Genomic DNA, 57,108 nt, shown 5'->3' with positions numbered 1-57,108 from the left:
CCCCGTCTTCGCGCTCTTTCCGCACCGTGATGGTGCGATTGCCTGTACCCGCCTCGTCCATGGCCTGGATGGCATTGGTGAGGAGGTTGATGAGAACCTGCTGCAACTCGATCCTGACGGCCGTTATCGGCGGCGTGGCCTCATTTTCCACGTGGACCGTGGTGCCGCTGCGCTCCAGTTCATGTTCGAGAAGGCTGAGCGTTTCATCGATGAACTCATCGAGGTCGAAGGTTTCCACCTTGCCGCTCGTATGGGCGAGCAGGCTGCGTGTGTTCTGGATGATATCACTGGCGCGCTCGCCATCGCGGATCATGCGTTCGGCCGAGCGGCGGGCGGCGGCGAGATCCGGCGGATCGCGATCGAGCCAGCGCAACAATGTCTGCGCATTGACGATGATGGCACCGAGCGGCTGGTTCAATTCGTGGGAGAGCGATGCGGACATGGCACCGACAGCTGCCGCCTTGGAGGCCTTCGTCAGCTCCGCCTGTGCTTCCGCCAGCGCCTTCAGCTCCATCTCCCGTTGGGTGATATCCACCATGCTGACCACCACCCGGTTGAAGGAGGTCGCCTCCGCGGGGAAACTGATGGAAAGCAGCACAAGCTTGTCTTCGCCGCTGTCGGTGCGCACAACCACTTTGTCTTCGAAGACACGCCGGTTGTCGATGATTGCCTGCAACACGTCAGCGAACTTGCTGGAGGATGAAACGACCGATTGTTGAAGGGTGCCGCGAATCGAGGAGTCGTAGCCCAGCATTTCCTTACCGGCTTGGTTCGAAGCAACGACCGTGATGAGATCGATACATTGTTGCGTGAAACCCGGATTGGCGCGTGCATGGGCGCGCATGTCGGTAATCCCCTGCTGCCTGAGGCCCATCAGCAAAGCATGAAGCTTCGAATAGTCACGCTCCCAGAGCGCCACGCGCGTGCGGTCGAAAATGGAGCGATAGCGCTCCTCGCTTTCCTTCAGTGCCGCGTTGACGGACAACATCGCCAGCCGGGCGGTTTCCGTTTTCAGAAGCAGCATGGTCGTGACGGCAAGTGCTGCAAGGGCGACGACCAATCGAAGGGCCGACTGGAAATCCGCGTCCTCTGCATGCGTTGCCGCATAGGACAACAGGGAAAGAATAGCGCAGATACAGGAGATCGCTATCAGTCCGGACCGGGTTATCGCCTGGGCGGCCAAAAGGATCGTGATCACATAGAGCACCGCGATCGCGCCTTCTATGTCGGTATAGGTATCGACATAAAATACCGCGGCCGCCAGCGCCAGCGCCCCAAGACCAAAGGCCAGATGGTGCGTTCCGCCTTCCGGCTCGCGAGCACGAAACATCCTTGACGCAATCGACATTGTTCCCCCGATGCGATTTTTGCAGACAATACGGTTTTTTCAGCACAACCTGACCTATACATAGGTCTTGGTTGCCCCCGTCGTCGAAACATCAGGATAGCGGGAAAACGGTGCGGCGATATATCGAAAAATCCGCATATACGGCCGGTCATCCACAGGCCATGCAAGATGGCCGGTGGTGGGGTTTCCGTGAACTTGACACGGGGCAGCGGAAAGAAAAGCGCGCAACGACCGCTGTCTTGCGCGCCTGTCTCGCACTCGTCAGATCGCCGCCGGGCTTATGGTGATCGGAACACCCTTGTAGGAGGGCGTTCCGGACAAGCGATCATAGTGGCCAAGTGCAACCACCGCATTCATCTCCGGATAATAACCGGCCGCCGAACCCTTTGGGATATTGTATTCGACGGCGGTAAAACCCTGCACGAGGTGTCTATCCGCGCTTTCTGCGCCGATGCCGTGAATGTCGATGCGGTCGCCGTCCTTCAGACCGCGTTCGGCAAGGTCGTGCCGGTTCATGAAGATAATGTCCCTGCGCCCGAAGACGCCGCGATAACGGTCATCCATGCCATAGATCGTAGTATTGTACTGGTCGTGGCTGCGGATGGTGGTCAGGACGAGGGCGTCCGGGTTGGAGATGAGCGGATCTTCCTCAAGCCCCGTGGCGACGAGGAAATTGGCCTTGCCGCTTTCCGTATTCCAGCGACGATAGGACGCTGCGACATCGAGGCGAAAGCCACCCTTCATGCGGACCCGGCTGTTGAAATCCCTGAAATCGGGAAAAACCTCTTCGATCTTGTCCCGGACGCGGTCGTAATCGGCGATCAGCCAGTCCCAGTCAATTCCGTAACGGTTGCCGATGGTGGCCTTGGCAATGCCGGCGATGATGGCCGGCTCCGATCTTACAAGCTCTCCCGGTGGGTTGAGGAAACCGCGCGAGGCATGCACCATCGACATCGAATCTTCGACGGTCACGGCCTGCGGGCCTGAGGCCTGTGTATCGAGATCGGTGCGTCCGAAGCAGGGCAGGATCAGCGATGTTTTAGCCGTCAGAAGATGCGAGCGGTTGAGCTTCGTCGCGATGTGAACGGCGAGATCGAGTTTGCGCATGCCCTCGAAGGTCGCGGCCGTATCCGACATGGCGACGGCGAGATTTCCGCCAAGGCAGATGAGCGCCCGGGATTTCCCGGCAATGATCGCCTCGATGGCTTCGATGGCATTATGCCCCTTTTCCGCAGGCGGCCGAAAACCGAAAGCGCGCTCCATGCCATCCAGCAGCGATTTGTTCGGGATTTCGGTAATGCCGACGGTGCGGTCTCCCTGCACGTTGGAATGGCCGCGAATGGGCGCTATGCCAGCGCCCGGGCGGCCCATATTGCCGCGCAGCAGCAGCAGGTTTGCGATCTGCTGCACATTGCCGGTGCCCTTGGCGTGCTGCGTGATGCCCATGCCGTAACAGATGATGACGTTCGAGGCTTTCACATAAATTCGGGCAGCGCTTTCAAGCGCCTCTTTCGTCAGTCCGCTGACAGATGAGATGATGTCCCAGGAGGTCGCCTCGATGTCGGCGCGCAGCGCATCGAGGCCGGCCGTGTGCTCCTCGATGAAGGCTCGGTCGAGCACGCCGGCGCCACCCTTCTTCAGGCTTTCTGCATCCAGTTCGAACACCGCCTTCATGATGCCCTTGAGGGCGGCAAGATCACCGCCGGTGCGGAGCTGATGATAGGCGGAGGCGATGGGTGTCGAGGACAGCGTTGCCATTTCGATCGGGTCCTGTGGTGCGGCGAAGCGTTCCAGCGCCCGTTCCTTCAGCGGATTGAAGACGACGATCGGGACGCCGCGCTTGGCGGCATTGTGCAGCGTCGTCATCATCCGGGGATGGTTGGTGCCGGGATTGTGGCCGAAGCTGAAGATCGCATCGGCATGATCGAAATCTTCCAGCGTCACCGTACCTTTGCCGACGCCGATGGACTTCGGAAGGCCAACGCTGGTGGCCTCGTGGCACATGTTGGAACAATCAGGGAAATTGTTCGTCCCATAGGCGCGCACGAAAAGCTGATAGAGAAACGCAGCCTCGTTGGATGCCCGGCCGGAGGTGTAGAATTCGGCCTTGTCGGGATCATCGAGCTTGTTCAGTTCCTGTGCGATCAGATGAAAGGCATCGTCCCAGGCGATTGGCTCGTAACGATCGCTGTCGGCATTGTAATGCAGGGGAAGGGTCAGCCGGCCGGCATCCTCGAGCTTGTGATCCGTCCATTGCCACAGGTCGGAAACCGTATGCTGGGCGAAAAACTCCGGTCCGGATCGTTTCGCGGTCGATTCCCAGGTGATGGCCTTGGCGCCGTTTTCGCAGAACTCGAAGGATGAGGTGTGTTTGGGATCGGGCCAGGCACAGCCGGGACAGTCGAAACCCTCGGGCTGATTGGCCTTGAGCAGCGTCATGGTGCCCTGCGCGATGATCTGCTGATGCGAGAGCGTCTTCGCGACGGCCTTCAATGCATCCCAGCCACCGGCTGGGTGGTTGTATTTTTCAATACCTTCCGGCCGTTCTTCTGCCATCTCAGAGGTTCCTTCGATTGTGCGGATTGACGATAGTCATGACGCTAAAGCAACTGCGAAGGGGTAAACATAATACTCAGGCATAGGTTGCCTGCGTTCCCACGGCCAAAATGAAAAAAAAGGCCGCCTCCTGCGGCGGGGGGGCGACCTTGGCGGATCGGGAGGGAGATCCGCGGCTCCGGGGAGGGGACGCCGGAGTTTCTGGCTTCTGCGAGCCAATCGCCCTGGGGCGGGGCGACAGGCAGAAACTATCGCAGGCTTGGCCTTGCCGAAACTACACTTAGGTATCGGCTGGACTGTACCAGCAGCCGATTTCTCCCGAACCATCCTTCTCCCTATTCTCGGTGCCGATCAGACAGCCGCAACAGGGGCGCTCAACAACGAGCGGCCGATTGCCAAAGGAGAACGATCATGGACACGACCACAGCTGCCAAAAACCGCAAGCTTCCACTCGCAACGCCGACCGATCTCGGCACTGAAGCGAGCCGCGAAATCTCCGCTGCGCTGACCGCGCTGCTGGCGGACGTCTTCACGCTCTACATCAAGACCAAGAACTTCCACTGGCATGTTTCCGGCCCGCATTTCCGCGATTATCACACGCTGCTCGACGAACAGGGCGCCCAGATCTTTGCAATGACCGACGACATTGCCGAAAGGGCGCGCAAGATCGGCGGTACGACCATCCGCTCCATCGGTCATATTGCCCGCGTCAAGCGTCTCCTCGACAACGACGCCGATTTCGTCACGCCGGAGGACATGCTGGCCGAGTTGCGCGAAGACAACAAGCAGCTGACCGCCATCCTGCGGCAGACGCACAACCTCACCTCCGACCTCAATGACCACGCCACCACCAGCCTGATCGAAAACTGGATCGACGAGACGGAGCGCCGCACCTGGTTCCTGTTCGAAACCACCCGCCGCGCACGCTGAAGCCAGGCAGGAAACCGAAATGACCGACAATCCGATCGAGCTCGCAATTTCCAGAAGGCATGTCCTGCTGGCCGGTGCCGCGCTTTCCACTGCGATGGCCATGCCGTCAACAGTATTTTCAAAATCTATCCCATCCCGCAACGAAGGAACATTTTCAATGACCGAATCATTCGTAAAGACCAAGGACGGCGTCGAAATCTATTTCAAGGACTGGGGCCCGAAGGACGCCCAGCCGATCGTCTTCCATCACGGCTGGCCGCTCTCCTCCGACGACTGGGATGCGCAGATGCTGTTCTTCGTTCAGAACGGTTACCGCGTCGTGGCGCATGACCGCCGCGGCCACGGCCGTTCGCAGCAGGTGAGCGACGGCCACGACATGGATCATTATGCCGCCGACGCGTCCGCCGTCGCCGAACATCTCGATCTCAGAAATGCGGTTCATATCGGCCACTCGACCGGCGGCGGTGAAGTGGCACGCTATGTCGCGAAATTCGGCCAGCCGCAGGGCCGCGTTGCCAAGGCCGTGCTCGTCTCCGCCGTGCCGCCGCTGATGCTGAAGACGCCTTCCAATCCCGGCGGCCTGCCGATCGAAGTCTTCGACAGCTTCCGCAAGGGCGTGGCCGAGAACCGCGCGCAGTTCTTCCTCGACGTGCCGACTGGTCCGTTCTACGGGTTCAACCGGCCGGATGCCAAAATCTATCCCGGTGCCATCCAGAACTGGTGGCGTCAGGGCATGATGGGCAGCGCCAAGGCCCATTACGATGGGGTCAAGGCCTTCTCGGAAACCGATCAGACGGAAGACCTGAAGGCGATCACGGTGCCGACGCTCGTTCTCCACGGCGATGACGATCAGGTCGTGCCGATCGCAGATTCGGCCGAATTGTCGGTCAAACTTCTGAAGAATGGCACGCTGAAGGTTTACAAGGGTTATCCGCATGGCATGCTGACGACCCATGCGGACGTCATCAACCCCGATCTGCTGGCCTTCGTGAAGGGCTGATCGCATAAAACGGCCGCTACCTGCAGAAGCGGTTGGCGGCCAATTTCTCGTAAGCAGGAGATTTCGATGCCGTTCAAGCCATCTTATGAAGACCTTGTCCTTCGTGACGGCATCGCAAGCCTGCCCGAGATGGAGAATATCCAGCTTGAGCTGCCGTTGCCCCGCCAGGCCGATGCGGAAAATCGGGTCGAAGCCGGGCTGGAGCCGGATCCGGTAAGTGCCGGAACAACATTTCTGGAATGATGGACGTGTGATGAGCCCGGGAAAGCCATTCAATCCGTCGATATTGACTGGCGCGCCTCTTTCGCAATCCAGTCCCTGCAGGCTTTCACCTTTGGATGATCCTGCGTGCCGCTTCTGTAAACAAAGTCATAGCCCAGCTCCACGTCCATCTTCGCATCCGGAAACAGCGCGACAAGGCGGCCCTGGGCGAGGTCTTCGGCGACCAGAACACTTCGCCCGAGCGCAACGCCTTCCCCTCGGATCGCGGCTTCGATGGACATGCTGCCGTGACTGAAACCGGGACCGCGCATCCGGGGATAAGGCAGCTTCATCATCGCGAACCACCGCTCCCAGGTTGCCGTCATGCCGATCTCGTGGATCATCTGACATTTCTCCAGATCCGAAGGGTCGGAAAGCCCGTCCAGTTTTTCAGGATAATCAGGTGCGCAGACGGGTGAGACCGTCTCGTTCATGATCCGCTCCGCCGTGGCACCGGGATACTCACCCGCTCCATATCGGAGAGCGATGTCGACCTGTCCCTTGGTGAAGTCCACCCATGTATCCGTCACTTCCAGATGCACGTCGAATTCGGGATGCAGTGCCATCAGCCTGTGAAGGCGCGGTGTCAGCCATTTGCTGGCGAAGGAAACACCGCAACTGATGACGAGACGCTGCGTGTCGCTTCGGCTCCTGATCGCTTCGGCTTCCCGCGACAGCTCCGACAGGAGCCGCGTCACCACGCCGAAAAACGAAACACCCGCCTCCGTCAGCTCGATCTTGCGGGTCAGGCGCCGAAAGAGCGGTGCTCCAAGATTTTCTTCCAGCAGTTTGATCTGTCGACTGACCGCGCCATGCGTGAGAAAAAGTTCTTCCGCTGCCAGCGTCATGCTCAGGCGCCGTGCCGTCGCCTCGAAGGCGCGGAGGGTCTGCAAGGGAGGTAAAAGATCGGCCATGGCGAAATGCGTGATGTATGCTCACGCGTCCTGTGAGAAGTTATCGTTTGTCGGCAGGGCATTGCCGGATCATATGAATGACATGAGTACACACTCCTGCCAACGGGTGAAACTGATCATGCCCAATGATACGGCCCTTCCGGCCAGCGCCAGCGCCTTCAAGACAGCTGCCTCCACGAGGAATATTCTGGCAATGCTTGTTCTTGCCGTGATGTGGGGCCTGTCGATCCCGATCACGAAGCTGGGGCTCGAAACAGTCCCGCCGCTCATGTTCACGGCGTTGCGCTTCATGATCGCCGTTCCGCTATTGCTGGTCATGGCCGCAGGAAGGTTAAGGGTGCCGTTGCGCGCTGTCCCGAGCATCATCGCGCTGGGGGTCATGGGCATAACGCTTGGCAATGTGGCCCAATCCTTCGGCGTGCAGGGAACCTCGGCCTCTGTCGGCACGATTGTTTCTGCGACGATCCCGATCTTCGTGGTCATCTTCGCGGCCCTGCGCCTGGGACAGCCGGTAGCAGGCCGGCACTGGACCGGCCTCCTTGCGGCGTTCTGCGGGATAGGACTTGTGGCAATAGGGAGCGGCTCCGGAGTTGACGATCTGTCAAAGACAACAACCTCTGGTGTTGCCTGGATGCTCGTTTCAGCCGTCTCCATAGCGTTCTATTACATCTGGAGCGCCGAACTGGCAGAACGATATGGAACATTGCCGGTCGCGGCATGGAATGCCGTAGCTGGACTTCTCGCCATTCTTCCCCTTGCCGCTTCCGAAATGTCGACCACGCCGTACCAGATCAGCACGCAGGCGATCTGGGCTGCGATCTATCTCGGGGTCATGGTAACCGTGGCAGGATTGTTGCTCTGGCTATACATTCTGCGGGCTGTCCCGGCCCGTGTCGCGGCAAGTGTGCAATATCTTCAACCGGTGTTCGGGATTACTGCCGCCTCATTCATGTTCGGAGACAAGCTCGGCCTGTTGTTCGCCGCCGGGGTCGGGGTCATACTCATCGGCCTTGCGCTGGCTGTCTCCAACAACAAAACGGTTTCCGATCGGGTGTGACGAACGAATGGCCCATTGGCCGACACAAAGCGATCCGCCAGCGAAAGCGTTTTTCCATTCATCTGGACAGGTTGACGATCATGGCTGGTAATCGGCGGCGTTCTGCTCGCTGAAAATCGGAAATGTCAGGGATACACGCGTGCCACAACCGGGCTGCGACATGATTTTGGCATCACCGCCGCTTTGGCGCATGAAACCGTAGACCATGGCGAGGCCAAGGCCCGTGCCGCCCTGTTGGGCACGCGTGGTGAAATAGGGTTCGAAAGCGCGGTCAACCGCGTCCTGATCCATGCCGTGTCCGTTATCCTCCACCGAAATCTCGACTGCATTGTCCGATGTCTGCGCCGCAATGATGATGACGCCTCCGCCCGGCATGGCTGCCGCTGAGTTGAGGCAAAGGTTGAGAATGGATTGCTCGAACAGGGCGGCGTCCAGCGCCAGCCTTGGCAGATCATCCTGGAGGCGCAGGCTGATCTGGTTGCGCGTACCGACCGCAATTTCGAGAACATCCACCATTCCCTTCAAAAGCGAGGCGACATCCACATAGGCAGGGTGGATCGGCTGCTGGCTGCCGATGGAGAGCATGCTGCTGGCAAGCTGGCGGCCACGATCGGCGGCTTTGCGGATGCGGTTGATGTTGCGCTGCTGGCGCTCGCTGAAACCTGTTTCCCGCTCCAGAAGCCCGAGGCTTCCGGTAATGATTCCGATCATGTTGCCGACTTCGTGGCTGAGCTGATGGGTCATGCGCATGATGCCGTCGAGCCGCTGCGCCTTTGCAGCCTCTGCCTCCTGGCGGTCGAGCGCTGTAACGTCGCGGGCCAGCAGCACGATGCCGCCGTCCGGTTGCCGGGAGACGGCAATTTCCGTGACCTGCTGGTCCTGCGTGCGGTGGCGCACGGTGATCCGGCTGGCAAGCCCGCCGGGATCGTCGGAAGAGGGCAAGAGCGCCGGATCGATCTCCGGTATCGTTTCGATGAAGGCGCGCAACGGCAGCTTCCTGGAATAACCGCCGCGCTTTCCGACAAGCTCGATGATGCGCCTGTTCATGGTGATGGGCTGGCCGGTGGCGTCAAACAGCGCGATACCCTCATTCATGGTCCGGAAGGTGGAGCGGATTGTCCGGGCCGCGGCTTCCGCCGTGCGACGAAGACGGGACACGCGGTCAACGCTGTCCTTGAAGGCGTGAAACGCGTCCGACAGGCGTATCAGTTCGGTTTCCGAGCCTCGATAGGTGGGCAGGCTGACATTCTGCTCGCCATTTGCGAGGGAATTCATGCCGCCTGAAAGTGCCGTTATGCCATGGGAGACCCGCATGACGGAGCGGATGGAGAGGGTCGAAAGAATGATGACGACGACAAAGGCGATCGCGACCATCACGATCAGCCGGGTGAGCGCCGCCGAAGCCGAGGCGAGGCCTTGCGTCAATCTGTGCGCGACGGCTTCGCTCTGCGTTTCGGTGGCGTGGGAAAGGTTGCGGGAGACGACGTGGAGTTTCGATACGGAGGATTGTATCGCGAACATTTCCAGAAGATATTGCGTCTGGGCGTCGAACACGCGTTTGTAGGGCACAAGACCTTCGGCTCCGGCGTTATCCATCGCAGCCGGCTCATTCATGAAATATCCGGTTTCCGACGTGAAGCGGCGCTGCAATTCACCCAGCTGGAACAGGCTGGCGGAATTGGCCGCAGCCTGCACAATGGCGTTCAGGCGTTGGCGAAGGGCGCCTTCGGTAACGGCCTGACCCGTTGCGATTTCGCCGAGTGCGGCTGCCGCCTCTGCCTTGTGCTGCTGGGCGGCGTCCGCATCCGCCGCAAGCGACAGGGTCTGCTGGCGAATGGCCTGGAGTAGCTCGACGATATCGTCGTTTGGAATGGCGTTCTGCGTTTCTGCCTTCTTGTATTGGGCGATGGTCTCGAGAAGGCTGTCCACCTGCGCAACAACGGCGCGGCTTTCGCTCGATACGCGGTAAGGAGACGTTGCATTCATCAGCAGCGGCGCGCTGGAAACGAGATCAGCCACCTGTCGCGAAACGAGTGAGGCGCGCGCAAGGCTGGAGAAGGCCTGCAGGCTGTAAGTCGCCATTTCGGTTTTCGCCTTCTGCAGGCCGTAGATTGCCACGGCAGATAGGATGAAGACCGAGGAGCATATGAAGACGATGGCAAAGGGCAGACGAAACGCGATTGACTGGAGGAAGAGCCTGTTGATCACAATTGCGGCTCGGCACTGTCTGTATGCAGGACGTAACCCTTGCCTCTGCGTGTCTGAATATGTTGCGGCAGATCCGGGTTGCGCTCGATCTTCCGGCGCAGGCGCAGCACCAGAACATCGACATTGCGATCGATGAAGCGGTCGCTTTCCGCGCCGAGGCGATCGAGGATATGGGATCGGCTGACCGGTCTGTTCGGCGTTTCCGCCAGGATCTCCAAAAGCGCGAATTCGGCCGTCGTCAGCGTCCTGCTGCGATCTGCGAGGCAGACGGCGCGCCGCCCTGAAAGGTCGACCGCCCAGTCTCCCAGTCTCAGCGAATTCATTTCGTTTTCGCGCTCCGGCTCCTTTTCGACCTTGAGGGACGGAGCGATGCGCCGCAGAACGGCCTTGATCCGTGCCGTCAGTTCAATCGGCTCGAAAGGTTTGACGACATAGTCGTCTGCGGCGGTTTCCAGACCCAGCACGCGCTCGGTTGCGCTGCCAGCGGCTGTTACCATGACGATGCCGACATTCAGCCCCAGCTCGCTGCGGATGCGCTGGGCGAAGGTTCTGCCGGAAATTCCGGGCAGGTTGTGATCCAGCAGCACGAGATGGATGTGTTCGCGTCCCAGTGTCGCCGCGGCATCTTCCGCCGAGTGCACCACAAGCGGAGACCAGCCTTCGGCTTCCACAAGATCGGCAATCAGCTCGGCCATATCAGGATCGTCTTCGACGATCAGTATCCCGATCCTCTGTTTCTGCACGATGAAGTCCTCCCATCACCGATCATATGCAAGAGCAATGAAATATTCAAAAGCTCGATGATGACCGGTCGTGTTACATTTGTAATATTCGTAACCAATCTCGCCCGCAGGTGTCTTTCGTTGAAAAATCGGTAACCATTCAATGGATTGCTGAAATTCGTCGTTCTGGCATGATTGTCGTCAAGAATGGAACGGGGAGGTTCCATGGGAGGACAAGGTGAAAGCATCGCTTGCGGCATTCAGCGCCGGTTTAGCCCTGTGGGCGCTCGGCACTGCCGGGGCGCAAGCCGATGGACGGCTGAACATTCTCTGCGCAGCGGATGATGCCTGGTGCGCGGCGATGCAGCGCGCTTACGAGACGAAAACCGGCGTGCAGACCATCATGGTCCGCAAGAGCACCGGCGAAATTCTTGAACAGGTCAGAAAAGAAAAGGACGCCCCCACGGTCGACGTCTGGTGGGCCGGTACGGGTGACACTCATTTGCAGGCCGCATCCGAAGGGCTGCTGGAGGCCTATGCCTCGAAGAATGAAACCGAGGTTCTTCCCTGGGCGCAGAATTTCTACACCATGTCGGGTGGGCAATCTGCCGGCATTTATGCGGGAGCGCTCGGTTTTGCCTATAATAGCGACCTTCTGCAGCGGCAGGGGCTTCCGGTTCCAAGTTGCTGGAAAGACCTGATCAGTGAGACCTATCGCGGTAAAATTCTGGCCGGCAATCCGAACTCGTCGGGCACCGCCTTCACCATGCTCGCGACCCTCGTCCAGCTCTTCGGCGAGGAGGAGGCGTTCAGCTACATGAAGGCGCTCGATCAGAACGTGGCCGAATATACCAAGGCGGGCTCGGCACCGGTCAAGGCGGCGGCGCGCGGAGAAGCAGTGATCGGCATATCGTTCATGCATGATGCCGTCACGCAGAAGGAGGCGGGTGCACCCCTCGTCATCGTCGCTCCCTGCGAGGGAACCGGTTATGAGATCGGTGCGGTCAGCATTGTCAGGGGTACGAAAAACCGGGAGGAAGCCCGTCGGTTCGTGGACTTCGCGCTGAGCCCGGAAGGTCAGGCCACCGGGGCTGCTGCGGGGCAGAACCAGGTACCATCAAACGCGAAGGCCGCATTGCCGGCAGGCGCGCCCGATCTTTCCCTGATCAAGATGGTCGATTATGACTTTGCGACCTTCGGCACACCGGAAGAACGGGGGCGGCTTTTGCGGCGGTTTGATACGGAAGTACATCCCCCCAGCCAATAACCAGACGACTTGAAGCGGACCAGGACGACAGCCACCGGCATGTCGAACGGCGAAGCCATGTCCGCAGACCTATTCAGACGCAAACAATGGAGGAAATCATGCGACTGACGATCATATCCAGCCTGCTTCTGGCGGGCACCACGCTCTTGAGCGTCCCGGCCCATGCCGCCGGCGACCTCAATCTCATCTGTGCCGCTGATGTGGTGATCTGCGAGCAGATGAAGGGTGACTTCGAAAAGAGCCATGACATCAAGGTCAACATGGTGCGCATGTCCTCGGGCGAGGCTTACGCCAAGATCCGCGCCGAGGCGCGCAACCCGAAGACCGATCTGTGGTGGGCCGGCACCGGCGATCCGCATCTTCAGGCGGCTTCTGAAAACCTGACGCTCGAATATAAATCGAAGATGCTCGACCAGTTGCAGGACTGGGCGAAAAACCAGGCCGAAAGTGCCGGTTACAAGACGGTCGGCGTTTATGCCGGTGCGCTCGGCTGGGGATACAATACGGATATCTTCAAGAAGAAGGGCTACAAGGAACCCAAGTGCTGGGCTGATCTCCTCGCACCCGAACTGAAGGGCGAAATCCAGATCGCCAACCCGAATTCCTCTGGCACGGCCTATACCGCGCTTGCCTCGCTGGTGCAGATCATGGGCGAAGATCAGGCTTTCGATTACCTGAAGAAGCTCAACGGCAATATTTCGCAATACACCAAGTCGGGCTCGGCGCCGGTCAAGGCGGCGGCGCGCGGCGAAACGGCTGTCGGCATCGTCTTCATGCATGATGCCGTGGCGCAGACGGCGGAAGGCTTTCCGGTAAAGTCGGTCGCGCCGTGTGAGGGCACCGGCTACGAAATCGGCTCCATGTCCATCGTCAAGGGTGCGCGCAATCTCGAAAACGCCAAGACCTGGTATGACTGGGCGCTGCAGCCGGACGTTCAATCGCGCATGAAGGATGCGAAGTCGTTCCAGCTTCCGTCGAACAAGACGGCCGAAATTCCGAAGGAAGCGCCGCGCTTCGAGGATATCAAGCTGATCAATTACGACTTCAAGACCTATGGCGATCCTGAAAAGCGCAAGGCCCTGCTGGAGCGCTGGGACAAGGACGTCGGCGCCGCCGCCAACTGATTTCCCATGTCGGCTGCCCTCGTTTCTCAATGACGAAGGCAGCCTTTTTCCCACACACTCAATTTTGTGAGGTTGACCATGACCCATGGCAATCGCAGGCTGGATATTGTTCTGGCCTTGGGCCTTGCTGCCCTGGTGCTGGTGCCGTGGTACCGCATCGAAAGCGGCTTCTTCGGCCTTGGATGGCTATCGGATTTTCCGACATCATCGCAGGTCGCGCCTGGCATTCTCCAGATGATAACCGAAGGCCGCACCTGGCTGTTCGGCGTGCTGATCTTCTTTCTGTTGGGAGCCGTTGCGCGCACGCTGTCCGATCCTCTCCTGCGCGGCAGGCTTCTTGTGGCCGCCGGCGCTTTCGGGCTTGCTTTCCTCGTGCTTCAGGGGCTGGCGATCGGCTTTAGCGGATGGACCTGGCAGGCCACTGAAAGCCTGTTCGGCGCCATGGCCGACGGCCAGCCCTCCATGGGCGCCGGCGCCGTGACGATGGCTTTCGTCTTCGTGCTCTTCATTTCCTTTGGTCTTGCCGAACGGGGCTTCATGAAGGGCGACGTCTTTGTCGTCTCCTCTATTTCGCTGCTCGTGTTCCTGGTCTGCGTTTTCGTCTTTTATCCCATCGGCAGCATGATGGTGGGCGCGGTTCAGGACTTTGACGGTTCGTTCAATCCCGACGGATTTATCCGCAACATGCGCGATCCCGGCATCTGGAGCCTAGACTGTGTCGTCGGTGCCGGCCGCTGCGGTGTCGCATGGCGCACGCTCTTCCTCGCCATCATGACGGCGGCGGGATCGACCATCCTCGGACTGGCCTTTGCGCTGGTCGCCACCCGCACGCGTTTTCCGTTCAAGAAAGGCCTGCGGCTGCTGACGATCCTGCCGATCATCACGCCGCCTTTCGTCATCGGCCTTGCCCTGACGCTGCTTTTCGGCCGCGCAGGCGTCGTCACCGAATTCATGTCGAACGTCTTCGGTATCGAGCCGGGTCGCTGGCTCTATGGCCTGACAGGCATATGGATCGCGCAGGTCCTGTCCTTCACGCCGATTTCGTTCCTTGTCCTCATCGGTGTCGTCGAGGGCGTCAGCCCGTCGATGGAAGAGGCATCACAAACGCTGCGCGCCGACCGCTGGCGCACCTTCTGGCGCGTGTCGCTTCCGCTGATGAAGCCGGGACTTGCCAATGCGTTTCTGATCGGCTTCATCGAAAGCATGGCGGATTTCGGCAATCCCCTGGTGCTGGGCGGCAGCCACGGCGTTCTCTCGACGGAAATCTTCTTCGCCGTCGTCGGCTCGCAGAATGACCCGTCACGCGCGGCAGTCCTCGCCATCGTGCTGCTCTGCTTCACGCTGTCAGCCTTCATTGCCCAGCGCTTCTGGCTGGCCGGCAAGAATTTCGCCACCGTCACCGGCAAGGGCGACAGCGGCGCGCATGCCGCCCTCCCTAAATCCATGTCGATTGCGGTACACGCGCTTGTCGTTCCTTGGATGCTTTTCACCATCGTCGTTTATGGCATGATCCTCGTCGGCGGTTTCGTGAAGACCTGGGGTTTGGATAACACGCTGACGATCGAACATTACGTCCGCGCTTTCTCCGTCAGCCTCAGCAATGGTTCGATTGCCTGGACGGGCGTCGCGTGGAATTCCTTCTGGACGACGATGGAGATCGCCCTGATTTCCGCTCCGCTCACCGCGGCTGTCGGGCTGCTGACGGCCTATATCATCGTCCGGCAGAAATTTGCCGGCAGGAATCTGTTCGAATTCGCTTTGATGATGAGCTTTGCCATTCCCGGCACGGTCATCGGTATCAGCTACATCATGGCCTTCAACCTGCCGCCGCTCGAAATGACGGGATCGGCACTGATCCTCATTGCCTGCTTCGTCTTCCGCAACATGCCGGTTGGCGTGCGCGGCGGCATTGCGGCCATGAGCCAGTTGGACAAAAGCCTCGACGAGGCCTCGCTCACACTCCGGGCAAACAGCTTCCGCACCATTCGCCTGGTGGTGCTGCCGCTCTTGCGCCCGGCCATCAGGGCGGCTCTGGTCTATTCCTTCGTCAGGGCCATCACGTCCATCAGTGCGGTGATCTTCCTCGTCAGCGCCCAATACAACATGGCGACGTCCTATATCGTCGGCCTCGTTGAAAACGGCGAATACGGTGTCGCAATCGCTTATTCCTCGATGTTGATCGTCGTCATGATCACTGTCATCGCGGGCTTCCAGCTCATCGTCGGCGAAAGACGTCTGCGGCGCGAAAACCGCGTCGCGGGCCTCGATGCAGCCAAATCCGTTTCTCACCCTCAGGAGAAAATCGCATGATCACCGTCAAACCGGGCTCCGTCGTCTTCGAAAACGTCCGCAAGACCTTCGGCGCATTCACTGCCATTCCAGATCTGTCATTGACCATCGAGCCCGGCACGCTCGTCACCCTTCTTGGGCCCTCCGGCTGCGGCAAGACGACGACACTTCGCATGCTCGCCGGCCTTGAACATCCCAATTCCGGCCGCATTCTCATCGGCGGCAAGGATGTCACCATGCTTCCCGCCAACGAGCGCGATGTCTCGATGGTCTTCCAGTCCTATGCCCTGTTTCCGCATATGAGCGCGCTGGATAATGTCGCCTACGGCCTCCAGTCCTCGGGCCTGAAAAAGGCCGAGGCGCGGGAGAAGGCCGAAGAAGGGCTCAAGCTTGTCGGACTTGCGGGCATGGGCCACCGCCTGCCGGCGGAACTCTCCGGCGGCCAGCAGCAGCGCGTCGCGGTTGCCCGCGCCCTCGTGCTGGAGCCGCAGGTGCTGCTTCTCGATGAACCCTTGTCGAACCTCGATGCGCGCCTGCGCCGCCGCGTGCGTACCGATATCCGTGAGCTTCAGCAAAGGATCGGTTTCACCGCCGTTTATGTGACGCATGATCAGGATGAGGCGCTGGCGGTGTCGGATCGCATCATCGTCATGAAGGAGGGGGAAATCGCCCAGTCCGGCGCGCCCCGCGAACTTTACGAGGCACCCGCATCCTCCTTCATCGCCGATTTCATGGGTGAGGCGAACGTGGTGTCCTGCGAAGTGGTGTCCCAGACGGGTGAGGAATCCCTCGTGCGGGTTGGCAATATGGAACATCGGGTTCGAAGCCGCGGCCCGCGTTCCGGCACCGCCAAGCTTGCCGTGCGTCCCGGCGCCATCACCATCGGCGCGGCGGGCGGCAGCGGCATGCCCGGCCGCGTGCTGCACACGGCCTATCTCGGCGGCCACATCGAATATGAAGTCGAGACCGAAGTCGGCACGCTCTTCATCGTCGATCATGAAATGAACCACACGCAACGCGAAACGAGCGATGTCACACTCAATTTCAAAAACCGTGGCATAGCCCTCATTGACGCTTGAAGACTCATGGACTTAAGGAAAATGGAAATGACAGGACAGACTGACGGTCTCGATCAACGCTTCGCGCTGGCAGAGACGCTGGCGGAAGAGGCCGGTTTAATGGCGCTCGATTACTTCAATAAGCGCGACAGCCTCGTGATCGAGACAAAGCGCGATCTGCAGGACGTGGTCTCCATTGCAGACCGCAACGTCGAGACCATGCTGCGCGAGCGCGTCGCCGCAGCCTTCGCGGATGATGGTTTCCTCGGTGAGGAACACGGTTATCAAGACGGCAAGTCCGGTTACACCTGGGTCGTTGACCCAATCGATGGCACCGCCCCCTTCGTCAATGGCATGCCAAGCTGGTGCGTTTCCATTGCCGTCATCCGTGACGGCGCTCCGGTCGTCGGCGTCATCAAGGTCCCGTGTGCGCAGGAAATCTACGCTGCGGCACAGGGCCATGGCGCGACCCTCAATGGTGCACGCCTGCAACTCGATCCATCACGGAACCTGCAGAACGCGCTGACGGGCATCGGCAGCAATAACTATGTCACGCCGCAGCGCGTCGGTCACATCATCAGCGATGTGTTGACCCGGGGCGGAAACTTCATCCGCAACGGCTCGGGAGCCTTGATGCTTGCCTATGTCGCGGCAGGACGCCTTGTCGGATATTACGAGCCCCATATGCGCGCCTGGGATTGTATGGCCGGCTTCTGCCTTGTCAACGAGGCTGGTGGCCGTTCCATGCCGTTTTCGCTGGAAGGCGAAAAGCTGTTCGAAGGGCAGCCTGTCCTGGCCAGCAACATCTCCTGTTACGAAGAGCTGGCAGCCATTCATCAGGCTGCTTTGGCCATGTGAAGCAGGGCGGTTCGCCCCACTCTCACTGCCAACAAATATCAGCGGTCACCGATTGGCCGCTGATCGCCCGCCGCCAGACGGATAATCACTCTTCAAAGCCGCTCTGCTCCTGCGAGATCGTCTTGCAAGTGCCACTGTCCTTCTCGCCAACCATGCGCTTGTCACGAATGACTGTAGCCTTGGCGATGTCGATCTCCCAAGCCACCGAGCCTTCGTTCAGGCTCGCTTTCCCATCGGCAAAGATGCCTTTTTCCCTTCTCTCGCTTCCAGAAGCGGGGACATAAACTCCAAACGTCCCGGCTTTTTCGTCGAGGGCGAAATTGAACACCTGAGGGACACCCTTCGAGCCGGCAAACTCACAACTGAGATAGGTCGGCGTGGCAAAGGCGCCTGAAGCCGTAAAGAGCAGGGCGGCCGCGGCAAATCCAGTTCCTGTGATGATCCTCAAGTCCTGATCCTCATTCATGGCGTCTCGATCGATTTGAAGTATTTTAGCGCTTCTGGCTGGTGTCGTCGCTATCCAAAAACCGCGTGATGAATTGTGGAAGGCTATTGAGGCCGTAGTCGTGCCGAATAGTCGCGTTTCGGCACGCCGTGGGCGGGCAACCCTTGCCAGCAATCGATAGAGAAACGTCGCTTACTCCGCCTGTCCAGTCCATTGCGCCAAAGAGCAAATGTACGAGATTGGTTTCCTCAAATTGCCCGCAATTTGGAATTTGCATCTTTGATTATCTACTAAAACCATAGAAATTAAAGACGAGAAGAGCGAGGCAAGCGATGAACGTACTTGGAATAAGCGGCAGCGTAAAACAACCATCACGCACGGCACGTATTGTCTCGGACATCTTGGCGTCGATCGAAAGACGAGCGAGCGTCTCCGCTGATACGATCGATCTGGCTGTCGCGGCGCCGGTCCTGTTCCGGGCTCTTCGCGCGGATCAACTGGATGAGGCCGGCCGCAGGATTATTGATGTGGTGGAAAGTGCCGATGTGCTTGTAGTCGGCTCGCCGGTCTACCGCGCATCCTATACGGGTGCGTTGAAGCATCTCTTCGATCTCGTAGATTTCCGTGCACTTCAGGGCAAGCGCGTGGTCCTTGCGGCAACGGGCGGTACGCCGCTGCATGGCCTCATGCTGGAGCATCAGTTCCGGCCGCTGTTCGGCTTTTTTGGCGCCGTTACCGTGCCAACGACGGTCTATGCCGTTGAAGCCGACTTCACCGACTACGCGCTTTCGAACCCAGCCGTCGAAGCACGTATCGAGCGTGCCGTTGCAGAACTGTTCAACCTTTTGCCGACCGCTGCTGTCGCTGCCAGCAATCATCATCCGGCCCCACGCGTCGTTTTGCGCGACGCGGTCGCCAACTGACATCAGGAAAGAGGAGATTCCCATGACTGAACACCACGCCGAGCCCGTGAAATTCGCCTATTGGGTGCCGAATGTGTCCGGCGGTCTCGTCATCTCGAACATTGAGCAGCGCACCAGCTGGACCATCGATTACAATCGCAAGCTCGCGCAGATCGCCGAAGCGAGCGGCTTTGATTACGCGCTGAGCCAGATCCGCTTCACCGCCGGCTACGGCGCCGAATTCCAGCATGAATCCGTGTCTTTCAGTCACGCTCTTCTGGAATCGACGACGACACTGAAGGTCATCGCCGCCATCCTGCCCGGTCCTTGGAACCCGGCGCTTGCCGCCAAGCAGATTGCCACGATCAACCATCTCACCAACGGTCGTGTTGCAGTTAACATCGTCAGCGGCTGGTTCCGCGGCGAGTTTCACGCCATTGGCGAACCGTGGCTCGATCACGACGAACGCTACCGCCGTTCGGAAGAGTTCATCCGGGCTCTGCGCGGCATCTGGAGCGAAGACAATTTCACCTTCCGCGGCGATTTCTATCGCTTCAATAACTACTCCCTGAAGCCAAAGCCGATCGACCCGCAGCCGGAAATCTTCCAGGGCGGTTCGTCGCGTGCGGCCCGCGATATGGCGGCCCGCGTATCTGACTGGTATTTCACCAACGGCAATACGCCGGAGGAAATCGCCAAGCAGGTCAACGATATCAGGACCAAGGCCAAGGAAAACAACCACGCGGTCAAAGTCGGCGTGAACGCCTTCGCCATCGTGCGCGAGACCGAGGAAGAAGCGAGGGCCGTGCTTGCCGAGATCATCGAGAAGGCCAATCCGGAGGCGGTCAATGCCTTTGGTCACGAGGTGAAAAATGCCGGCAAGTCCTCCCCGGAAGGCGAGGGCAATTGGGCGAAATCCAGCTTCGACGATCTCGTTCAGTATAATGACGGCTTCCGCTCCAACCTGATCGGGACGCCGCGGCAGGTGGCTGAGCGCGTGGTGAACCTCAAGCGCGCCGGTGCTGACCTTATCCTGCTAGGCTTCCTGCATTTTCAGGAAGAAGTCGAGTATTTCGGCAAGCATGTCATCCCGCTCGTGCGCGAACTGGAGCAGGCGGAGATCAGCGCAGCAATCGCTGCGGAGTAAGATTGCAGATCAGACGGCAGCGGCCTTTGGCCGCCGCCTGTACCACGGGTGGGACCGCCTCCGTGATTGGAAACCTGTGCCCATTGGGCGGAGCATGGACTGAACGATGTCAGCATCGAGTTTTCTGGTTGCAAGCCTTGGCGCGGAGGTGGCGGTCCCAACGGGCATTCGCCAACACATTGCCTTGCGCAGCGAGCATGTCGAGCAGGAACGCGGCGCGCTGGACGCCGCCAAAGACCTCGTGCTGGAGCTTCGCGGTATTGATCTCTCCTTTGGAGGCGTCGTCGCTCTACAGAACATCGATCTGGCCGTGCGGCAGGGTGAAATCCTGGGCATTATCGGGCCGAACGGCGCCGGCAAGAGTTCGCTGATCAACGTTATCTCAGGCGTCTACCGGCCGGATCGCGGTCATGTAGCGATTGATGGCAAAGCCTATCGTCCAGTGCCGACCGAGAAGCTCGCCCGTCTCGGCGTGGCGCGGACGTTCCAGAACCTCGCTTTGTTCAAGGGCCTGAGTGTTCTCGAAAACGTTGCTACGGGGCGGGCTTACGCCGAGCGGGCAAATTTCCTGAGCCAGATCGCCGGCCTGCCGAGCGCTCGTCGGGAGCAGGCCGATGCCCGCGAGCGAGCAGCGAGGATCATCGATTTCCTGCATCTGACGCCCTACGTTGACCGGCTTGCCGGCACGCTGCCCTATGGATTGCAGAAGCGGGTGGAACTCGCCCGTGCGCTTGCCGCCGAGCCGCGCATCCTGCTGCTTGACGAGCCCATGGCAGGCATGACGGCGACGGAGAAGAACGAGCTTGCCGATTATGTGCGGCTCACGCGCGACGAATATGCAGTCACCGTCGTTCTGATCGAGCATGACATCGGCGTGGTGATGGGGCTTTCCGACCGCATCGCGGTGCTCGACTACGGGCGCAAGATCGCCGATGGGACGCCTGCGGAGATTGCCAGCGATCAACGTGTCATCGATGCCTATCTCGGCGCTGCGCCGGAAAATGAAGACGGGGAGGGTATCTGATGGCTGCGTTTGATTGGTTGTTCTTTACCGAGGTGCTGGTCGGCGGGTTGCTCTCCGGGGTGATGTATTCGCTCGTCGCGATCGGGTTCGTGCTGATCTACAAGACATCGGGTGTCCTGAATTTTTCGCAGGGCGCGCTTCTCCTCTTCGCCGCGCTGACCTTCGTCAGCCTTGTCGAGCGCGACGTGCCCTTTGTGGCTGCCTTCGCCATTACCTTTGCCATCATGGTAGCCATCGGTGTCGCGATCGAACGAACGGTGCTTCGGCCGCTCACCAACAAGCCACCGATCACGCTGTTCATGGCGACGCTTGGTCTTTCCTACATCATCGAGGGCGCGGCCCAGCTCCTCTGGGGCACGCAGGTTCATGGGCTCGATCTCGGTATCGAGGACATTCCTTTTGATGTCGGCGGCGTCTTCATTAGCCAGTTCGACATCTTTGCCGCAGTCGTCGCGGCCGGCATGGTGGCGGCCCTCTCGGCCTTCTTCCGCTACACCCGCATCGGTCTCGGCTTCCGCGCCGTTGCGGATGACCAGTTCGCGGCGCTTGCCGTCGGTCTCAAGCTGCCGTGGATATGGGCGAGCGTCTGGGCGGCGGCGGGTCTCGTTGCCCTGGTTGCGGGACTGCTCTGGGGCGCGCGCCTCGGGGTGCAGTTCTCTCTGTCGCTGGTGGTCCTGAAGGCCTTGCCGGTGCTGGTTCTCGGTGGCTTCGATTCCATTCTCGGCGCGATCATCGGGGGCCTGCTCATTGGCGCGTCGGAAAAGCTCGCCGAGGTCTATATCGGCGAGTATTTCGGCGGCGGCATCGAGGGTTGGTTCGCCTATGTTGTGGCGCTCGCTTTCCTGCTGATCCGCCCTTCTGGCCTGTTTGGTCAAAAGCTCGTGGAAAGGGTCTGATATGTCCGCCGTTACAGCCGATCTTTCGCCGCCGTTTTCCCTGCCGCGCCATGCCGGAACGATTGCGGTGCTCGCCATCGCCTATCTCGTCGTGCCATTTGTCGGCACCAGTTACCTTTTCGAGGCAATCCTGCTGCCGTTTCTTGCTCTCAGCCTTGCCGGGGTCGGCCTCAACCTTTTGACTGGCTATGCGGGTCAGGTGTCACTCGGCTCGGCTGCTTTCATGGCCGTCGGTGCCTTCGCGGCGTATAATTTCAACCTGCGGGTCGATGGGCTGCCGCTTATCGTTTCGATCGTGCTTGCCGGCGTTTCGGCAGCCGTCATCGGCATCGTCTTTGGCCTGCCGAGCCTGCGACTGCGTGGTTTCTATCTCGCCGTCTCGACGCTCGCGGCGCAGTTCTTCGTGCAATGGGCGTTGACGAAATTCAGCTGGTTTTCCAACCAGTCCGCATCGGGTGTGATCGATGCGCCGGCGCTGTCGCTGGCCGGGGTTTCCTTCGAAGGGCCGGTCGGGCGTTATCTCTTCGCGCTGACCGTCGTCACCGTCTTCACTTTCCTCGCCTACCGCCTGGTGTCGTCACAAACCGGCCGCAACTTCATCGCGGTGCGAGACAACGAGACCGCCGCACGTATCATCGGTGTTCCGGTGTTGCGCACGAAGCTGCTCGCTTTTGCGATCTCTTCCTTCATCATCGGCGTTTCCGGGGTGATCTGGGCCTTCGCCTATCTGCGCACGGTGGAGCCCGCTGGCTTCAACCTCGACCGTTCCTTTCAAATCCTCTTCATCGTCATCATCGGCGGGCTTGCCTCGATCCGTGGTGCCTTTTTCGGCGCGGCGCTGATCGTCGTCTTTCCGCTCATCCTATCCAGACTTGGCTCCATACTCCTGGGCGGTGTCTTTGATTCCGGCGTGCTCGACATGACGCAGCGCATCGTGCTGGGCGCCCTGATCATCCTGTTTCTGATCCTTGAGCCTGACGGCCTCGTCTCGTTGTGGGATCGCTTGAGGTCTCGCATCGCGGCGACCGTCAGGCGGATGTGGATTCCTCGAAGCCGGGCCTGACAGGCAAAGGCTTCCAACAAGAAAAGCCCAACAGCAAAGAATTCCTGAAAGCAACACGGGATGGCCGAGCGCCAGCCGACAGACGGAGTGTGTCCAGATATGACCCTTTATACCAAGATCAAAGCAGCAGCCTTTGCTGCCGGCATCAGCCTCGCGGCCATCGCCTTCCCGGCCATGGCCGATGAGCAGCACTTTCCTCTGCAGAGCTACCGCGTCGGGCCATATGCTGCAGGCGGCACTGGCTTTTTCGGCGGTTTTATCGATTACCTCAATCTCATCAATATCAGGGACGGCGGTGTCAACGGTGTCAAGCTGACCTGGTCTGAGGCTGAAACCCAGTACGAAGTCGAACGCGGTGTCGAGGCTTATGAAAGGCTGAAGAGCAATCCCGGCGTTGCGGCATGGAACCCGCTGTCGGTCGGCATCGCCTATGCCATGATTGACCGTATCACGCAGGACAAGGTGCCGCTCATTACCATCAACCACGGCCGCACGGATTCGACCGATGGTCGGGTTTTCCCTTACGTCTTCCCGTTGCTGCTCAACCCCTACAGCGAAACCTCGGGCATCGTGAACTACATCGCCTCCAAGCAAGGCGGGCTTGAAGGGCTGAAGGGCAAGAAGATCGTCGTGCTCTATCACGGCTCGCCCTATGGCAAGGAAACGATCCCGATCTACGAACTTCTGTCCAAGAAATACGGTTTCGAGCTGCAGCAGATCGAAGTCCCGCATCCCGGCAACGAGCAACAGTCGCAGTGGTTGACGATCCGCCGTGCCAAGCCGGATTACGTCGTGCTGCGCGGTTGGGGTGTGATGAACCCGGTGGCGCTGAAGACGGCGGCGAAGACCGGTTTCCCGGTCGATCACATCATTGGCAATGTCTGGTCCAACTCGGAAGAGGACGTTATTCCCGCCGGCGATGCGGCCAAGGGCTACACCGCCATCACCACCCAGGCATCTGGAGCCGAATATCCGGTCGTGAAGGAGATCGTGAAGACGGTCTACGACGCCGGCAAGGGTAACCTTGAAGACAAGGGCCGCATCGGTTCCGTCTATCACAATCTCGGTATCGTCAACGGTATCCTGAATGTCGAGGCCTTGCGGATCGCCCAGGAGAAATTCGGCAAGCGCACCCTGACCGGCGACGAAGTTCGCTGGGGCTTCGAGCATCTGCAACTGGACCCAGCCCGTGTCGAGGCATTGGGCGCCAAGGATCTCTTCCATTCGATCAATGTCACCTGGGATAACCACGAGGGTAACGGCTACGTGACGTTCCAGCAGTGGGATGGCAAGAAATGGAATGTGGTTTCCGATTGGATCGCACCGGACTGGGCCCTGCTGCGCCCGATCATCGAGAAATCGTCCGAGGCCTATGCGGCTGAAAAGGGCATCAAGCTCCGCACGTCGGAAGATGCAAATTCCGTGACGAACTGATGTTTGCGTGGTCGGGCAAGGGTTTCCCCGTGTCCGGCCACAATATCACTAAAAGCGCCAAGGAGATCGTGATGACCGAGGGGAACAGGCTGCTCGCTGTGGAGGGGCTCCATGCAACCTACAATCATGCCATTACCGCATTGCATGGGGTCACCTTTTCGCTTGGGCGAGGTGAGATACTTGCGGTTCTCGGTGCGAACGGTGCCGGTAAGACGACGACGCTGAAGGCGGTTTCCAACCTCCTTCCGGCCGAACGGGGGCAGGTGCTTGCCGGCCATGTCCTGTTTGACGGTCGCGATGTCACGCGCGAAACCCCGGCAAGCCTTGTCCGTCTCGGTCTCGTGCAGGTGCTCGAGGGTCGCCATTGTTTCAAGACGCTGACGGTCGAGGAAAATCTGGTCTCAGGCGGTCTTGGCCGATCCGCCACACGCACTGAAATCGCGACCGATCTTGAGAAAATTTACGCGCATTTCCCAAGGCTTAGGGAAAAGCGACGGGTGCTTTCCGGCCTCACTTCGGGTGGCGAGCAGCAGATGACGGCCATCGGCCGGGCACTGATGTCGCGGCCGCGGCTGCTCGTCCTCGACGAACCGTCAATGGGGCTGGCGCCTCTCATCGTGCAGGATATTTTCCGCACGCTGAAGCGTCTCAATCGCGAAGAAGGTCTTTCGATCCTGGTCGCTGAACAAAACTCAGCAGTCGCGCTGGCCTATGCCGACCGGGCCATCATTCTGGAAAACGGGGTGAGCGTGCTGTCAGGCACGGCCGCCGAGCTCAAGGCGCGCGATGACGTGAAAGCCTTTTATCTGGGCCAGAAACCAGCCGCGCCTGTCACGCATATTCATTGAAAACCAAAGGAAAGAGGAGACATGGCATGACCATTTCCAACGTGAAGACGAAAGATGCGGCGCAAGGCGTTCCGGCCGTGGCGCGGCCGAGCGAGCCGGCACACATCATCAAGAGCGACGCCGAAGCGATCGACGTGGCGAAGAAGCTGGCGGCCGAAATTGCCCCCGGGGCAGCCATTCGCGATCGCGATCGCATCTGGCCGGTGAAGGAACTCGATGCCTTCTCGCAAAGCGGACTCTGGTCGATCAACGTGCCGAAGAAGTTCGGCGGTCCTGAAGTCTCCTACGCGACGCTCGCCAAGGTGATCGAGATCGTATCGGCGGCAGATTCCTCGATTGGCCAGATCGCGCAGAACCATCTCGGCGTCGTCGCGGCGATCCGGACGGTGTCCGATGAGGCCCAGCAGACGCTGCTGTTTTCAGAAGTGCTGCGCGGCACACGCTTCGGCAATGCCTTCTCCGAATTCGGTTCCAAGCGGGCCGCGGATTTCGAAACGAAATTTGTTGATGCGGGCGACCATGTGATCGTCAACGGCCAGAAATTTTACTCCTCGGGCGCACTTCTCGCCCATCTCGTGCCCATCGTTGCGCTGGATGACGAAGGCCGCGCCTGGTATGCGATTGCCGAGCGGGACGCGCCCGGATTGACCGTCATCGACGACTGGTCGTCCTTCGGACAGCGCACGACGCTCTCGGGCACTGTCATCCTCAATAACGTCAAGGTGCCGAAAACCCATCTGGTTCCCGGCTACAAAGGGTATGCGGAACCGACCGCCGACGGTGCGATTTTCCAGATCATTCAGGTCGCGGTCGATACGGGGATTGCGCAGGCGGCAATCGATGAAACCGTCTCCTTCGTGCGCAGCAAGAGCCGTGCATGGGTAGATAGCGGCGTTGAGCATGCCTGGGATGACCCCTACACGATCCAGGCTGTCGGCGATTTGACGCTGCGGCTGCATGCGGCACAGGCGCTGCTTGAAAAAGCCGGTCATGCCATCGATCGGGCCATCCAGAACCCGAATGCTGAAACGGTCGCCGAAGCACAGATCGTGACGGCCGAGGCGAAAATTCTCTCGACCGAGATTGCCATTGCGGCGACCAACAAGCTCTTCGAACTTGCCGGCACCCGCTCCACGCTTGCAGAGCACCACCTCGATCGCCATTGGCGCAATGCCCGCACCCACACGCTGCATGATCCCGTGCGATGGAAATATTCGATCCTCGGCAAGTATTTCCTTAATGGCGAGAAGCCGCCGCTTCACGCCTGGAGTTGAGAAACTTTTGGAGGCCGGGGCGCACGAGGCGCCCCGGTTGGTAATTGATCTTGCTACATCCGCCAGCAGTGTCGGAAACGTCGGGAACATAAAATAGTGGTGACGATGAGCCTTATGCGCGGGAAGCGAAAAATGCCTTTTAGGGCTTTACTCATTATCCCATCATGCGGGACACAGATTTCCTTGGGGAGAATGTAGAGGCAATGAATTCTCTTGTTCCCATAGCTTCTGCCCGCGTAACCGTGGCGGTTGTCGGCGGTGGTTTCACCGGCGCGGCAATGGCAATGCATCTGGTTGCAGGCAACGGCTTCCCGAATGATACATCCGTTGTTGTCATCGAGCCTCGATCGGAGTTGGGCCGTGGCTTGGCTTATAGCGCGACCGATCCCGCGCATAGGATCAACGTCCCCGCGGCAAGAATGACGCTGTTTCCGGATATCCCCGATGATTTTGAGCGTTATCTTGGCTGTATTTCTGCCCGTGACGACGCGGAACTCATAGGACACGATGGCTCGCCTTATCCCAGTCGGTCTGTTTTCGGCGATTACGTCTCGGCACGGATTCAACCGTTTTTGGATGACGGCCGTATCAGACACTGGCGGACCAAAGCGATCTCGGTGTCACAAAAAGGAAGCCGCTATGAGATTGCAGGGTCTGACGGAACAGCGCTCATTGCAGATATAGTCGCGCTGGCGGTCAGCCATCCACCACCTTCTTTGCCTCGGGTGCTTCAGGCCTTCAAAGATGATCCCAAGCTGATTGCGGATGTCACCGTGACCGATGCGATCGACGCCGTCGAGCCTGCAGATCGTGTTCTCATCGTCGGAAACGGCTTGACCTCTGCCGATGTGGTTGCCTCGCTCAAGAGACGGGGCCATGTCGGCCAGATAACGTCTTTTTCTCGCAGGGGCTTGCGGTCTCGCGGCCATGGCCCTGTAGGGCAGGAGCCTTTCGGCGATTTCCTGTCTGAACCGTTCACCTCGGCAAGCAAGTTACTCCATAAGGTTCGCCAGACGCTGCGAGAAGCAGAGGAACGGGGCCTGACGTGGCATAGCGTCGTGGATGCGCTGAGGGCGCAGGGGAAGGACATATGGGGAAATCTGCCTGTCATTGAGAGAAGGCGCGTTGCCCGACACTTGCGGCCCGTCTGGGATGTGCATCGCTTTCGCATCGCTCCGCAGGTCGAAGCCGCTGTGGAGGAACTGATCGCGAGCGGTCAAATGAATGTCCGGGCTGCCTCGCTCACTTCCATAACGCGGATTGGTACCGGCTACAGAGTAATGCTTCGACCCCAGCGCGCGAGCGTTCCCGAAGCGCTCGATGTCGACGCGATCGTCGTCACCACGGGTCCGGCGCATGGCGGCATCCTTCAAAGCCAGGTCCTGCTTCGTGAACTTGAAGAAGCTGGTCTTCTGCAACCCTGCCCAACCGGGCTCGGTATTCTCGTCGATGCGTCGTCGAATCCCGTGGCGACCTCAGGCGAAAGCGTGACTTCACTCTTTATCGCCGGACCGCTTGCGCGTGGGACCTTTGGAGAGCTGATGGGGTTGCCGCAGGTTACCGAGCACGCAATCTTCGTTGCGGAGCGTGTTCGCAACTTGGTTGAGGAGTTCAGGATTTCTCATCCCGCACAGCGGGTGGCAAAATGATCGCTCGGTCTTGTTCCTGCGTCCGTTGCGATCGAGCGCAATCTGGCGCTGCTACGAGAGATGAGCGATGGTGACGACGGTTTCGCGCAGCCACCGATTGCGGCATCGGCCTCCCGCCGGACGAAGCCGAGGAGCAGTATTACGCCAGGCTGGACGCACCAGCCTGGGCCGCATAATTTAAACGAAATGGGCTCCGGCAAACTCGGCGCGGTTCACATCCCGTAATTCACGTGCTGTCACGATTTGGCCCCTGACGCCCCAACTGGCGATATTGCAAAGATGGCATGTTCGTTTTTACCGACCTCATGCGTTCCGTCGAATCCTATTCGATAAAAGCCGACCCGCGTCAAATTCGGCAACCTCACTTTTATCTGATCTATCTGTGGCCCTTTGTAACTTAGCGGAATACGTTGGAACGGGGCAAAACCAGCCGCGATAGGATCGTAGGTAAATTCGATAACCAGATCGCCGCTTATCTCTGTCAAACCGTTCGAAGGTATCACCATGACGTCAACGGAAGAACTCTTGGCATAGGCAAGTTCACCCGTCTGCATCATCAACAAAGGTTTGTCTGCGGCACTTACGAAGTTGGTACTTGGGATTCTAGCACCAAGAGAGCGATAAATAAGGGCCCGGATCTGTTCATGCTTGAATATCTCGGCATGAACGCCCGGCGCCACATGATGGAGTTGGGTTGGTTCGACAGCACTCCACAACGGGACTGTGCCATCGCCAGCATCTTTTCCTGCGACGGGCCTTGGCTGACCTACGCTGGTGTTGACGCGGATCCAGGTATCTTCCGATGTGCCAGCGAGATAGACATAGGTCACGTGGGCCGGTTTCTTGTTCCTGGCGAGTATTGCATGGGTATCTTTTGCGACTTTAAGATTGGTCGCATTTAAGTCCAAAGCCGCCGCCGTGGTTCGATCATAGATATCCAGAGCTACCATCGATGATCCGCGATCCCTCCACGCTGCAACAATTCCGGGCTGAGGCAGAAGCTGATAAAGGGATGGATAGCGTATATCTTTAGCCATTTTTCTAATGTCGGGACCGGCAAGGCCTAAAGTACCTTCGAGCCCGAGCGCGCGGACAAGCGCAGTTGGCGCTCCTCTGTGCGGGCCCGCAAGAGAGACCAAAGTCCGAATATTCGAAAACCATGGCTTTTTATCGAATGTACCGCTTTCGAGTAAAAGCCGAAGGACGAGGTTGCCCATGGAATGGGCTACGAAATGGATTTCGTTACGATCCGATGGGGGTAGGGCGTCGATGCGACTCGCAATGTCCGATGCAACAGTGCGTAGATCAATCCGCCAATCATAGCCAAAGCTGTGCAGGCTGCGCGCGACAGCCCCGGCATGACCACTTGCGATTACCTGAAGATCATCGAGGAGCGGTTTATAAACCGATTTTAGGCAAACACTGTCGATGGGACTGCCCGCAATCACCGCAGGGTCGGTTAACTTGTCGATCCTCTCGTAGCCGTTAAGCACCTCTCCAACCGTAGGTGGCCAAATCTCTTCTTTACCAAGCTTCAGCCTGCTACCGAGAATCCCAGGCAGAAAAATTATACTTCCCATTTTTACCCCCAATTTTGATCAGTCCCAAGCCTCTAAAACCTGCCTTCGTTGTATTTCCTTCTAAAACTAAACTTGTGTTTGTCCCCTTGACTGCAAGGTTTTCAACTTGCTTGCTTCAAGCCGATGAGGTCGACTAAAATAGCTGGAAGGGGACTGTTTACTGAAACCTTCAGACAGCGATTTATCAGCAAATGGAAAGCAACATTCCTGGCGACACTCTTTAGCTGAAAATTGTACTCGGCAGCCAATTCTCCGGATAAATCGGGCGATCAACTTTCAAACACTTCGCTTATTTTTCACCAGCTCCTGGTTCGAATCCGTTTCAAACTTCAATAACCGCCGGGATACATTATTTCGCCTGGCAGGCAGCAATGGTGCGTGTCGCCGCGGTAATCTCGTTGCGCGCATCAGGTGAAGACATTCGCAAGGTGGACCAGTAGGCGGCGGCCCCGCTGTTCGGCTTCGTTGAGCTTCCACCTATAGGCCCGCCGTTCTTTACCAGCTTCGCAATGATCTTGACCCCGCATTGCAGATTCACGTCCGGGTTGGTGACCTCGGCCTCGGTCGTAAACTGGCAACCTGGCGGGCTGACATCGCGATAAGAATCCTTGTCGTTATAGGATAGCTGCAAAAGCCCAACGCTATACTGGAACTGTCCTTGCTCCCACAAAACGGTCTTGGTGTTATAATCCGACTCCGGTCTGGCCATGGCGGTTAGCAATTCTCGCCAAAACGCCGCACGATCTTCACCGCTCGCGTTCCCATAGCCCGGGCAGAAAACATCGATGTCTGAAGGAACGATCGCCGTGAGGGCGTGGCTTGAAGGTATAAATGACCTCAGCTTTGCCCGCACCGTCGACCGCGACATTTTGATATCGACCGCTCCATCGGCCGCAGTAAGACATGTCGCGGCAAAGCTTTTGGCCTCAGCTTGCGTTGTGTGGCCGTGCATCTTCCAGGCTAGCGTACATTTGGGCTCTTTCGTGCCGGTTGCGCTCCCTTTTCCATCCGTTACGACAGACGGAGGCTCGGCTGGAGCCTCCTTCTTGAGGCACCCCGCCGTGAACGCAGTGAGCACAATGCAGATTGCCCTGACTATCAAGCGATGTTCAATACATATGCTCGCTCCACTATGTCCTCAGAATCCGATGAATAGCTTCGATCTGGCTGACCCAGTTGTTCAAATTTATGTTTTGGGGATCGTCGTGACCTTGGGGGATACCTTGATCGATATTAAAATGGTAGGCCGGAACAAGCCATCGCCCGGCCTTGTAGCTAGCGGTGACGTAGAGGAGTGCCAATCTCTTTTCCTGTGCGTCTGTTAACCCTTGTTCAGGCGCTTTCCAGGCCCAGGAGTCCTTCGGCTTGATACGCGGCTGAACATTTTCGACATGGACAAAGAGAGGTCTTGCCTCAGGAATATTCTGAATCTGCCCAGGCTTGTCCCTTCTCAATTCGAGTTTGGTGCCAGACATTTCGCGCTCGAGGCCCCAATCCCTGAACATTAAGGATTGCCCATCGCGGCTGGTTATTGCGTTTACTTTTAGTCTTACTTCGCTGTTCGACCAAACACCCTCGAGGCGATTTCCTGTATAATCTCGCGAGTCCATATCCTTGGGGAATTCACTGGATGTGCTTATCTCGGGGCTGCTTGTGTCATGGATGACAAAGTAGCGGACCGCAGAAGCTGTGGGGGTTTGCGGCTCGCCACCTACCTGCTTAGCCGTTAAGTCATTTTTCGCGAGATACTGTCGTAACTTTTCTTCTGAAATGTCGGTGGGCTTGTCCACATGATCGACCAACCAATTAGGTATCTGCTGCGGATCGGCACCCGTGCCTTTCACTCTTACCTTGCGAAGTAAACATCTCGTCTGTGTTTGGACATCACCGGCGAAACTCATCGTTTTCTTAGAAAATTGGCATCCACCAAAGGGCTCCGGCGTCACCCGTTCCTTGTTAGTACTGCCAGCTTCAGCGTGCGCACCGACTAACACGACGGCAGCTACGAGACACAATCCAGTTCGCATGCAAAGTCTCCGTCTTCATGAAATGTGCTACTTGGTTTTGATGCATTTTCGGCAACCTTGCGATGGGATATGGCGGAACACTGCCGAGTAAAAAGCAAATGGATTTTCGTAATCTTACGGGTAACGGACGACGCGTGACTGTCGACGTGAAGCGCATCTACATCGACTTCGACTGATACTGATATCGTTATCTATCAAGATCGTTTTTGAATCCCGAAGGCCAAAGGTCTCGTTGAAACCAGAAAAGACCAGTCATCTATTCAAACAGTTTGGACCTCGATCGAAATGGAACCCCAGTTGTTCCAGCGCATAGCGGGAATATCGTTTGCGAAGCAGTTGAGCATTCCGCTTCTTGTCGCCGTCCAGATTCTCGCCGAGCCGATGCGGAAAACACTTTCTGGATCGCAATTGATCGCGCCCATCAGGCAAAACCACTTTTCGTTAGGCGCGCATTTTAGATGTGCAACGGGATTCAGGAGCGTGGAAGAATATCCGTCGGGCCCGCAACGAATGAACCAGTCCCACCATTTCCCAGACGCAACCAGCTTGTAAGTCTGTCCTTCAACCACCGTACAGACGTTGTTCGAGACGGAACGCGCGTGGATTTGCATCGAGGATGCACGGCTCAACTCCGCTCTTGATTGTGAATTCATCGTGCGGCCTCTCTTGTTCTCTTTACTGCGTTAAAACGTGCCGCTGCTAACCATCAAAATCCCCATTCCTTCTTTTTGGCACGTGTTGTGGCCACCATCAGTTTGTTGTCATCGTTGCCCCATGCCGCTTGGTAGAGCTGCCGGACAACGCCCAGCCACTTCTCGTTCGACACCTCTTGCGTACCGCCAGCATCCAAATATTCTTGCCTCGTCGTCGACTGAATGCGTGCGTATTTCCCGACTTGGGTGACGTTACCTTGCTCGGCAGTTACAGTGCTTTCTATTTCGGCAGGGTCCAGGAGCCGCGTTGGCCAGCCATCGGCAATGCTATCGAGTTTGACGGTTACGCCGTCAAAGAATGGATAGTAAGTGTGCTTGCCAGTCCCACCCATGTCTTCCAGATGGATGCCGCGAACCAGAAATTGGAAGCCGGAAGCAATCACGATATGCCTCACCATCTGACGTCCGAAATCCTCAACGTAACGGCCGCAAACCGTTGTTACGGAGTTGACGATCCACCGAGCCACCTGGTTCGGAGTCGGATTGAGCATCACGGCAATGGATTCTTTTTTGACGCCATTTGCGTCCGTTTTGGAGTAGGAAAACTTCCGCGTGGGAAAACCTGCCCAACTTTCAATTGCAACGAGACCAAGATCATTTTCTTGAAGATCGTAGCCTCCGGATTTTGCAATTAGATTCTCTAATGCAGAAAAAGACATAATCACCTCTAGGCGAAATTCTGGACAAAAGCCTCTGGAAGTATGAGTTGTTCGGATCCGTAATCGCTATGAACCGTGCGGCAGTATTGATAAATTGCCTCACTCTTGAGTTTTTTCTGCGGGTATATTTTCTTTTGCCTTAAAAATGCCTCCATCATGCCTGCGGCAGCATGGGAACTCTAACCACATCTTTGCGAAAAAACAATAATAAGTTGTGTGATTCTAATGGACTCTGCTCCTGGCATCGCTTTTGAACAGGCTTATGTGCCGGGATAAATGGCGAGACAAAAATACTTCATCAAATCCCCGATGTGAAAGATGCACGATGGCTTTATCTGCCCTGGATCACCCGGATGAAGTTGGGAGTTTGGTTTATGTAATCGCGGGTAGGTGATCCGCTTGCTGGCGATTGTAAAGGCTGTGTTTGCGATGACGGGGCTGGGGAGGCTTTGTGTCTCCAAGGCTGGTGCAAAAGGGGCAACAGGTCATCCGTCGTTGTGCAATGCCTTTTAATAATTGCAATAACTGGCTGTGAATGGATTGGTTGTAACGCCATTGCGATTGTATTCGAGGGCATTACACATGGAAACCATCGTTGGTATTTTATCTCATCCAATTATCGGCGGGCTCATTCTTGGTCCGATAATCGGGTTCCTTCTGTCGTATTTTTTTATGCCACCCAGTGCCGGAAACAATATTGGGAACCAGTACGTCAACGTGACCCATGTCGTGAATAATTACCAGGCCACGAATAGCGTCCAGCGCGCCGATGGCTTTATTCCTGTTTGCTTGTTTGTCTCCTTGCTCGCGGCTGGCCTGCAGACCGCGTGACGGGAATTCCATCGTAAATCGTTTTTGATATCGACCGCTACGTAGAGTGCCGGCCTTGTATCGAAGGTCTGGCGCCGAATGTTATTGTTGCAGTTGATATTGGTTGAGCCTCCGTGCGCTCGGAACCGTCCTTTTTTTGGTGCTGGCTGGCCGCATTGGAACCAAAGGCTTGGCCTGTAACCCATGGGTAGAAAACAACCGCGATGATGACGTGTCCTGCAATGCGCAGACAGTCATAAAGCCCGAGTTTTCCGGGCACACGTGCTACTTGCGATTTATTTAAATGCTATTATATTGGCAATAATATGTATTTTCTGCATATAGGTGATAATATGTTGGCATTTAATATATCCTCCCCGGCGGAGATTATCGGGGGTCTGGCGGACAGAATGAAGCGCCGAAGGATCGAGCATGGATTGACCCAGCGTGAACTGGCTGCAAGATCGAATGTCTCTTACGGATCGCTGAGGCTATTTGAAGAAACCGGAAAAATCTCCCTCGAGAGTCTCGTGAAAATTGCGTTTGCCCTTGAGGCGGAGGCTGAGTTCGAAGGCTTGTTTCCAGCTCGGCCGCCGCAGAATATCGAGGATGTCATTGACCGTCCTCTCAAGCAGCGTGTGCGCCGCAAATGAAGTTCAAACCAATCCAGCAGATGAGCGTTTTGAATAGCCCCGCGTTTTGCAGACACCCTCGGGTTACGTTTTCTGCTGCTTTTCGAACTCGACGGGCGACAGCATGCCGTTTCTAACATGTTTGCGCTTCGGGTTGTAGAACATCTCGATGTAGTGGAACACGTCTTGCCTGGCTTCGTCTCTTGAACGATAGACCTTTCGGCGTATCCGCTCCCGCTTCAACAGATTGAAAAAGCTCTCAGCCACGGCATTGTCATGGCAGTTGCCCCGTCGGCTCATCGAATGAACTAGATTGTGGTGCTTCAGGAACACTTCCCAGTCCATGCTGGTGAATTGCGATCCCTGGTCCGAGTGCACCAGGACCTTTTCCTTTGGCTTTCGCCGCCAGACAGCCATCAGCAATGCCTGCAGCACAACATCCGTTGTCTGACGACTCTGCATCGACCAGCCAATGACGCGGCGGGAATAGAGATCGATCACCACCGCGAGATAGGCGAAACCCTCGCAGGTTCGGATGTAGGTGATGTCGGTGACCCAAGCCTTGTCCGGAGCCGCCACGTCGAACTGCCTGTCGAGCGTGTTATCGATGATGACGGAAGGCCTGCCGCCGTAAACTCCGGGACGGCGCTTGTAGCCGATCTGAGCCTTTATCCCGGCAATTCGCGTCAGACGCGCAACCCGGTTGGGGCAGCATGTCTCGCCGTGATCGAGCAGGTCGTCATGAAGCTTGCGATACCCGTAGACCTTGCCGCTCTCTTCCCAAGCCGTCTGGAGGAGATCGATCTGCCGCTTGTCCTCAAAGGCACGCTTGCTTAAGGGCATCCGAAGCCAGGCATAAAAACCGCTGAGAACCGGCTGTTGTCCCAATCCGGATTTAATGCGGTGGCCGACAGCAACTGGGCCAATGTGAAACTTGACGGGCAATCGGTGTTTAACCGTGCTACACCGGCCCAAAGAGCGGCTGCAACGCTGACTGCAACGAGAATAAGAACCGCGTTCGGTCGATGCTGAGTATCGAAACAACAATCAGGCGTTCTGTGCTGCCGATGGATAATGGAGAAGTTAAGTGTCCGAGATCGTTTTGGAAATAGATGAAAGAACGATGGAAAACCTGATGACAGGGCCATACGTCTTTATCGAGGAGACGCGATCCCCGGCATTTCAGAAGATAGCCTATTTCAACAAGGCCGCCTTCACGGCGTATTCGCACCTCATCGACGAACATGGTTGCACCGGATTTTCGATCGAGGTTGAAGATGTCGCCGAGAACGAACTGCAGGACTATTTCTCTCCCGATTTCAGCGGCATCCGCAAGAAGGATGATATCATTGAGATCGGCATAGTCGGGTCCGGCGCCTTCTCCGAGGATTTCGATCTCGACGTCTTCAAAAAATTCCCGAACATCAGGAAAATTACAACGCACGGCATTTCTTTCCGGGCGAGACTGCCTGAGCTTTTTCCGAAGCTCGAGACCTGGCTCAATCTCGACTGGAAGACTAACAAGGTCGAGAATCTCGGAAACGGATGGCCGGATTTGAAGAAGCTCGCGCTCCACGGGTTCAGCGGATCGCTTGCACTTTTCGAAAAGTCACCGATTAGAAAACTCTTTCTGATCTCATCGACGATCAAGGACATTGACGACATTCTGCGCTTTAAGGAACTTGAAGTCCTGCAACTTGTGTCCAGCAGGATTACGGGCGACGTCTCGCACCTGTCGGAGCTTACCCAACTGCGATCACTGCGTTTCGAGGGCAAGAACAAGCTTGAAGGCTGGGATAAGCTGGCGAGCAGGTCGGTCGAAAACTTCGAGGCGTCGCATTATCCCTGCAAATTTCCGCGCGACAATTTCCCGAAGCTTGAGAACTATGTCATCAACGCTTATCGCGCTCGGGATCCGTTCTATGAAGAAGGCGGAGATCACGACGCCCTCGGCGACGAATTCGCTGCCCTGTGACCGTTCTTCGTGTCGCGACCTCCGCCGCGGGTTATGGGCTTGGATGCCTCAGGATCATGAATATGAGGCCATCCGATCCGGATGACAGAATGTAGCGGAATATTTCGCTGCAGCCTCGCCAATGGGCCGCCTGGAAATAGTCGCTTCAGGGCTCGAACTCGGCCGAAACGGATTGAGGTTGCCCGGCATAATAGGGCCGTTCTTTGTCGTGAGCGCGATACTGGCCTGCTTCTGATGCGCAGACAAAGCTCTCGGGGTCAGCATCAGGAACGGAGCTCTTCTGCCAATAGATATGCTTGCTGTCGGCGAAATATCTGCCTTTGTCGCCGATGGAATGGAAACTGGCTGCATCCGCGCCTTCGATCTCGACGCCATAAGCATAGACCTTGCGGCTGTCCTTTGCGTAGTGGCTCTCTTCGATATGGATACCCGGTTTCTGGCCGCTGCCGTAATAATAACCGACGATCCCGAATGTAGCCGGCTCCTCGGTGGGAAGGCGCAGGTTGGTAATGTAATAACCGGCGGCCACGTCGGCGCCATAACGTTGGTTCAGTACGGTGAAGCTGTCCGGATCGGCGCCACGGGCTATGAACCAGAAAAGCTTCGTTGGCGTCTCGCCCTGGCCGTAGACATGTCCGTCGTCGCAAAACCAGCGGTCACCGGGTCGCCCCATCCTAAACCCGATCAATTAGATGCCGGGACTGAACACCTAGTCTTGCGGATGGCTAAACATCTTGTGGCCTTGCACGCCCGCGTCTCGTACCACAAAAACAGTGCCGCTGTCTGCTTCCGTAATGAACAAGCTCCGGAAATTGCGGCCTCCGAACGCGACGTTGGTCGGCGAATTGCCCTCTGGCAAGCGAACTCTCAAGCAGGGCTCCCCTCGTCGATCTATCATCCATACGCAGCCAAGCCCGATATGGGCGATCGCGAGGCCGTCTTGCCTGTCCAGCGCAAGACCGTCGGGACCGATACCGCCGGACAGTCGTATGAAAGCGCCAACTTTTGAAACCGTGCCGTCGAGCATTAGAGGCAGGCGCCATATCGCGTTGTCCCGGGTCACCGCGACATATAGGCATGTCTCCTCGCTGTTCATGACGATACCATTTGGGGATGGAATGCCCGCCATTACCAATTCCAGCCGGCCTGCCGCGGTGAGCTTGTAAACGCGTCCGTTCGGATCCTGCAGGCCGGTTTGGCCCTGATCCGTCATGTAGAGATCGCCGTTGCCGGCAAAAAAGAGATCGTTCAGCCCGTGGAACGGCCGGTCTGGGCCCTCTTCGCAAATAGTCGACACCGCGCCGCGGCCAGGGTCAAGCTGCAGCAATCCCCGGATATGATCCGCAATGAATATTCGTCCATCTCGGTGGATTTTCAGTCCGTTCGGTTGCCCATCATATTCGGCGACGACGGAAAAGGCGCCCTCCGGCGATATCTTGAACACGCGTCCGAATGCGGTATCGACCAGATAGAGAGCGCCGTTCGCATCGAACGACGGTCCCTCGAGGAGGGAATGGCGTGGTCGGCCGCGATTGTGTTTTTCCAACCATGCCGACGCACTGCCCTGTTTTCGCAGGTTATCGGGAAGGCGTGCGAAAACTTCCGCTTTGACGTCCGGGGGAGCAGCGAACATGACGTAATCCTTTACCGCTTGGACGGGGGCGCGCCCGTGCTGCCTCTAACCACGAGGTTGACGTCCACCTCCCACGCCGCCATCGCAATTTCACCATTGAGTTTTTTAATGAGGTATTCTGCGGCGCGCGTACCCATCTCCTCCGAAGGCACGTTGATCGTTGTCAGCGGCGGATCGAGATGCGGCGCATAGTCGGCGTCATTGAAGCCTGTGATCGAGATATCCCTGGGAATGCTGAGACCGCGAAACTTGCTCTCGATAATCGCGCCGAACGCGAGCTGGTCGTTTCCGCATACGATGGCGCTCGGCGGGTTATCTGTCTCGAGCAGGGATCGGGTTGCGATCCTGCCGTCCTGAATGCGGTAGGGCTGATCCACGACCAAATGCGAATGCAGCTTCAGATCGTTAGCCTTGAGCTCATCCTCTACACCGCGTACGCGAGCGGCGGCCCGGTCGTTGAAGGACGTCCGACCGGTGATTACGCTGATTTTCACATGGCCCAGATCCAATAGGTATTTGACCACGCGTCTGGCGGCGAGCGCGTTGTCAAATCCGACGCATGGACGTTCGTTGCCTAGAATCCAGGTCTCGACAAAAATGATGCCGCGGCGTTCCAGCAGTGGCATCAAGCGCTCGTCATGCTGGCTGCCCACGAGCACCAGGCCGTCAACGCCTTGGCTCAGTAGTGCCGCCGCTGCCTCATATTCCAGTCTTTGTTCATAGCCGCTGCCTGCCAGGATCAGGTTGTAACCAGCGATCCGCAGTCGTTCCTGCAGCGCCGCGATCACCCGGGCAAATCCGCCGTTCTCGATCGAAGGCACGACGGCGCCTATCGCTTTCGTGCGTTGCGTCGACAGTGCGCGAGCGGCGCCGTTGGGAAGATAACCCAGTTTGGCGCAGGCTTCCTCCACGCGCTGTCGGATGTCGTCGGCCACGGTGGTCTTTCCATTCAGCACGCGTGAAACGCTTGCGATGGATACATTGGCCAATGACGCGACCTCCTCCAGTCCGATCTGGCCTTCAACGCGCGAGCGCCGAGCCCTTTGTGTCACCCGCTTCATTCGGTCGTCCTGTAATATGTGTGCATCTGAACTGGTAAGCGCTTTCTTGTGATTACGAAATTAGGAAATCGCTTGAACAAGTGCAAGAGCTTTGTTGAGCTCGTGCTGGAGTTTCTACAGTTTCCTAGGTCTCACGAAGCTTTGCCGGTAGAGGGCATCTGTTCGGCGGCTTCTAAAGGGCTTGGTGAAATTAGTTCGGGTGAGGCGAAAATAAACGCTTGACGATCTGATGAGAAAGCGTTTACTCAACAAGTAAGGCGCTGCTCTGCCTCCGTGATCTTGAGGGATGCGCGGGTTTGGAGCGGTGTTGGAGGAGATTACGTCGATTGGCGCGAGGGAGGTGTGCAATGACGAAATGGATGACGATGTGGGTTGCATCGGCGGCTTTTTTAGTTGGCGGTGCTACGGCCGACGCAAAAGACCCCGTGGTGCTGAAAATGTGGTCCATGCCGGGCCATGATCTCGGCTCTGAGGAGACTCAGGAGAAAATCGTTGACGCGTTCGAAGCGAAATATCCTGACATCAAGATCGAGATAACGTTCCTTCCGCAATCGGGATTTGCCGACCGGGTAAACACCGCTCTCGGGTCCGGGCAGAACGTGCCGGATATCTTCCCGATGATCGACAATGACAATTGGAGGCCTCGGGCTCTTGATCTTGGCCCTTTCATCGCTGCCGAAAAGGATTTCGATCCGGAAATGTATTCAAGGCAGCTCTGGAGAAACTACGCGACCTTTAAGGACGCGATCGTGGCGCTGCCGATGGGGGCGGGAACGAATGTCGTCCTCTATAACAAGGCGGTTTTCGATGCCGCGGGTGTACCCTATCCCCAGCCAGACTGGACGGCGCAAGACTTTCTGGACACCGCCAAGAAGCTCTCGAATCCGGAAAAAGGGATCTGGGGCGGAGACCGTCCGCGCGATGCCTATCGAACGGTTTGGCGCAACTACGATGCTCAGCCCTACAGCGACGACAGCAAGACGGTTGACGGATATCACAATTCGCCGCAATCGGTTGCGGCTTTCGAATGGTACTGGGATCTGGTGAAAACCGCTGCGACACCCACACCGGCCGATATCGAAGTGCTCGGAAGTCAGGGCACCGGGCCAGTCGATCTGTTCATGGCAGGTCGACTGGCAATGGCGACCCTCAACCAGTCGCATCTGCTCCAGGCCCTCAAGAACAAAATGGATGTAGGGCTGGTCCCTGAACCGGCCGGTCCGGGAAGTATTCGCTACTCCAACGCGTGGTCCGCGCCGGTAGCCATTTATCAAGGCACCAAGCACCCGAAGGAGGCCTGGGAATTCCTAAAGTTCTTTGCTGGCATGGACGGGCAACGGATCGCGATGACGACCGGCCTCAATATGTTCCCAAGCATTCCCGCTCTTTGGCCGGAACACCCTTACGCTCAAGAGGACGCCGTAAAAGTACTTCAGGGCACCTTGGATTGGCCGCAGGTGAAGGACTTTGACGGCGCGCATCCCTGCTTCCGCGCATCGGTCCGCCGCGTCTATCAGACGTTTGAACTGATTAGCTTGGGAAAGCTTGAGCGCAGCGAGATTAAGGCATCCCTGAACCAGGATGTGCCTAAGATGCAGGCAGCGCTCGACGAGTGCGTAAAGCGCCTCGGAAACTGATTAGGGGAGTTCCATGAATCGAATGGCTGTGAGAGTCGGTGCGACAAGCGCAACGCAGCGGAAAGCGTTGCTACCCGGCAGAAGCAAGCGCGCGCGGAAGAGAAAGGAGATGGTGGACGGCTACACAGCCCTTTCCCCCTGGGTGATCGGTTTTTCCGTATTCTACTTGGTGCCCGTGCTTGCGACCTTTTACCTGAGCTTCACGCAATGGACGCTGGTGGGCGAAGCCCAATGGGTGGGCATCGAAAACTACCGGCGGATGTTCACAGAGGATCCGCTATTTCTCGATGCGGCGCGTGCCACCGTACTTTTCGTGCTCTTCTCGCTGCCCGCCAAACTGGCATTGGGATTGGCGCTCGCGCTTCTGCTGAATCTGAAGCTTCCCGGAATGAACTTCTTTCGCACGGTGTTCTTTCTCCCTGCGGTGATTTCCGGCGTGGCCGTGTCGCTGATGTGGGTTTGGTTCCTGCAGCCGGACACCGGCGTCGTGAATACACTTCTGCGATATGTAGGCATCGCCGGTCCGCACTGGTTCTGGGATGCCGACTGGGCCCTGTTTTCCGTCGCCCTGATGAGCATCTGGAAGGTCGGCGGCGCCGCGATCATCTACCTCGCCGGCCTGCAGAACATACCGGCCCAGCTGTATGAAGCGGCCTCTATGGATGGAGCGAATAGCTGGCAGAAATTCAGGAGAATCACGCTGCCGCTTCTCACTCCGACCCTGTTCTTTCAGCTGATCATCGAAATGATCGACGCCTTCAAGATATTCACGGAAGCCGTCGTGATCACGAAGGGCGGCCCGCTGAACCAAACATATTTCTTCCTTTATTATTTCTACGAGGAAGCCTTCACGAACTTCAACATGGGCTACGCCTCGGCCCTGGCGATCTTCCTTCTCACCGTGATTATGACGTCCACGGCACTTGCCAAGTGGTGGGCGAACAAGTGGGTGTATTATGGCGACCAGAACTGAAACCATGCTCGACGATCCGTTTCGTGTCCGCAGCCGGCGCGCCCGTAAGAAGCTGATGAAATCAGCACCTCTCTATGTCGCGGTGTACGGTCTTCTGATCCTTTTGTCCGTGACTTTTTTGCTCCCCATCTTCTGGATGGCATCGACGTCGCTGAAGCTTCCCGCCGAGGTCTTCGCGTTTCCCATGAAGTGGGTACCGGAGACGCCTCATTGGGAGAACTATCAGGAAGCCTTCGACAAGTATCCGCTTTGGCGGTTCATGGGAAACAGCACCTATCTTGTTGTGGTCAGCACAATCGGTCAGTTAATATCCGTACCGCTGATCGCATATGGTTTCGCCAGGTTCGAATTCCCCGGCAAGAAAGTGTTGTTCATGCTGATGCTGAGCACGCTCATGATTCCGAGCCAGATCAAGTACATTCCGATGTACTGGATGTTCCAGAAGGTGGGGCTCATCGGCACATATTGGCCGTTGATCCTGCCGGAATTCTTCGGCCATCCCTTCTTCATCTTCCTCATGACCCAATACATACGCAGCATCCCCAAGGAGCTCGACGAGGCTGCACGGTTGGACGGCGCCAACAGTTGGATGATCCTCTACAAAGTCATACTCCCGCTGTGTAAGCCAGTGCTTGCGGTCATCGTGGTGTTCTCGTTCCTCTGGAATTGGAACGAATTCATGGGTCCGCTGGTCTTCCTGGATAACTTCAAGGACTATCCGATCTCCGTCGGGCTTGCCTTCTTCCAAGGACGCTACAGCGTCGAGTGGCACCTCTTCATGGCGGCCACCCTCGTTTCGATAATTCCTGTTCTGGTCGTCTACTTCTTTGCGCAGCGGCATCTAATCGGAGGCCTTTCTGCAGCAGGGCTCAAGGGATAGCGACAAAAAAGCCAACATGTTCCAACGGTACTCAAGGGAGACTTTCATGAATGACACGGCCGCAGTAATGACGATCGACAAGGTATTCACGCGCAACAAGCCGGCGCCGAAGCCTCGTGGGGTGGGCCAGACTTGGCTCAAGGATGTGGGGTTTGACGAAGCGCCCTGGTACGTCGAGCGAATGGGCTTGCTGGAGCTTGAAGACTTCCTGCAGGTGGCTGCGCCCGGACTGGATTACGTCAAGGTCGCGACGCCGCAGGTGCTATGGCACCCGTCAAACTGGCTGAAGGAGAAAATCGCGCTGTATCAGCGATTTGAAGTGGAGCCCTATCTGGACCACAGCTACTTCGTGCGCGCATTTCGGTTGGGGCGGGTCGAGGACGCGATCGCCGCGGGCGCTGAACTGGGCTTCCGCGTCATCGAATTCATGAACACCTTTGGAGACGTCTCCGACGAGACCTGGAAATCGTGGCGCCAGATCGCGATCGATCACGGCATGCGTATCATCTACGAGCATCACCCTGAAAGAAACTGGCGGAAGGGTGCCAAGGACGTTCCGTCAACGGCCGAGCAGATCGTCGAAGGTGCTATACCGTTCCTCGAACACGGTGCCTTCACCCTCCTGATCGATCACGAGGAGATCGAGATTCAGGGCGATAACGCCCGTGGAGAGCTTGGCAAGGTCGTGGACAGGCTGGGGCTGGACAAGATCATTTTCGAGATCACTTCGCCGAAAGAGGCGCCACAGCGCTGGCTGGACGATCTCATCGCCTATTTCGATATGTTCGGGCCGAACTGCAATGTCAGCAACGTAATGCCGAGCCAAGCCTTGTATGTCGAGGCACTCAGAAACGGCGAGCGTCCGGGCGAACTCCTGGCGCAGCGCCGCAAGATTTACGGGGTATGATCATGGCAGATATCGTCCTTGAAAAGGTGAACAAGCTTTACCAGAACGGCTATCACGCCATCAAAGACCTCTCCCTCCAGATCAGCGATGGAGAGATACTGATCTTGGTAGGACCCTCCGGCTGCGGAAAATCCACCGCACTGCGCACGATTGCCGGTCTGGAGGATATCGACTCCGGGGATATCAGGATCGGCGGCAGAAGCATCGTTGATGTCGACGCCAAGGATCGCAATATCGCAATGGTCTTCCAGAACTACGCGCTCTATCCGCATCTGAGTGTTTTCGACAACATCGCCTTTTCGATGCAGCTTGCGAAGGTCCCGAAGCGGGAGATCGCGCAGCGCGTGCAGGCTGTTGCGCGTATTCTGGATCTCGAGGCTCAACTCGACCGCAAGCCGGGGCAGTTGTCCGGCGGCCAGCGGCAGCGCGTCGCAATGGGGCGGGCGATCGTTCGCCAACCTGCAGCCTTCCTGATGGATGAGCCTCTGTCAAACCTAGATGCAAAGCTGCGAGTCTACATGAGAGCCGAGATATGTCGCCTGCAGCGCGAGATCGGGGTCACCACGGTCTATGTGACCCACGACCAGACCGAGGCGATGACCATGGGTGACCGGGTCGCAGTGCTCAAAGACGGGGTACTGCAACAGGTTGACACGCCCAAGAACCTCTATGACAACCCGAAAAACGCATTTGTTGCAGGGTTCATCGGATCTCCGTCGATGAACCTGATGGCAGGGCACCTGTCCGATCGCCAGCTGCAGTTCGGAACGCAGCGTATCTCCTTGCCGGAGCCGGAGTTCGAGAGCCGTCCGGCACTCTCCCGCTACAACAATAAGGATGTCGTCATCGGCATCCGGCCGGAGGATCTGCATGACCCGAAGTTGGCGCTTTTGCCATTGCCGACATTCCGCGCTCAAACGCTGATGACGGAGGAATTGGGCGCCGAGTGTATCGTTCACTTCACCACGGATGCGAAGTACGTTGATAGCGGAGATCCGGACATGCTTGAGGTGAAGGGAGCCGGGCATTCGGCGGCGCGTTTCGGCCCTCGCAGCAACGTTCACGCCAACGAGACGATTGATATCGCGCTCGACCCCTCGAAGCTGCATTTCTTCGATCCCGCGACACACGCCGCGATCTAGCCGGTGCTCCCGGGCACGAAACGCGAAGGCTGCTTCTGTCAGAAGCGACATAGACCGTCAGGTCTCGCGACGGCAGCAGACCTGACCTGCGACGGCCGCTCCCTCCTGGCGGTCGTCGTCCAGCAACAGGACACGAGATGACCACAAGAATCGCACTTATTCACGCGACACCGATCGCAGTCGAGCCGATCAAGCGGGCGTTCGCCGCCGGCTGGCCATCTGTCGAGCTAGTAAATTTGCTGGACGACAGTCTTTCCGTTGACAGGGCTCGGCATACGGTGCTCACGGACGATCTTTACGGCCGGGTGGCTTCACTCGCGAAATATGCAAGCGGAACAGGCAGCCGCGCCATCCTGTTCACATGCTCAGCCTTCGGTGCCGCAATCGAAAGGGCAGCCACAGAAGTCCCGGTTCCCGTTCTCAAGCCCAATGAAGCGATGTTTGAAAAAGCGATTGAGCTCGGTGCGAGAGTTGCGATGCTGTACACCTTCGAGCCCTCCCTATCGGGCATGGAGGAAGAGTTCCGCGAGGTTGCGGTTCGCATGAAATCCAAATCGAAGCTCGAGAGCTTCTTCGTTCAAGGCGCGATCGAGGCGGTCCGCAGCGGGGATATTGAGGTTCACAATCGCTTGGTTGCGGCCGCGGCTTCCACTCTCACCTCCTTTGACGCGATCGTGCTTGCGCATTTCTCCACTGCCCAGGCCATGGAGGCGGTAAAAGCTGTCACGTGCATACCTGTTCTGTCCAGTCCCGATGCTGCTGTCGAGAAGCTGAAAACGCTTCTGTCGGCAGACGCCAACCCAAGCGAACTGGAAAACTGAGCGATGCTGATCGGCGTGATTGCAGATGATTTTACGGGGGCGAGCGATATCGCCATCACCCTGGCAAGAGGTTTCGGTATCAATGGCGGTCTGAGAACCGTTCAGTACCTGGGCATACCGGCGGATGATGCCGGAGAAGACGTGGAGGCCGGCGTCGTTTCGTTGAAAATCCGTTCCGTTCCTGTGCCGGATGCAATCGAACAAGCTAGAAGGGCGCTTGCCTGGCTGACACTGCAGGGATGCGAGCAAATCGTCTACAAATATTGCTCGACGTTCGATTCCACGCCCGAAGGAAATATCGGGCCGGTCAGCGAAATGCTCGCACAGGAACTTGGCGAGAAGGGGGTTGTTGCCTGCCCGGCACTTCCTGCGGTCGGCAGAACGGTTTACCAGGGACACCTTTTTGTCCATGACCGGCTCTTGCACCAGTCGGGAATGGAGAACCATCCATTGAACCCAATGACGGATCCCGACATCCGCCGTTGGCTGAAGAACCAGACGCAATCGGAGGTCGGACATCTCGGTATCGGCACGGTTCGACGCGGGGATGCGGCCATAGTGGAAGGGCTGGATGCGGCGGCGGCCGAAGGGCAGGTGCTGTGCATCGTCGATGCGATCGACGACGACGATCTGCTGGCGATCGGACGGTCCGTCAGGGGACGGCGGTTGATCACCGGTGGCTCGGGTATCGCCTTGGGGCTGCCTTCCAATTTCATCTCCCGCGGCCTTGCGAGCGGCCGAGCGCCGGCGATGCCCGACGTTGACGGTGCCGGTGCCGTTCTGGCTGGCAGCTGCTCGATCAGAACGCAGGAGCAGGTCAAGCATTACAGCGAGCGTCATCCGGCCATCGCGATCGACGTGGCTTCCGTCATCGAGGGCCAAACGACGGCGGACCACGTCGCCGATTTCCTTCTTCGTCATCAAGGACAGACGCCCCTAGCGTATTCGTCCCAGACGCCAGAGACGGTACGGGCGGTTCAACAGGCATACGGACGCGACACCGTGTCCAACGCGCTGGATCGGCTGTTTGCGGAAACAGCGGTCAGGCTGGTCGACGCGGGTGTGCGGCGACTGGTGGTTGCGGGCGGTGAGACTTCCGGCGCCGTCGTGTCGGCATTGCGCCTCGGACATCTTGAAATCGGTCCGGAGATCGAGCCGGGGGTGCCGGTTCTGACGTCCTCTGCACAAACGCCTGTCGGGCTCGCCTTAAAATCGGGTAACTTTGGCTCGATCGACTTTTTCGAGCGGGCGCAGGAAAGGCTTGCGGGACGATGAAGACTGAAGCGGAGCTCCGAGAGCAGATCGTCAAGCTGGGGAAATCCCTGTTCGATCGGGGATTGGCGGCCGGATCGGCCGGGAACATCAGTGGGGCCGTGGATGATGGCGTGCTGATCACGCCCACCAATTCCAGTCTTGGATCGCTCGCGCCGGCCGAGATCAGCAAGCTTGATCGCGAATGGAGGCTGGTTTCAGGAAATCCTCCGTCGAAAGAGCTGGGGCTTCATCGTGCGTTCTATGAGACGCGACCCGGTACTCGCGCCGTCGTCCATCTCCATTCGTCATTTGCAACGGCGTGGTCGTGTTTGGCGGATGTCGATGATCGCAATGCCCTTCCGCCGCTCACGCCATATGCCGTAATGCGCTTTGGGTGTGTGAAACTTCTTGAATATTTTCGCCCCGGTGACCCTCGTCTCGAAGAACAGATTCGAAATCTTCGAGGGCGCTTCAACGCAGTGTTACTGTCCAATCACGGTTCTGTGGTCGCGGGAACGGACCTCCTGTCGGCTGTCTTCGCCGCGGAGGAACTGGAAGAGGCGGCAAAGCTGAATCTGATTTTGCGTAACATGAAGAAGCGGGTGCTGACCGCGGAGCACGTTGAAGAGCTGCAAGTCGTATTCGGTGATCGCCTGCGCTGACAGCGGCGTGGCGTGCGGGAACGGCTGACGGAAAATATCCTGCTTGGGGTCATGCTCGGTCGTGGGTAAGCAAGCCCGCATCGCCATAGGCATTTCTTGCCATTGCATTGGCGAGGAACGAGATCAGAAGTCGGGCATCCTGCGGGTTGCCGCAACTGCGCAGGCTTACGGCACTGAAAGGCGTTTTCTGCTGAACCTCCGCCGGAAACTGCCCAACGATCTTTACGCCCTTCACGACGCAAAGCTCGCTTATCTGCTGGATGGCGAGATCCGCCTCTCCCGTGATCAGCTTTTCCGCCGTGAAGCCCGACGGTATGATCGTGGCTTTCTCCAAGATTGGCTGTCCGATTCCTAGCTCTTCAATGAGATTTCGGAAATAGATGCCGCTCGCTCCTGCCCTGGAAAAACAGACGGAGCGCGCCTTGACGAGAGCGCTGCAGAAGCCGCCGAGCGAGGATATATCGGGCGGCGTCGACGCTTCGGGGATCGCCACGCCAAGCACGGCGGTACAAAGCCTGGCGGCAGTCGTACTATCGGCTATTCCCTTATCGTGCAGATCTCTCACCGCTCCGTCCGTTACGATGATGGCGTCCGGTTGCGCCCCCCCGGTCACCCGATCGACGATGATGGTGGTCGGAGCCCACTCAGCTTCCACACTTCGTCCGGTCTGGCGTGTAAAAGCGGGCAGAACGGTTGTTTCGAGCGCGCCTTGCAGGGCAATCGCCGAAAGCAGTCGAATGGGGTTGTCCATGGTCATCCTCGGTTGTTAGCGATAATGTGATTCAATGAGAGCTCCTGGAGGTTGCAGACGCCCAGGAGAGCCATGTCGCGTCGGATTTCGTCGCGCAATAGGCTGGAAGCGTGCTGGACCCCTGCCGTGCCGGCGACTGAGGCGGCGAAAATATAGGGGCGGCCGACGAAGACGGCGGCCGCGCCTAGCGCGATTGCCTTCAGCACATCGGTGCCACGCCGGATTCCACCATCGATCATCAAGGGAAACCCGGGAACGGCATCGCGAATGAGTGGCAACATGCGAAGTGGCGAAACCGCATGATCGAGCTGGCGTCCACCATGGTTGGAGAGTATGACGCCATCGGCACCCGCATCCCGAGCTCGCTGAACGTCATTGATCGCGAGAAGACCCTTGATCACCAGATTTCCCGGCCAGATATTCCGGATGAATACGATATGTTCCCAGCTCAGGCGATCGCGGGCATCGAAGTTACGCCCGGGCGTTCGAGAGAACATAGGTGGGCCGCGCTCGGCCTCCATGTTCTCGAAATGCAGCATCCCGCGGGAAAGGAAGGTTCTTACCAGGGTTTGCAGCAGCCAGCGGGGATGAAACAGGGAGTCGAGTGCGACACGGGGGGTAACCCGAACCGGCATGCTATATCCGCTCCTGACATTGTTTTCCCGATTTCCGGGGACCGGCGTATCTACGGTGATCACCAGCGTTTCGAAGCCGGCAGTGGCCACACGCTCGATCATAGCCGAAATTCTGGCCAGATCTCCCGCGAGATACGCCTGGAACCAAGCTTCGGGATAGGCGCGGCGGACTTCCTCGAGCGGGATCAAGGAGGACGCGCTCATGATCATCGGCTGCCCGGTGCGCGCGGCTCCCATAGCGAGGACCACATCCCCCTTGTAAGCAGCAATCGCGGCGCCTCCAATAGGTGCGATGCCAAATGGCACTTCGTAGCGCCGGCCGAACAGATTGATGCTTTGATCGCATTGCGATACATCGAGCAGTAAGCGCGGGATAAATGAGTAGTTTCGGTAAGCGTTTACCGAAGAAAGGTGCGCCGCGCCGGTCTCAACGTTGCCGGCGATATAGCCATTGATCATGCTCGGCAAGTAACGGAATGCCATTTTCTCGAAATCGTCGAGAGACAGCGCCTGTCTGAGGTTTCGCGGAACTTTGGTTTGCGGGGCGGGGAGGGGGGGCGGCCGTCTCGAATCTTCCTGGGTCGCCGGATTTTCGGACAGATGCCCGCGCGTCTGGGGGGATCCGTGATCTTCTTCGACAGATTCAAACTTAGCCACGTTGCCGTTCTCCATTCGCGACCATCTCGTCCAAGCAAAACGGGCCACCTTGAAACCGGGCCTCAATATGGTTTTCCTGCATATCTTCGGGTGACAGCGTTGGAAAATAAGTCTCCGCGTTGTCTTTCGGAAAGAAACCGATCCTTCCCGCTCCGGGATTGGAGTACCAGCTCCTGTCGTTTCCGGAAACGCCGTACACGATCTCGTACCTGATATCAGTCGCGAATAGACAACGAACCGCAAGATCGGCCATGTCTCTCTCGCTCAGCCATAGGCTCAGCATTCTTTTATTGGTCGGCCTCGGTCTGAACTGCCCTATTCTGAGGCTGATCGTCTCTATTCCATATTTATCTGCGAACAGAAGCCCGATCGCCTCGCCGAAAACCTTGCTGACGCCATAGCGCGAATCCGGCCTCATCGGCACATCCGGGCCGGTCACCTGATCTCTCTGGCGAAAGCCGACAACATGGTTCGAGCTTGCGAACACTATTCTGCGAACACCTGCGCAGCGGGCCGCTTCGTACACGTTGTAGGTGCCATTTATATTGACGTCGCGTATCGCGTCCCATGTATCTTCCATCGACAGGCCACCGAAATGGAATACGGTGTCTATGCCCTTCATCGCCTGCTTTGTGTCGGCGAGATTCTGGACGTCTAGGGGCCAAGATTCTTCCTGTCGCGTTAAAGGCTGGATTCCGACGATGTCGCTGCTTCTGAGAAGGCGGCAATGCGGAAGAAGCGCATGCCGAAGCACACTTCCGATCTTCCCCGCCGCGCCTGTAATCAAGACACTGTGTTTGCTGCTCTCCGTTGGAGTTCCGGTGGCAATCCGTCCTGGATCAGGCATGATACGACCTTCGTTAGCTATTTGAGTAAGCGTTTACTCGATATAGCTCTTTCAATTTGCTACGTCAAGGCAGCGGTGCCGGGTTCGTCCTCGATGCTTTGGAACAGGCGCTTCATGAGCGGCGTCCCGTTCATGGCGGCGGCCTGATTCACCACTCGGACAGGGGCGCTCAATACGTGTCGATCAAGTATTCGGAGCGGCTGGCCGAGGCAGGCATCGAGCCTTCCGTCGGAAGCGTCGGCGACAGTTACGACAATGCTCTCGCCGAAACGATCAACGGTCTTTACAAGGCCGAGGTCATCCATCGACTAGGACCATGGCGCAGCTTCGAGGCGGTGGAGTTCGCCACCCTCGAATAGGTGGATTGGTTCAACCATCGACGGCTTCTGGAGCCTATCGGCAATATCCCGCCAGCCGAAGCCGAGGAGCAGTATTACGCCATGCTGGACCAACCAGCCATGGCCGCATAACCTAAACCAAACACCTCCGGCAATCTCGGCGCGGTTCATACCGACATTTGCACTGCTGCATGTGTGATGTTTAGTCTGGGCTCGAACGGCTGGCCTGACTAAGAGAGGAATCTCAATGCAAAAGAAAGCAGTGCTCCTCGAACGCGCTCAATGGGCCGAAAAAGAGAGCGTATGGCAAGGCGAATTTGAAGGGAGCGTATTTGGCGCAAACGTCTCGGTCATGTTTTACACCACGGACGAAATCGGCCGCGGCCCCAAGCTACACAAACATCCTTATGATGAAGTATTTATAGTGCGGCAAGGACGAGCGCTTTTTACCATTGGGGAGCAGCAGTTGGACGTTAGGGAGGGGCAGATCGTGTTCGGGCCGGCCAACTTACCGCACAAATATGTAAACATGGGTCCTGGCCGTCTTGAGATGACCGATATTCATGTTACCGATGAATTTGCTCAAGAAGACTTGGAGTAGCCATCCGCTGATTTCAACATCCATTGCAGTCTTTTCACTCGGACGTAACGTACGGCGGCTTTTGGGCCGAGAGCCTTCATGCTTGATCGGCTGCTTCGCGCCAATTTCGGACGTCCTTGAAGCGTTCAAGTCGGTCTGCTCTCGAGCCCAAAGGCGAAGATAGCGGCTGATCTCTGATCCGCCGCAAGCAGTCATTCCCAGCAGAACAAGTTGCGTGTAAATCAGATATCGAATCCTATCGCGGGATAGGCAGCATTTCGACTGGCGGACCGTAGTGGAGGGCTTGATTGCAGACGGACGATCTTCCCAACTACCGCTTCACTGCGAAGATCCCGAGGTATCGCGATACCCCGCAAAAGGTCGAGATGGTCTACGTCATCGAGGACCGGGGCCTCTCGGTGACGCGAGGGCGGTCCGTTAGCCTCGTGACGTGGACGTCGCTTCGATTCCTGCACCTCCACGTCACGAGTGGGGTCGGCACCACTGGCTTTCCAGTCTATAGCGCGCGTCTAAGGACGCGTTTCGTGTCAAGGGAAATCTCTTCGCTCGATTGGCTCGGAGAAACGGGCGTCGATCGGTCCGCCGACTACGTTCGCTTCATGGAAGAACTGATTCCATTTGCGGCCGCACGGAACCCACCGCTCCGCTTGCGATACGGCGGCGATCCCATGTTGGAAACGGCGATTCCGATGGTGCTGACCCTCTTCGTCGCCCCGCTCGTCCTCATCCTATTCTTAGTCGTGAAGTTGCCGCTCGGTATTCTTGCAATCGCGTGGAAGAAGCCCCTTACGAAGCTCGCGCCGTGGCTTTTCAGCACAGGGTTCGGCGTGGCGTTGAACGCGCTCCCCTGGTCCAGCGGGAAACCGTTCGAGGCGCGCAATCTGCCCGCGGCCGAACTTCCGATGAGATATCGGGAAGGTGCCGTCTACAAGAGCCATGTCGATCTTGACCAGCGGTGACGCACTAGCCCTCCATCGTTACTCTCGGGAACCCAGCGCATCGCGGCTTGGCTGGCACACGCAACGTCGCCTTTTGCCCGTTCAGCCCCTGAAGCTGACCGGCCGCCAATCACCCCATCGCAGACAAGAGTGAACCACTCCCGAATGACCGGTTTGGGCCGATTTCGTTGAAAAACTCGATGCATTGGGCGCGTGTCCGCCCTTTTCGGTCTTCCGGGCTGAGTGGCGATGCGTTTTCGGTACACGAGTATCTGGCCGTTCTCGATGATGCCGCTTTCGGTGCTGCGTCGCCAGTTACACCGAAGTTCATCTCCACGTCTGATCCGGCCGCCCAATGGACTGGTGCCCACAAAGACCATGCCTTCTTCGCCTACGCCACCAATTACCTGATCGATACTGATCACGGTGTCATTGTCGATGTGGAGGCGACGCGTGCGATCCGCCAAGCGGAAGTCGGAGCATCCCGCACAATGCTCGACAGGACCGAGAACCGCTTCGGCTTGAGGCCAGACTACCTGGCTGCTGACAGCGCTTACGGTTCCGCCGACAACTTGGCATGGCTAGTCAAGGAGAAGAAGATCGCGCCGCACATTCCGGTCTTTGACAAGTCGAACCGGACGGATGGGACCTTCTCACGTTCGGACTTCACTTGGGAAGCCGAGAACGAGCGATACATCTGTCCAGCCGGGAACGAACTGAAGCAGTTTCACCGCACTTACAATACGCCGAGATCGGGGATCACGGCCGAAGGAACACGGATTTATCGTGCCAGCAAAGAGGACTGTGATGTCTGTGACCTGAAGCAGCGTTGTTGCCCGAACACGCCGATGCGCAAAGTGCCGCGCGATCTCAACGAGGATGCGCGTGACGTCGCCAGAGCGATTGCGGCCACACCAGAATATGAACTGTCGCGGCATCGCAGAAAGAAGGTTGAGATGCTCTTCGCACATCTCAAGCGCATACTACGGATGGCGCGTCTCAGGCTTCGAGGGCCGTGTGGTGCCCGAGACGAATTCCTGCTTGCTGCAACCGCACAAAACCTAAGGAGGTTGGCAAAACTCCGGCCGCAGCGGCCGCCATATGGCATCATTGCCGCATGAAGGCGGCATAGATTGAAACCCTGCGCTGAGGCGTGGGGCAACGGCCTGCATCCTCTTTTGCCTCCCATTCCGAACCCGGCACCGACCGTTGCTTGTTGGCGTCCGCCGCGATCAGGCTGGCATCGACGGCAAATCCTTCCGCGCCGACCAACCCCTGTTCGAGGCAGCACTCCACCACCGTTTCGAACATGTGTCGCAGGATGTCGCTCTGCCTGAACCGGCCATGGCGGTTCTTCGAGAAGCTGGAGTGATCGGGTACCTTACCATCCAGTCCGAGACGACAGGACCAGCGATAGGCGAGGTTGAGATGGACCTCTTCACACAGCCGCCGCTCCGAGCGGATTCCCATGGAGTAGCCGATGATCAGCATCCGCATCATCAACTCCGGATCGACCGATGGACGGCCAGTGCTACTGTAGAAAGGCCTCAACTGCTCTCGAACGCTACCGAGTTCGAGATGGCGGTCAATTCCGCGTAACAGGTGGTCGGCGGGGACATGATCATCAAGACAGAAGTCATAGAAGAGCTGCGCCGGAGCTGCCTGACATCCCATCATCGCTCAATCCTCCGCAAATCAATAGGCGGATTGAATCACGACATTAGTGCGCCAGCAATGACAATCTTCCGACCATTGATCGAACGCAGGTTCGAATTGTGCGGTCGATGGATTTCAACGTTATCCTGTGTAATGCTCTGCAAAAGCCCGATAAATTCCTGATTCAATCGAGTTTCGTTTTGATGTCCGAGAACAATAATCGAACCCGCTTACAAACCTGCCTTCAGGTACTCGTAGGGTTGCCGCTGAGCATTGCCCGCAATGCTGCGGACATGAAGGTTTTCCATTTTGGAAAGGTTGTGCCGCACCCTTCGGGCCGAGGAACTGTCGGTTCGTACGCACTACATGTTCAATGCCCGTGGCGCTTCGTTGATGAGAAGACGATAGTGACAGGGACATCAGATCGGTTCGTCGGGCCGACCGAAGGAACGGAGGCAAACGATGGCGACCCCAAATCGGGAAACCTACAACTCATCAAAATTGCATCTCTGCTGAAAGGCTACGACGCGGAGACAAAATCCTTCGTGAACGCCACAAAGCAACTCTTCGTCATAGCTGTCAACACAGACAACTATGGCGGGGCTGACGTGTCGCTGTCAGGCGGTTACCGCCTGCAGATTTTCCCGGATGGTTCACTTGGTGAGGATTGGCGCTTTGTCGAGATTCAAGGCCGTCATGTAGTTATCGAAGGCGGTCACGTAGAGTTTGACGAATAGCAATCCGATCACCACAGCCGCTCGCCAGAGTTTTTCAACGGTATCCGCCGACAGAAGACATTGCAGTGGCCCGATAATTGTCTAGCGTCAGCGGCTGCTGAGGGCGTGTGTAACGAAAAAACGAGACACCAATGAGTGAATTCGGGAACGACGAGGCCGAATTGGTCTCCCAAGACGATGGAGCGGCTACGCATCTGCTTGGGATGGAAGTGCCAAGCATTGCTTTGCAGGCTACGGATGGGACCACCGTGGACCTGTGCAGTCCCGGCCTCTCTGTAGTCTACGCTTATCCTCGGACAAGCACGCCCGGAGGCAAAGCTATTGACGGGTGGGATGCAATTCCTGGCGCGAGAGGATGTACGCCGCAATCCTGCGCGTTCCGGGATCATTTCGCAGAATTAAAGGTGCTAGGCGCGAGCCATTTATTTGGCCTCTCGACACAGACAACTGAATACCAACGAGAGGCTGCGGAACGGCTTCACCTCCCGTTCCCGCTTCTCTCCGATCACTCGCTCCTCCTCGCGTCGGCCCTCAGCTTACCAATGTTCCAAGCCGGGGGCATGACCTTGTTAAAAAGGCTGACGATGATCATCGAAGCAGGTGTTATTAAACACGTCTTCTATCCCGTACATCCGCCAGAAAAGAATGCAGATGCAGTGATCGGCTGGATGAAGGCCAACTGCATTTCCAGAATGGGTTGATGACCGATTTGGGCCAAAGCAGACCTCTTTCGAGAGCTGTTCTTGTGCTTGAATGAGAAGAAAATCAATGCCAGCATTGCTGTCGCTCTGCGGGTCCTAAGGTTCGGATCCTTTCAAGAGCGGCGGCCGTCATTTGCACTGACGCCAACGCAACCTTGCGCTTTATATTATTCGTTAATGCTCCGATATTTTCAGCCCCTCAAAGCGGTCACTCTCCTCGAAGTCGAGGATGCTCCGACTGCCCACTACGCCAAGGTTGAGTGGTCAATCTCAGGTCAACTCGCTCAGTATACGCTTTTACGCGCTCGACTTGACGTGCGAAGTGTTGTCAATTGAGGATAAGTAAGAGCGAATGTGACGGAGGGCCACATGAGACTCAGGAATCAGATCCTTGCATTGGCCATCGGCCCCCTTGTTCTTGCCATTATCATCATCACGGCGCTCATTACCTGGCAGTCAATGACGTTGGCGCGCACCAGCATCGACGCTTTCGAACGAAACATGCTTGCCGCAAAGGAGGCGGAGCTCCTCAACCTCACCAATCTTGCCCTTTCCGCCATCCGTTCGGTTTATGACAAGGCCGGACCTGATGACGAAGCCGCGAAGGAAGAGGTCAAGCGTATTCTGATGGACCTTGATTATGGCACGGACGGTTATTTCTTCGTCTATGACTATGACGGGTTGAACGTCGTTCATCCGCGGCAAAATTTCCGTCCGGGCAATAACTGGCTTGATCTCTATGACCCCGATGGCAACCGGGTTATCTACGACCTGATCCTCAAAGCAAAAGAAGGGGGAGGACTTGTCCAGTACAAGTGGGAGAAACCTTCAACCCGGAAGATGGCCGATAAGCTTTCGTTTGCGGCCGGCCTCGACAAGTGGCGCTGGATGATCGGGACAGGCGTCTATCTGGATGACGTTTTTGCGGCGACCGCGGCGGCCAAGGAAGAATTGCGCCACTCCATCACCTGGAATTTCCTGATCGTGGCGCTGTTTGCAGTCCCCGCCGTTCTCCTGGTGTTTGCCACCTGCATGCTGCTCAATCTGCGCCAGCAGAGGCTGGCGGACGGGCGGCTGAAGGAACTGATGCAGAGGGTCATCGATACCCAGGAAGAGGAACGCCTGCGCATTGCCCGGGAACTGCATGACGGCATTTCTCAAAATCTCGTCGGCGTGCGTTTTGCAATTGATCTCGCGCGGCGCAAGGTGACGCCGGATAATGTCGGCGCGGTGGAGGCGATCGGCAAAGGCGCGTCGGCATTGACCGAGGCGATCAAGGAGGTCCGTCGTATCTCGCACGACCTGCGTCCCCGCGTTCTTGACGACCTGGGACTGACTGCAGCTTTGGAAGCGCTGATCTCAAGCTTTTCCGAACGCACCGGTATTGCGGCGACGCTGGAATCGGTGGCCTTCAAGCACATGCTTGTTCCGGAGGCCCGTGTCGCGCTTTATCGTGTCGCACAAGAGGCGCTCACCAATATCGAGCGTCATTCGGATGCAACGCGGGTCACCATCAGGTTCTCCAGCCGGGATGAGCGGGTGCAGATGGTCGTCAGCGACAATGGCCGTGGATTTCCGGCCACCCGTACAGAGAACGAAATGCCGGC

The 57,108-nt window shown here is 57.6% G+C and carries 51 protein-coding genes and 4 pseudogenes (1 of these 55 only partly in view); 36 read left to right on the top strand and 19 right to left on the bottom strand.

Translation table 11 applies throughout. The annotated features are described in order from the left end of the window. Both O8B93_RS06855 and O8B93_RS06850 read right to left on the bottom strand, forming a co-directional pair. Positions 1-1,330, bottom strand: partial view of a sensor histidine kinase gene (locus tag O8B93_RS06855; RefSeq protein ID WP_269709090.1) — the 5' portion only. It extends 233 nt beyond the left edge of the window; 1,330 of the gene's 1,563 nt are visible here — the first part of the coding sequence; it begins with the start codon at positions 1,328-1,330; its stop codon lies beyond the left edge, outside the window. A gap of 279 nt (positions 1,331-1,609) precedes the next feature. Then, positions 1,610-3,904, bottom strand: coding sequence for an FdhF/YdeP family oxidoreductase (locus tag O8B93_RS06850; RefSeq protein WP_269709089.1), 2,295 nt, complete (start codon positions 3,902-3,904; stop codon positions 1,610-1,612). Between the two features lie 411 nt (positions 3,905-4,315). Between O8B93_RS06850 and O8B93_RS06845 the strand changes: the two genes are divergently transcribed. From O8B93_RS06845 to O8B93_RS06835, 3 genes are all read left to right on the top strand, one after another. After that, positions 4,316-4,834 (top strand): Dps family protein, encoded by a 519-nt coding sequence (locus tag O8B93_RS06845; RefSeq protein ID WP_269709088.1) that lies wholly within the window; start codon positions 4,316-4,318, stop codon positions 4,832-4,834. 19 nt (positions 4,835-4,853) lie between these two features. Further along, on the top strand, positions 4,854-5,834 hold the full coding sequence (locus tag O8B93_RS06840; RefSeq protein WP_269709087.1) for an alpha/beta fold hydrolase: 981 nt from the start codon (positions 4,854-4,856) through the stop codon (positions 5,832-5,834). A gap of 66 nt (positions 5,835-5,900) precedes the next feature. After that, the gene (locus tag O8B93_RS06835; RefSeq protein WP_269709086.1) at positions 5,901-6,077 is read left to right on the top strand and encodes a hypothetical protein; all 177 of its coding nucleotides are present in this window, start codon (positions 5,901-5,903) and stop codon (positions 6,075-6,077) included. Positions 6,078-6,106: 29 nt separating this feature from the next. Here the strand turns inward: O8B93_RS06835 and gcvA are convergent, their stop codons facing one another. Further along, positions 6,107-7,009 carry a transcriptional regulator GcvA gene (gene gcvA / locus O8B93_RS06830; protein WP_269709085.1) on the bottom strand — a complete coding sequence of 301 codons (903 nt, stop codon included), beginning with the start codon at positions 7,007-7,009 and terminating at the stop codon, positions 6,107-6,109. Between gcvA and O8B93_RS06825 the strand changes: the two genes are divergently transcribed. Then, positions 7,008-8,066 carry a DMT family transporter gene (locus tag O8B93_RS06825; protein WP_405049040.1) on the top strand — a complete coding sequence of 353 codons (1,059 nt, stop codon included), beginning with the start codon at positions 7,008-7,010 and terminating at the stop codon, positions 8,064-8,066. The genes gcvA and O8B93_RS06825 overlap by 2 nt on opposite strands. Before the next feature lie 78 nt (positions 8,067-8,144). Here O8B93_RS06825 and O8B93_RS06820 read toward each other — a convergent pair whose 3' ends face one another. Together O8B93_RS06820 and O8B93_RS06815 are read right to left on the bottom strand one after the other, a co-directional pair. Next, positions 8,145-10,274: a sensor histidine kinase gene (locus O8B93_RS06820; protein ID WP_269709084.1), complete on the bottom strand. Its 2,130-nt coding sequence runs from the start codon at positions 10,272-10,274 to the stop codon at positions 8,145-8,147. Continuing rightward, positions 10,271-11,017 (bottom strand): response regulator transcription factor, encoded by a 747-nt coding sequence (locus tag O8B93_RS06815; protein WP_269709083.1) that lies wholly within the window; start codon positions 11,015-11,017, stop codon positions 10,271-10,273. Before O8B93_RS06815 ends, O8B93_RS06820 begins: the two co-directional genes overlap by 4 nt. 217 nt (positions 11,018-11,234) lie before the next feature. On the opposite strand from O8B93_RS06815, the gene O8B93_RS06810 reads away from it, so the two are divergent. The 5 genes from O8B93_RS06810 to O8B93_RS06790 all read left to right on the top strand — a co-directional run bounded on the left by O8B93_RS06810 (position 11,235) and on the right by O8B93_RS06790 (position 17,592). Further along, positions 11,235-12,263 (top strand): ABC transporter substrate-binding protein, encoded by a 1,029-nt coding sequence (locus tag O8B93_RS06810; RefSeq protein WP_269709082.1) that lies wholly within the window; start codon positions 11,235-11,237, stop codon positions 12,261-12,263. A gap of 98 nt (positions 12,264-12,361) precedes the next feature. Beyond that, a complete protein-coding gene (locus O8B93_RS06805; RefSeq protein WP_269709081.1) occupies positions 12,362-13,387 on the top strand; it encodes an ABC transporter substrate-binding protein in 1,026 nt (341 codons plus the stop codon). A 78-nt stretch (positions 13,388-13,465) separates the two neighbouring features. Further along, positions 13,466-15,697, top strand: coding sequence for an ABC transporter permease (locus O8B93_RS06800; RefSeq protein WP_269709080.1), 2,232 nt, complete (start codon positions 13,466-13,468; stop codon positions 15,695-15,697). Beyond that, positions 15,694-16,755, top strand: coding sequence for an ABC transporter ATP-binding protein (locus O8B93_RS06795; RefSeq protein WP_269709079.1), 1,062 nt, complete (start codon positions 15,694-15,696; stop codon positions 16,753-16,755). Before O8B93_RS06800 ends, O8B93_RS06795 begins: the two co-directional genes overlap by 4 nt. Positions 16,756-16,782: 27 nt before the next feature. Next, entirely contained in the window at positions 16,783-17,592 is an 810-nt protein-coding gene (locus O8B93_RS06790; RefSeq protein WP_269709078.1) for an inositol monophosphatase family protein, read from the top strand. An 85-nt stretch (positions 17,593-17,677) separates the two neighbouring features. On the opposite strand, the gene O8B93_RS06785 is transcribed toward O8B93_RS06790, so the two are convergent. Beyond that, positions 17,678-18,058: a hypothetical protein gene (locus tag O8B93_RS06785; protein ID WP_269709077.1), complete on the bottom strand. Its 381-nt coding sequence runs from the start codon at positions 18,056-18,058 to the stop codon at positions 17,678-17,680. A 311-nt stretch (positions 18,059-18,369) separates the two neighbouring features. Here O8B93_RS06785 and msuE point away from each other — a divergent pair, with 311 nt between their 5' ends. The 9 genes from msuE to O8B93_RS06740 all read left to right on the top strand — a co-directional run bounded on the left by msuE (position 18,370) and on the right by O8B93_RS06740 (position 28,274). Further along, the gene (gene msuE, locus O8B93_RS06780) at positions 18,370-18,960 is read left to right on the top strand and encodes an FMN reductase (protein ID WP_269709076.1); all 591 of its coding nucleotides are present in this window, start codon (positions 18,370-18,372) and stop codon (positions 18,958-18,960) included. 22 nt (positions 18,961-18,982) lie between these two features. Beyond that, positions 18,983-20,086 (top strand): dimethylsulfone monooxygenase SfnG, encoded by a 1,104-nt coding sequence (sfnG, locus tag O8B93_RS06775; RefSeq protein WP_269709075.1) that lies wholly within the window; start codon positions 18,983-18,985, stop codon positions 20,084-20,086. Positions 20,087-20,192: 106 nt separating this feature from the next. Continuing rightward, positions 20,193-21,110: an ABC transporter ATP-binding protein gene (locus tag O8B93_RS06770; protein WP_269709074.1), complete on the top strand. Its 918-nt coding sequence runs from the start codon at positions 20,193-20,195 to the stop codon at positions 21,108-21,110. Further along, complete coding sequence (locus O8B93_RS06765) at positions 21,110-22,006, top strand: branched-chain amino acid ABC transporter permease (protein WP_269709073.1); 897 nt, start codon at positions 21,110-21,112, stop codon at positions 22,004-22,006. The genes O8B93_RS06770 and O8B93_RS06765 overlap by 1 nt, the downstream gene beginning before the upstream one ends. A gap of 1 nt (position 22,007) precedes the next feature. Further along, entirely contained in the window at positions 22,008-23,069 is a 1,062-nt protein-coding gene (locus O8B93_RS06760) for a branched-chain amino acid ABC transporter permease (protein ID WP_269709072.1), read from the top strand. Positions 23,070-23,168: 99 nt separating this feature from the next. Next, entirely contained in the window at positions 23,169-24,503 is a 1,335-nt protein-coding gene (locus O8B93_RS06755) for an ABC transporter substrate-binding protein (RefSeq protein WP_269709071.1), read from the top strand. A 71-nt stretch (positions 24,504-24,574) separates the two neighbouring features. Next, the gene (locus O8B93_RS06750) at positions 24,575-25,351 is read left to right on the top strand and encodes an ABC transporter ATP-binding protein (RefSeq protein ID WP_269709070.1); all 777 of its coding nucleotides are present in this window, start codon (positions 24,575-24,577) and stop codon (positions 25,349-25,351) included. A gap of 26 nt (positions 25,352-25,377) precedes the next feature. Further along, entirely contained in the window at positions 25,378-26,625 is a 1,248-nt protein-coding gene (locus O8B93_RS06745) for an SfnB family sulfur acquisition oxidoreductase (RefSeq protein WP_269709069.1), read from the top strand. Positions 26,626-26,828: 203 nt separating this feature from the next. Continuing rightward, positions 26,829-28,274: an FAD/NAD(P)-binding protein gene (locus tag O8B93_RS06740; protein ID WP_269709068.1), complete on the top strand. Its 1,446-nt coding sequence runs from the start codon at positions 26,829-26,831 to the stop codon at positions 28,272-28,274. 236 nt (positions 28,275-28,510) lie between these two features. Here O8B93_RS06740 and O8B93_RS06735 read toward each other — a convergent pair whose 3' ends face one another. From O8B93_RS06735 to O8B93_RS06715, 5 genes are all read right to left on the bottom strand, one after another. Continuing rightward, entirely contained in the window at positions 28,511-29,854 is a 1,344-nt protein-coding gene (locus tag O8B93_RS06735) for an esterase/lipase family protein (RefSeq protein ID WP_269709067.1), read from the bottom strand. 349 nt (positions 29,855-30,203) lie between these two features. After that, positions 30,204-30,806 carry a transglycosylase SLT domain-containing protein gene (locus O8B93_RS06730; protein WP_269709066.1) on the bottom strand — a complete coding sequence of 201 codons (603 nt, stop codon included), beginning with the start codon at positions 30,804-30,806 and terminating at the stop codon, positions 30,204-30,206. 178 nt (positions 30,807-30,984) lie between these two features. After that, positions 30,985-31,881 carry a hypothetical protein gene (locus tag O8B93_RS06725; protein WP_269709065.1) on the bottom strand — a complete coding sequence of 299 codons (897 nt, stop codon included), beginning with the start codon at positions 31,879-31,881 and terminating at the stop codon, positions 30,985-30,987. Positions 31,882-32,141: 260 nt separating this feature from the next. Further along, a complete protein-coding gene (locus O8B93_RS06720) occupies positions 32,142-32,534 on the bottom strand; it encodes a hypothetical protein (RefSeq protein WP_269709064.1) in 393 nt (130 codons plus the stop codon). A gap of 53 nt (positions 32,535-32,587) precedes the next feature. After that, the gene (locus O8B93_RS06715; RefSeq protein WP_269709063.1) at positions 32,588-33,253 is read right to left on the bottom strand and encodes a hypothetical protein; all 666 of its coding nucleotides are present in this window, start codon (positions 33,251-33,253) and stop codon (positions 32,588-32,590) included. A 582-nt stretch (positions 33,254-33,835) separates the two neighbouring features. Here O8B93_RS06715 and O8B93_RS06710 point away from each other — a divergent pair. Continuing rightward, positions 33,836-34,084: a hypothetical protein gene (locus tag O8B93_RS06710; RefSeq protein WP_269709062.1), complete on the top strand. Its 249-nt coding sequence runs from the start codon at positions 33,836-33,838 to the stop codon at positions 34,082-34,084. 332 nt (positions 34,085-34,416) lie between these two features. Then, positions 34,417-34,716: a helix-turn-helix domain-containing protein gene (locus O8B93_RS06705; RefSeq protein ID WP_269709061.1), complete on the top strand. Its 300-nt coding sequence runs from the start codon at positions 34,417-34,419 to the stop codon at positions 34,714-34,716. A gap of 63 nt (positions 34,717-34,779) precedes the next feature. On the opposite strand, the pseudogene O8B93_RS06700 reads toward O8B93_RS06705, so the two are convergent. Then, positions 34,780-35,562: pseudogene (locus O8B93_RS06700) on the bottom strand (IS3 family transposase); the annotation flags it as partial. A gap of 268 nt (positions 35,563-35,830) precedes the next feature. Between O8B93_RS06700 and O8B93_RS06695 the strand changes: the two are divergent. Then, a complete protein-coding gene (locus O8B93_RS06695) occupies positions 35,831-36,670 on the top strand; it encodes a leucine-rich repeat domain-containing protein (protein WP_269709060.1) in 840 nt (279 codons plus the stop codon). A 145-nt stretch (positions 36,671-36,815) separates the two neighbouring features. Here the strand turns inward: O8B93_RS06695 and O8B93_RS06690 are convergent, their stop codons facing one another. From O8B93_RS06690 to O8B93_RS06680, 3 genes are read right to left on the bottom strand one after another with little or no spacing between them, the layout of a single operon-like run. Next, on the bottom strand, positions 36,816-37,343 hold the full coding sequence (locus O8B93_RS06690; RefSeq protein ID WP_269709059.1) for a DKNYY domain-containing protein: 528 nt from the start codon (positions 37,341-37,343) through the stop codon (positions 36,816-36,818). Positions 37,344-37,379: 36 nt separating this feature from the next. Then, positions 37,380-38,303: an SMP-30/gluconolactonase/LRE family protein gene (locus tag O8B93_RS06685; RefSeq protein ID WP_269709058.1), complete on the bottom strand. Its 924-nt coding sequence runs from the start codon at positions 38,301-38,303 to the stop codon at positions 37,380-37,382. Between the two features lie 11 nt (positions 38,304-38,314). Continuing rightward, complete coding sequence (locus O8B93_RS06680; protein WP_269709057.1) at positions 38,315-39,364, bottom strand: LacI family DNA-binding transcriptional regulator; 1,050 nt, start codon at positions 39,362-39,364, stop codon at positions 38,315-38,317. Between the two features lie 347 nt (positions 39,365-39,711). Here O8B93_RS06680 and O8B93_RS06675 point away from each other — a divergent pair, with 347 nt between their 5' ends. The 8 genes from O8B93_RS06675 (at position 39,712) to otnC (ending at position 47,640) form a co-directional block, all read left to right on the top strand. Next, entirely contained in the window at positions 39,712-41,001 is a 1,290-nt protein-coding gene (locus O8B93_RS06675; protein ID WP_269709056.1) for an ABC transporter substrate-binding protein, read from the top strand. A 109-nt stretch (positions 41,002-41,110) separates the two neighbouring features. Further along, positions 41,111-41,974, top strand: coding sequence for a carbohydrate ABC transporter permease (locus O8B93_RS06670; protein ID WP_269709055.1), 864 nt, complete (start codon positions 41,111-41,113; stop codon positions 41,972-41,974). Next, positions 41,958-42,854, top strand: a complete 897-nt coding sequence (locus O8B93_RS06665) for a carbohydrate ABC transporter permease (RefSeq protein WP_269709053.1) — start codon at positions 41,958-41,960, stop codon at positions 42,852-42,854. The genes O8B93_RS06670 and O8B93_RS06665 overlap by 17 nt, the downstream gene beginning before the upstream one ends. Before the next feature lie 46 nt (positions 42,855-42,900). Continuing rightward, the gene (locus O8B93_RS06660; protein ID WP_269709052.1) at positions 42,901-43,761 is read left to right on the top strand and encodes a phosphosulfolactate synthase; all 861 of its coding nucleotides are present in this window, start codon (positions 42,901-42,903) and stop codon (positions 43,759-43,761) included. A gap of 2 nt (positions 43,762-43,763) precedes the next feature. Further along, positions 43,764-44,903, top strand: coding sequence for an ABC transporter ATP-binding protein (locus O8B93_RS06655; RefSeq protein WP_269709050.1), 1,140 nt, complete (start codon positions 43,764-43,766; stop codon positions 44,901-44,903). 137 nt (positions 44,904-45,040) lie between these two features. Continuing rightward, positions 45,041-45,724 carry an arylsulfatase gene (locus O8B93_RS06650; RefSeq protein ID WP_269709048.1) on the top strand — a complete coding sequence of 228 codons (684 nt, stop codon included), beginning with the start codon at positions 45,041-45,043 and terminating at the stop codon, positions 45,722-45,724. Positions 45,725-45,727: 3 nt separating this feature from the next. Beyond that, entirely contained in the window at positions 45,728-46,999 is a 1,272-nt protein-coding gene (otnK, locus tag O8B93_RS06645) for a 3-oxo-tetronate kinase (protein WP_269709047.1), read from the top strand. Next, positions 46,996-47,640 (top strand): 3-oxo-tetronate 4-phosphate decarboxylase, encoded by a 645-nt coding sequence (gene otnC, locus O8B93_RS06640; protein ID WP_269709045.1) that lies wholly within the window; start codon positions 46,996-46,998, stop codon positions 47,638-47,640. Before otnK ends, otnC begins: the two co-directional genes overlap by 4 nt. Before the next feature lie 49 nt (positions 47,641-47,689). On the opposite strand, the gene O8B93_RS06635 is transcribed toward otnC, so the two are convergent. The 3 genes from O8B93_RS06635 to O8B93_RS06625 are packed head-to-tail and all read right to left on the bottom strand — an operon-like array spanning position 47,690 to position 50,530. Beyond that, positions 47,690-48,391: a molybdate ABC transporter substrate-binding protein gene (locus O8B93_RS06635; RefSeq protein ID WP_269709044.1), complete on the bottom strand. Its 702-nt coding sequence runs from the start codon at positions 48,389-48,391 to the stop codon at positions 47,690-47,692. 2 nt (positions 48,392-48,393) lie between these two features. Next, positions 48,394-49,698 carry an alpha-hydroxy acid oxidase gene (locus O8B93_RS06630; RefSeq protein WP_269709043.1) on the bottom strand — a complete coding sequence of 435 codons (1,305 nt, stop codon included), beginning with the start codon at positions 49,696-49,698 and terminating at the stop codon, positions 48,394-48,396. Then, positions 49,676-50,530 (bottom strand): NAD-dependent epimerase/dehydratase family protein, encoded by an 855-nt coding sequence (locus O8B93_RS06625; RefSeq protein ID WP_269709042.1) that lies wholly within the window; start codon positions 50,528-50,530, stop codon positions 49,676-49,678. The genes O8B93_RS06630 and O8B93_RS06625 overlap by 23 nt, the downstream gene beginning before the upstream one ends. 83 nt (positions 50,531-50,613) lie before the next feature. Here O8B93_RS06625 and O8B93_RS06620 point away from each other — a divergent pair. From O8B93_RS06620 to O8B93_RS06605, 4 genes and pseudogenes are all read left to right on the top strand, one after another. Continuing rightward, positions 50,614-51,000: pseudogene (locus tag O8B93_RS06620) on the top strand (DDE-type integrase/transposase/recombinase); the annotation flags it as partial. 115 nt (positions 51,001-51,115) lie between these two features. Continuing rightward, positions 51,116-51,469, top strand: coding sequence for a cupin domain-containing protein (locus O8B93_RS06615; RefSeq protein ID WP_269709041.1), 354 nt, complete (start codon positions 51,116-51,118; stop codon positions 51,467-51,469). A 287-nt stretch (positions 51,470-51,756) separates the two neighbouring features. Then, a complete protein-coding gene (locus tag O8B93_RS06610) occupies positions 51,757-52,428 on the top strand; it encodes a hypothetical protein (RefSeq protein ID WP_269709040.1) in 672 nt (223 codons plus the stop codon). A gap of 236 nt (positions 52,429-52,664) precedes the next feature. Continuing rightward, positions 52,665-53,528, top strand: a pseudogene (locus O8B93_RS06605) (transposase); the annotation flags it as partial. Positions 53,529-53,595: 67 nt separating this feature from the next. Here the strand turns inward: O8B93_RS06605 and O8B93_RS06600 are convergent. After that, positions 53,596-54,084, bottom strand: a pseudogene (locus tag O8B93_RS06600) (transposase); the annotation flags it as partial. A gap of 107 nt (positions 54,085-54,191) precedes the next feature. Between O8B93_RS06600 and O8B93_RS06595 the strand changes: the two are divergent. From O8B93_RS06595 to mctS, 3 genes are all read left to right on the top strand, one after another. Then, positions 54,192-54,800 (top strand): hypothetical protein, encoded by a 609-nt coding sequence (locus O8B93_RS06595; protein ID WP_269709039.1) that lies wholly within the window; start codon positions 54,192-54,194, stop codon positions 54,798-54,800. Positions 54,801-54,931: 131 nt separating this feature from the next. Next, a complete protein-coding gene (locus O8B93_RS06590; protein ID WP_269709038.1) occupies positions 54,932-55,501 on the top strand; it encodes a peroxiredoxin in 570 nt (189 codons plus the stop codon). 369 nt (positions 55,502-55,870) lie between these two features. After that, positions 55,871-57,108, top strand: a 1,238-nt coding sequence (gene mctS, locus O8B93_RS06585; protein ID WP_269709037.1) for a two-component system sensor histidine kinase MctS, incomplete at its 3' end; no start/stop codon positions are given.

It is taken from the genome of Martinezella rhizogenes (genome assembly GCF_027460065.1).
GTDB classification, from domain to species: Bacteria; Pseudomonadota; Alphaproteobacteria; order Rhizobiales; family Rhizobiaceae; genus Agrobacterium; species Agrobacterium rhizogenes_C.
This window is presented reverse-complemented; position numbering and strand designations above follow the sequence as displayed.

Bases quoted from the DNA above. Each gene is read 5' to 3' on its own strand.
- O8B93_RS06850 (WP_269709089.1), bottom strand. From the start codon at position 3,904: ATGGCAGAAGAACGGCCGGAAGGTATTGAAAAATACAACCACCCAGCC.
- O8B93_RS06845 (WP_269709088.1), top strand. From the start codon at position 4,316: ATGGACACGACCACAGCTGCCAAAAACCGCAAGCTTCCACTCGCAACG.
- O8B93_RS06840 (WP_269709087.1), top strand. From the start codon at position 4,854: ATGACCGACAATCCGATCGAGCTCGCAATTTCCAGAAGGCATGTCCTG.
- O8B93_RS06835 (WP_269709086.1), top strand. From the start codon at position 5,901: ATGCCGTTCAAGCCATCTTATGAAGACCTTGTCCTTCGTGACGGCATC.
- O8B93_RS06825 (WP_405049040.1), top strand. From the start codon at position 7,008: ATGGCGAAATGCGTGATGTATGCTCACGCGTCCTGTGAGAAGTTATCG.
- gcvA (WP_269709085.1), bottom strand. From the start codon at position 7,009: ATGGCCGATCTTTTACCTCCCTTGCAGACCCTCCGCGCCTTCGAGGCG.
- O8B93_RS06805 (WP_269709081.1), top strand. From the start codon at position 12,362: ATGCGACTGACGATCATATCCAGCCTGCTTCTGGCGGGCACCACGCTC.
- O8B93_RS06800 (WP_269709080.1), top strand. From the start codon at position 13,466: ATGACCCATGGCAATCGCAGGCTGGATATTGTTCTGGCCTTGGGCCTT.
- O8B93_RS06795 (WP_269709079.1), top strand. From the start codon at position 15,694: ATGATCACCGTCAAACCGGGCTCCGTCGTCTTCGAAAACGTCCGCAAG.
- O8B93_RS06790 (WP_269709078.1), top strand. From the start codon at position 16,783: ATGACAGGACAGACTGACGGTCTCGATCAACGCTTCGCGCTGGCAGAG.
- O8B93_RS06785 (WP_269709077.1), bottom strand. From the start codon at position 18,058: ATGAATGAGGATCAGGACTTGAGGATCATCACAGGAACTGGATTTGCC.
- msuE (WP_269709076.1), top strand. From the start codon at position 18,370: ATGAACGTACTTGGAATAAGCGGCAGCGTAAAACAACCATCACGCACG.
- sfnG (WP_269709075.1), top strand. From the start codon at position 18,983: ATGACTGAACACCACGCCGAGCCCGTGAAATTCGCCTATTGGGTGCCG.
- O8B93_RS06770 (WP_269709074.1), top strand. From the start codon at position 20,193: ATGTCAGCATCGAGTTTTCTGGTTGCAAGCCTTGGCGCGGAGGTGGCG.
- O8B93_RS06765 (WP_269709073.1), top strand. From the start codon at position 21,110: ATGGCTGCGTTTGATTGGTTGTTCTTTACCGAGGTGCTGGTCGGCGGG.
- O8B93_RS06760 (WP_269709072.1), top strand. From the start codon at position 22,008: ATGTCCGCCGTTACAGCCGATCTTTCGCCGCCGTTTTCCCTGCCGCGC.
- O8B93_RS06755 (WP_269709071.1), top strand. From the start codon at position 23,169: ATGACCCTTTATACCAAGATCAAAGCAGCAGCCTTTGCTGCCGGCATC.
- O8B93_RS06750 (WP_269709070.1), top strand. From the start codon at position 24,575: ATGACCGAGGGGAACAGGCTGCTCGCTGTGGAGGGGCTCCATGCAACC.
- O8B93_RS06745 (WP_269709069.1), top strand. From the start codon at position 25,378: ATGACCATTTCCAACGTGAAGACGAAAGATGCGGCGCAAGGCGTTCCG.
- O8B93_RS06740 (WP_269709068.1), top strand. From the start codon at position 26,829: ATGAATTCTCTTGTTCCCATAGCTTCTGCCCGCGTAACCGTGGCGGTT.
- O8B93_RS06735 (WP_269709067.1), bottom strand. From the start codon at position 29,854: ATGGGAAGTATAATTTTTCTGCCTGGGATTCTCGGTAGCAGGCTGAAG.
- O8B93_RS06730 (WP_269709066.1), bottom strand. From the start codon at position 30,806: ATGCACGGCCACACAACGCAAGCTGAGGCCAAAAGCTTTGCCGCGACA.
- O8B93_RS06725 (WP_269709065.1), bottom strand. From the start codon at position 31,881: ATGCGAACTGGATTGTGTCTCGTAGCTGCCGTCGTGTTAGTCGGTGCG.
- O8B93_RS06720 (WP_269709064.1), bottom strand. From the start codon at position 32,534: ATGAATTCACAATCAAGAGCGGAGTTGAGCCGTGCATCCTCGATGCAA.
- O8B93_RS06715 (WP_269709063.1), bottom strand. From the start codon at position 33,253: ATGTCTTTTTCTGCATTAGAGAATCTAATTGCAAAATCCGGAGGCTAC.
- O8B93_RS06710 (WP_269709062.1), top strand. From the start codon at position 33,836: ATGGAAACCATCGTTGGTATTTTATCTCATCCAATTATCGGCGGGCTC.
- O8B93_RS06705 (WP_269709061.1), top strand. From the start codon at position 34,417: ATGTTGGCATTTAATATATCCTCCCCGGCGGAGATTATCGGGGGTCTG.
- O8B93_RS06695 (WP_269709060.1), top strand. From the start codon at position 35,831: ATGACAGGGCCATACGTCTTTATCGAGGAGACGCGATCCCCGGCATTT.
- O8B93_RS06690 (WP_269709059.1), bottom strand. From the start codon at position 37,343: ATGGGGCGACCCGGTGACCGCTGGTTTTGCGACGACGGACATGTCTAC.
- O8B93_RS06685 (WP_269709058.1), bottom strand. From the start codon at position 38,303: ATGTTCGCTGCTCCCCCGGACGTCAAAGCGGAAGTTTTCGCACGCCTT.
- O8B93_RS06680 (WP_269709057.1), bottom strand. From the start codon at position 39,364: ATGAAGCGGGTGACACAAAGGGCTCGGCGCTCGCGCGTTGAAGGCCAG.
- O8B93_RS06675 (WP_269709056.1), top strand. From the start codon at position 39,712: ATGACGAAATGGATGACGATGTGGGTTGCATCGGCGGCTTTTTTAGTT.
- O8B93_RS06670 (WP_269709055.1), top strand. From the start codon at position 41,111: ATGGTGGACGGCTACACAGCCCTTTCCCCCTGGGTGATCGGTTTTTCC.
- O8B93_RS06665 (WP_269709053.1), top strand. From the start codon at position 41,958: ATGGCGACCAGAACTGAAACCATGCTCGACGATCCGTTTCGTGTCCGC.
- O8B93_RS06660 (WP_269709052.1), top strand. From the start codon at position 42,901: ATGAATGACACGGCCGCAGTAATGACGATCGACAAGGTATTCACGCGC.
- O8B93_RS06655 (WP_269709050.1), top strand. From the start codon at position 43,764: ATGGCAGATATCGTCCTTGAAAAGGTGAACAAGCTTTACCAGAACGGC.
- O8B93_RS06650 (WP_269709048.1), top strand. From the start codon at position 45,041: ATGACCACAAGAATCGCACTTATTCACGCGACACCGATCGCAGTCGAG.
- otnK (WP_269709047.1), top strand. From the start codon at position 45,728: ATGCTGATCGGCGTGATTGCAGATGATTTTACGGGGGCGAGCGATATC.
- otnC (WP_269709045.1), top strand. From the start codon at position 46,996: ATGAAGACTGAAGCGGAGCTCCGAGAGCAGATCGTCAAGCTGGGGAAA.
- O8B93_RS06635 (WP_269709044.1), bottom strand. From the start codon at position 48,391: ATGGACAACCCCATTCGACTGCTTTCGGCGATTGCCCTGCAAGGCGCG.
- O8B93_RS06630 (WP_269709043.1), bottom strand. From the start codon at position 49,698: ATGGAGAACGGCAACGTGGCTAAGTTTGAATCTGTCGAAGAAGATCAC.
- O8B93_RS06625 (WP_269709042.1), bottom strand. From the start codon at position 50,530: ATGCCTGATCCAGGACGGATTGCCACCGGAACTCCAACGGAGAGCAGC.
- O8B93_RS06615 (WP_269709041.1), top strand. From the start codon at position 51,116: ATGCAAAAGAAAGCAGTGCTCCTCGAACGCGCTCAATGGGCCGAAAAA.
- O8B93_RS06595 (WP_269709039.1), top strand. From the start codon at position 54,192: ATGGATTTCAACGTTATCCTGTGTAATGCTCTGCAAAAGCCCGATAAA.
- O8B93_RS06590 (WP_269709038.1), top strand. From the start codon at position 54,932: ATGAGTGAATTCGGGAACGACGAGGCCGAATTGGTCTCCCAAGACGAT.